We start from the raw sequence: 54839 nt of genomic DNA, 5'->3' as shown, positions 1-54839 counted from the left end.
AGCAGGCAGGAACAGCAGCAGCGCGGCGCCCAACGCCAGCCTGTATACCGCGAACCACGTGAAGCGATGGTGCTTGATGTAGCCCAGCAGCCACTTCACCACCACGAAGCCGGTGAGCACGGACGCGGCGAAGGCGATGCCCACATCGCCCCAGTCCTCATGGCCGAGCCGGCCGTGCCGCGCCAGCTCCAGGAAGGCATAGGCGCTGGCCGCGAACATGGTGGGAATGCCGACCAGGAAGACGAACTCGGCGGCGGCCGCGCGCCGGCTCAGGCCCAGCAGCATGGCCAGGAAGATCGCCGCGGCCGAGCGCGAGGTGCCGGGGAATACGCCGGCCACCACCTGCGCCAGGCCCACGCCGACGGCGACCTTCCAGGTGACGGTATCGCGGTCGGGCAGGCGGGCGGCGAACCCCTCGGCCAACAGCATCCAGACGCCGCCGATCACCAGCGCCCAGGCGATCGGCGTCACCGTTTCGGGCAGTTCCCAGCCGGCCAGGCGCACCGGCAGGCCGACCGCCGCGGTCACCAGGAAGGCGGTGCCCAGCTTGAGCATGTAGTCGCGGTTGTCGCGTTCGCCCAGGCCGGTGGCCAGCGACCACAGCCGCTGCCGGAACACCAGGACCACGGCGAGGATGGCGCCGGCCTGGATGACGATGTTGAAGAAGTCCGAGCGGGCGCCCAGCCAGCGCTCGGCGATCAGCAGGTGGCCGGTGCTGGAAACGGGGAGGAATTCGGTGAGGCCTTCGAGGATGCCAAGCAGCAGGGCGGAAATCGGGTCGGACATGAGGCGGGGGAGGCAGGAGGAGCCGCAAGGATAGAGCATTGCCGGGAATGCACCTGTCTGGTGCGCATCACGCGCAGTTGCACCATATGGGTGCAACTGCGCGTGGCCCACGTGGGGATGCGCCTTGGAAAACAAGGGTTTGCACGCTCCAGGAAGTTGGCACGGCAGTTGCTGTAACCAGCGCACGCCACTCCATCCGAGGTTTTGCCCGATGTCCCTGGAAAACGTTGAGAAGCTGATCAAGGACAACCAGGTCGAGTTCGTCGACCTGCGTTTCGTCGATATGCGCGGCATCGAGCAGCACGTGACCTTCCCGGTCTCCATCGTCGAGCCGTCGCTGTTCGAGGAAGGCAAGATGTTCGACGGCAGCTCGATCGCCGGCTGGAAGGGCATCGCCGAATCGGACATGGTGCTGATGCCGGACCCGGCCAGCGCCTACCTGGACCCGTTCTACGCCGACCCGACCCTGGTGCTGACCTGCGACGTGCTCGATCCAGCCACCATGCAGGGCTACGGCCGCTGCCCGCGCGGCATCGCCAAGCGCGCCGAGGCCTTCCTGAAGTCCTCCGGCATCGCCGACCTGGCCTTCTTCGGCCCGGAACCGGAATTCTTCATCTTCGACTCGGTCCAGTTCGCCAACGACATGGGCCACACCTTCTTCAAGATCAACTCCGAGGAAGGCGCCTGGAACACCGGCAAGAGCTATGACGGCGCCAACAGCGGCTACCGCCCGACCGTGAAGGGCGGCTACTTCCCGGTGCCGCCGACCGATTCGCTGCACGACATCCGCGCCGAGATGTGCAAGGTGCTGACCCAGGTCGGCATCGAGGTCGAGGTGCACCACCACGAAGTGGCCAACGCCGGCCAGTGCGAGATCGGCGCCAAGTTCAACACGCTGGTGACCAAGGCCGACGAACTGCAGCGCATGAAGCACGTCATCAAGAACGTGGCGCACCGCAACGGCAAGACCGTCACCTTCATGCCCAAGCCGCTGGTCGGCGACAACGGCAGCGGCATGCACGTGCACCAGTCGCTGGCCAAGGAGGGCAAGAACCTGTTCTCCGGCGACGGCTACGGCGGCCTGTCGCAGATGGCGCTGTGGTACATCGGCGGCATCTTCAAGCACGCCCGCGCCATCAACGCCTTCAGCAACTCCGGCACCAACAGCTACAAGCGCCTGGTGCCGGGCTTCGAGGCGCCGGTGATGCTGGCCTACTCGGCGCGCAACCGCTCGGCCTCGTGCCGCATCCCGTGGGTGTCCAACCCGAAGGCGCGCCGCATCGAGATGCGTTTCCCCGATCCGATCCAGTCCGGCTACCTGACCTTCACCGCGCTGATGATGGCCGGCCTGGACGGCATCCGTAACCAGATCGACCCGGGCGCGCCCAGCGACAAGGACCTGTACGACCTGCCGCCGGAAGAGGAAAAGCTGATTCCGCAGGTCTGCTCCTCGCTGGACCAGGCGCTGGAAGCGCTGGACAAGGACCGCGAGTTCCTCAAGGCCGGCGGCGTGATGAGCGACGACTTCATCGACGCCTACATCGCGCTGAAGATGAAGGAAGTGACCGCGTTCCGCGCGGCCACCCATCCGCTGGAGTACCAGCTGTACTACGCCAGCTGATGCCGGGCGGCCGCCTTCGCGCGGCCGCCGCACCCCCTTGCTGCCGGCAACGGCGGCGATGGCAAAGTCCCTCCCCTCCCGCTTTGGCCATCGCCGCCCCCGGCGGCAAACCCCGCAACACCCAGGCAGTGGCAAGAGAAACCGGAAACGCGCCGCGCGGGCCAGGCTTTCCTCCCCGCGTCACGGCCCGCGGCGCATCCGGCGCACCGCCAGCGGCCGTTCCCCGGCCGCTGGATGACACGATGCCGGCCGCGACGGCCGGTCTCCTCCACATCGGGACCTGCGCATGAAACTGATCTCCGCCATCATCCGCCCGTTCAAGCTCGACGAAGTACGCGAGGCCCTGGGCGCGGCCGGCGTTTCCGGCATCACCGTCACCGAGGTCAAGGGCTTCGGCCGGCAGAAGGGCCACACCGAGCTGTACCGCGGCGCCGAGTACGTGGTCGATTTCCTCCCCAAGATCCGCATCGAAACCGCCGTCACCGACGACAACGTCGATGCGGTGATCGAAACCCTGCAGGCGGCCGCCGGCACCGGCAAGATCGGCGACGGCAAGATCTTCGTCACCCCGCTCGAGCAGGTGGTGCGCATCCGCACCGGCGAAACGGGTGCCGACGCGCTCTGAACCCCACCCCCGGATCGGCGTGGAGGACGGTTGTTCCTTCTCCCTTCGGGAGAAGGTGGCGCGAAGCGCCGGATGAGGGACGAACGGAGCCGGTGATGTTTGAACCAATGGGACTCCACTCCTCCCCGCCCCAACCCCTCCCCCGGAGGGAGAGAGGCTCCGGCAGTCGCCCTCTGCGCTGATCCACCCCCAACCGGAGTCGACAATGCGAAAGGAAATTTTCACCGGGCCCAAGGCCCGGGCTGGTGGTCCGTGCCTGTCGTCCACGCTTGCCGGCCTCGCGCTGGCACTGCTTCCCCTGGGCGCATCGGCGCAGGACGCCGCACCCGCGTTCGAGCGCGGCGACGTGGCCTGGATGCTCACCTCCACGCTGCTGGTGCTGATGATGGTGGTGCCCGGGCTGGCGCTGTTCTACGGCGGCCTGGTGCGCGCCAAGAACGTGCTGTCGGTGCTCAGCCAGGTGCTGGTGGTGTTCTCGCTGGTGCTGCTGCTGTGGGTGGCCTACGGCTACAGCGTGGTGTTCAGCGACGGCAATGCGCTGTTCGGGTCGTTCACCCGTTTCGCCTTCCTGCGCGGCTTCACTCCCGAATCGGTGGGCAACACGCCCATCGCCGGGCTGCCGGACTACCTGTTCGTGGCCTTCCAGTCCACGTTCGCCGGCATCACCACCGCGCTGATCGTCGGCGCCTTCGCCGAACGCATCCGCTTCGGCGCGGTGCTGTTGTTCTCGGCGCTGTGGTTCACCCTGGGCTACCTGCCGATGGCGCACACCGTCTGGGGCGGCGGCTGGCTCGGCGAAATGGGCGCCATCGACTTCGCCGGCGGCACCGTGGTGCACATCAACGCCGGCGTGGCGGGGCTGGTGGCGGCGTGGTTCGTCGGCAAGCGCCTGGGCTACGGCCACGTGGCCCTGAAGCCGCACAACCTGCCGCTGACCTGGCTGGGCGCCATGCTGCTGTGGGTAGGCTGGTTCGGCTTCAATGCCGGTTCGGCGGCGGCGGCCGACACGGTGGCGTCGCTGGCCTTCATCAACACCGTGCTGGCCACCGCCGCCGCGGTGCTGGGCTGGACCCTGGTGGAAGCGGTGACCAAGGGCCATCCCTCGGCACTGGGCGCGGCGTCGGGTGCGGTCGCCGGTCTGGTCGGCGTGACCCCGGCCTGCGGCACCGTGGGGCCGCTGGGCGCCATCGTGATCGGCTTCGTCACCGGCATGCTCTGCGTGTGGGGCGTCACCGGGCTCAAGCGCCTGCTGCGTGTGGACGACACCGCCGACGTGTTCGGCGTGCACGGGGTCGGCGGCATCGTCGGCGCCCTGCTCACCGGCGTGTTCAGCGCGCAGTCGCTGGGCGGCACCCGGGCCGGGCTGGATATCGCGCACCAGCTGTGGGTGCAGGCGGTCAGCATCGGCTTCACCGTGCTGTGGAGTGCGGCGGTCACCGCGCTGATCCTGCTGGCGGTGCGCGCCCTGGTCGGCCTGCGCGTGAGCGAGGATGCCGAGCGCACCGGCCTGGACATCAGCAGCCATGGCGAATCGGCCTACGAGGCCTGAGCGGGAAGAGCGGGGCGCCCGCCAGGCGGCGGGCCCCCCGGGGTCGGCAGGACAGCCGGCTTTGCACTACATTGGTGCAATGCGCGATACCGGACCCCCGCCCACCGCCGACATGCTGGCCACGCCCCTGGTGTGGGCCGCGCCGGACGGCCGTATCGCCGGGGCGAACCCGGCGTTCTGCCGCTGGCTGGGGGTCAGCGTGCGGCGCCTGCTGGGGCAGCCGCTGGCTTCGCTGGAAAGCCAGGGCGACGCGCTGGCCGGACGTCTCGCGCAGGCGGCCGCCGCCGACGCGGTGCGCCTGTCGCGGCTGGCGCTGGCGCTGCCCGGCGAACGCCCGCGTTTCGCCGAAGGCTGGCTGAGCGCGCTGGACGCCGGCGGCTGGCTGCTGGAAGCGCACCCGGTGGACGAGTTCGCCGCGCCCGATCCGGCGCAGGTGCTGCCCGGCGCCTTCGCCGCCGCGCTCAAGGGGCTGGCCCACGAACTGCGCAATCCGCTGGCCGGGCTGAAGGGCGCGGCGCAGCTGCTGGCGCGCCGCGCCAACCATCGCGACGCCGCCGAGGGTGAGCTGATCGACCTGATCGGCGCCGAGATCGAACGCCTCAACACCCTGCTCGAACAGCTGCTGTCGCCGGCGCCGCAGCGGCCGCACGCGCCGCTCAATGTCCATGCCGCGCTGGAACGCGTGCTGCGCCTGGCCGAGAACGAAGCCGGCTGGGCCCTGCAGCTGCAGCGCGACTACGACCCCAGCATTCCCGAATTCGCCGGCGACGCCGACCGCCTGACCCAGGCCCTGCTCAACCTGGTGCGCAACGCGATCCAGGCCGGCGCCACCCGCATCGTGCTGCGCACCCGCATCGAACACGGCGCGCGCATCGCCGAGCATGCCTCGCCGCTGGCGCTGCGCCTGGAAGTGGCCGACGACGGCCGCGGCGTGCCGGACGACCTGGCCGAACACCTGTTCCTGCCGCTGGTCAGCGGCCGCGCCGAGGGCACCGGGCTTGGCCTGGCGCTGGCGCAGCAGGTGGCGCGCGAACACCGCGGCACGCTGAGCTTCCGCTCGCGCCCGGGGCATACCGTGTTCACCCTGCTGCTGCCGTTGCCGGCCGCCGGCGAGGAGAAGGAGGTCACCGATGCCTGACGCGCCCGTGCCGGCGGCGACGATCTGGGTGGTGGACGACGACCGCGCGGTGCGCTTCGTCCTGACCACCGCGCTGCGTGATGCCGGCTACACCGTGGAGGGTTTCGACAGCGCCGCCGCCGCGCTCGACGCCCTGGCGCGGCAACCGGCGCCCGACCTGCTGTTCACCGACGTGCGCATGCCCGGCGACGATGGCCTGGTGCTGCTGGAAAAGCTCAAGACCGCGCTGCCGCAGCTGCCGGTGATCGTGATGTCGGCCTACACCGACGTGGCCAGCACCGCCGGCGCGTTCCGCGGCGGCGCGCATGAATTCCTGTCCAAGCCCTTCGACCTGGACGATGCGGTGGACCTGGCGCGCCGCGCGCTGCCCGAACCCGAGCTGCGCCTGGAGACGCCGCCCGCGCCCGTGCAGGACGAGCAGGCGCCGCAGCTGATCGGCGACACCCCGGCCATGCGCGCGCTGTTCCGCGCCATCGGGCGCCTGGCGCAGGCGCCGCTGTCGGTGCTGATCAACGGCGAGACCGGCACCGGCAAGGAGCTGGTGGCCAACGCGCTGCACCGCGAATCGCCGCGCGCGCGCGGTCCCTTCGTCGCGCTCAACACCGCCGCCATTCCCGCCGAACTGCTGGAGAGCGAACTGTTCGGCCACGAGGCCGGCGCCTTCACCGGTGCGGCCAGGCGCCATATCGGCCGCTTCGAGCAGGCCCATGGCGGCACGCTGTTCCTGGATGAAATCGGCGACATGCCGCTGCCGCTGCAGACGCGGCTGCTGCGCGTGCTGGCCGAAGGCGAGTTCTTCCGCGTCGGCGGACGCGAGCTGATCCATGTCGACGTGCGCGTGGTCGCCGCCACCCACCAGGACCTGGAAACGCTGGTCGGGCAGGGCCGCTTCCGCGCCGACCTGCTGCACCGGCTGGACATGGTGCGGCTGTGGCTGCCGCCGCTGCGCGAACGGCTGGACGACGTGGCGACGCTGGCCGCGACCTTCCTCGGCAATGCCGCGCGCCGCCTCGACATGCCGCCCAAGCGCCTGTCCGGCGCCGCCATGCAGGCACTGCGCCAGCACGACTGGCCCGGCAACGTGCGCGAACTGGAGAACGTGTGCTGGCGCCTGGCGGCGCTGGCGGTGGCCGACACCATCTCCGCCGCCGACGTGCAGGCCGCGCTGGCCCGTGGCGGCCGCGCGCGCGCCGGCGGTGCCGCGGTGCCGCCGGCGCAATGGGACCAGGCGCTGGCGCAATGGGCGCGGCAACGCCTGGCCGAGGGCGCCAGCGGCCTGCACGCCGAAGTGCGCGAACGCATGGACGCGGTGCTGCTGGAGGCCGCGCTGGCCGCCACCGATGGACACCGCAGCGACGCCGCGGCGCGGCTTGGCCTGGGTCGCAACACCGTCACCCGCAAGCTGGGGCCGGGGCGGAAGCGCTGACGGACGGCGGCCCTTCCCTCTGCCACAGGGGGCGGATCCGAACCTGAATGGCCGTGTATGATCGGCCTCCGATGGAGACGCAGACGCCACCTTCGGCCCGCCAAACGCAACCGTCCGCGATGCCGGCGGCGGTGCGCCATCGCCACCGCATCCGGCGTGCGGCGCCATGTTGAACGCCGATGCCTGGAACCGTCTGACCGACCTGTTCCACCGCGCCACCGAACTGCCCGAATCCGAACGGATCACCTTCATCCACGCGCATACCGGCGACGACCCGGAACTGCAGCGCGAACTCCTGGCGCTGCTCGCCGCCGACACCGACGTCACCCGATTGCGCGCTCCGCTGCGGCAGGCGGTCAAGGCCGCGGTGCAGGCCAGCGAGCCGGAGGTGATGCCCGGGACGCGGTTCGGCCCCTGGGCGGTGGAACGCATGATCGGTTCGGGCGGCATGGGGCGCGTCTATCTGGCGCGGCGCGCCGATGGCGCCTATGAGCGCGAGGTCGCGCTCAAGCTGGTGCGCGCCACGGCGCTGGACGAACGCCGCCACCGGCATTTCGAGTATGAATGCCGGCTGCTGGCGCAGATGCAGCACCCGGCCATCGCCCAGATCCACGACGCCGGCGTCGATGCGGACGGGCGCGCATGGCTGGTGATGGAATACATCCACGGGCGGCCGATCTCCGCCTGGTGCGACCAGAACCGGCTGACCCTGTGCCAGCGCGTCGAGTTGCTGGTCAAGGCCGGCGAAGGCGTGCAGCACGCGCACCAGAAGGGCGTCATCCACCGCGACCTGAAGCCGGGCAACATCCTGGTCGCCGCGGTCGACGGCCAGCCCCTGCCCAAGATCATCGACTTCGGCATCGCCATGGACGCCGAAGGCCCGGGCGAAGCGCTGGGCGGCGGTACGCCCGGCTACATGAGTCCCGAGCAGGCCGGCGCGGGCAACGACACCGACGCCCGCAGCGACGTGTATTCGCTCGGTGCCCTGCTGTACGAACTGGCCTGCGGCGCCTGCCCGGAAGCCGGAGCGCCGGTCCCGCCATCGCGGTATCTGCAGGAGCAGCCGTCGCCGCGACGGAAGGAACTGGCCGCCCTGCGCGGCAGCACGCCGCGCGGCCTGCGGCGCGCGCTGCGCGATGGCATCGACGCGATCGCGCTCAGGGCGCTGCAACCCGAACGCGCTGCGCGCTACGCCTCGGTGTCGTCGTTGCTGGACGATCTGCGGCGCTGGCTTGGCCACTATCCGCCGCAGGCCGCCGGCCCGGCGCGATGGCTGGCCGTGCGCACCTTCGTACGACGCAACCGGTTGGCGGTGGCCGCCACGTCCGTGGTGGCCGTGGCGCTGGTCGCCGGCCTGGCCGCCACCGCCTGGTCGTTGCGCGAGGCGCGCCAGGAAGCGGCGCGGGCGAAGGTGACGTCGGAGTTCCTGGCCTCGGTGCTGGACAGCGTCGATCCGGCGATCTCGCAGGACCTGGACAAGACCCTGATGCTGCGCGTGCTCGACGATGCCTCCAGGCGTGCGAAGCGGGAGTTGGCGGGCTATCCCGACATCCTGGCCGACATGGAGCTGCTCATCGGCATCAACCAGACCCACCTGGCCGAGTTCGGGCCCGCCGTCGCGCACCTGCAGGCGGTGCGCGAACTGGCCGGCCGGCATCCGCGCCAGCTCGAGTTCCAGTACCTGCGCGCGACCCAGGTGCTGGGCGATGCGCTGGTGGGGGCAGGAAAACGCAAGCAGGCCGAAGCGCTGCTCGCCGAAGGCATCGACAGGGCGCGGCGTGGCGCGCCCGGGCATCTCTGGCTCGCCCACGACATGCAGTCGCGCCGGGCAATGGTGCTCATCGACCTCGGGCGCCCGGACGAGGCATTGCGCGAGGCGCGTGCGGCGGAGGCGGGGCTCGCGCGCCTGCTGCCGGCGGACGACCAGTACCGGCTGGACGCCGAAAAGCGGCTCGCCAACGTACTCTCCAGCACCGGCGGGCAACAGCAGGCCATCGCCCTGCTGCGCGATCTCGTCCAGCGCCGTGCGCGCCTGAAGGGCGCCGACCATCCGCTCACCCTGGTCACCCGCCGCGACCTCGCCGTCGCCTACCTGTACCAGCGCGATTTCGCCGCCGCCGAGGTCCAGCTGCAGCAGGTGGTGGGCGCGTATCGGCGCCTGTATGGGGACGACAACAGCTACACCGCCTACGCCCGCGGCTTGCTCGCCAGCGCCCTGCGCCAGCAGGGCAGGCTGGAGGAATCCGGCCCCCACTACCGCGCCGCGATGGAATGGAGCATCGCCCACTCCGGCCCAGAGTCGCTGGATGCGCTCATCAACCGCCACAACCATGCCAACTGGCTGCTGGCGGCGGGCCGCACACGGGAATCGCAGCAGGAGCAGCGCGTGCTGCTGGAAATCGCCGAGCGGACGCTGTCGCGCGACCACCCGGTGACCGCCGAGATCCTGCGCGGCCTGGCCGAAGCCGAACTCGCGCTTGGCGATGTCGATGGCGCGCATGCCCATGCCCGGGCCGCGCTCGCGGCGATGCGTGCCGTCTACGGCGACGGGCGCGTCGATCCGCTGCGCAGCGTGCGCGAGACGCTGGCGAAGGTGGAAGAAGCCCGCAGCAAGGCCGCCGGTGGATCGAGGTAGGGTCGGCGTGGTGTGTCGCCCGGCTCGATACACGGGCCGGGCGGACAGCGCATCCTTGCGTGCGCGGCGCTGTCGAGGGCGCACCGGCCTCGCCGGCGCATGCGAGGATTTTTCCGTGCGAGGCAGTACGCTTGCCGCAAACGCCAAGGAGCTCGCCATGCATCTTCGTCCATCCCTGACGGCCCTCGTCGGCACCGCCCTGCTCGCCGCCTGCGGCACGCGCGCGCCCACCCGGCCCGAAGCGCCGCCCGCGCCGCCGGCGGTCAGCACCGCGCGCATGGCCGAGGCCAACCTGGCGCCGGCCTCGGCCAGCCTGGTCAGCGGCCGCGTGGCGCTGGTGCCCGAAGCCGGCGGCGTGCACATCACCGGGGTGATCGGCGGCCTGCAGCGCGGCCGCCAGGCCGCCTTCCACGTGCACGAAAAGGGCGACTGCAGCGCGGTCGACGCCAGCAGCGCTGGCGGCCACTTCAACCCGGCGGCGCAACCGCATGGCCGTGCCGGCAGCGGCGCGCACCATGCCGGCGACATGGACAACCTGCAGGCCAATGCCGAAGGCGTCGTGCACGTGGACGTACACCTGCGCGGGGTTACCCTTGGCGGCGGCGCGGCCAACGACATCGCCGGCCGCGCCCTGGTGGTCCATGCCGACGCCGACGACTACCACAGCCAGCCGGCGGGCAACGCCGGCGCCCGGGTCGCCTGCGGCGTGATCCGCGTCACCCGCTGAATGCGGCGATCCGGCCGATCCTGTTCAACGAAGGGAGTACGACGATGCGTTTGATCCACACCAGCCTGTTCCTCGCCAGCGCCCTGGTGCTGGGCGCCTGCAAGCAGGGCGCCGAACCTGCCGCAACGCCGGCCGAACCCGCCGCCGGCACGCCGGCCCAGGCCCCCGCCGCCGATCCCGCCGCGCCGCCGGCCATGGAGCCCGCCGCCGCCGCAACTGCTGCCGTCGCCACCGCCGAGCTGCAGCCGACCAAGGACAGCACGGTCAAGGGCAGCATCCGCTTCACCGTGGTCGACGGCAGGCTGCACGCCAGCGGCGACATCAGCGGGCTGAAGCCGGGCAGCGAGCACGGTTTCCACATCCACGAGAAGGGCGACTGCAGCGCGCCGGACGGCACCAGCGCCGGCGGCCACTTCAACCCGGGCAATGCCGAGCATGGCAGCATCGACGCGGCCGCACACCATGGCGGCGACATGCCCAACATCGTCGCCGACGCGCAGGGCAACGCCCGTGTCGACGGCCCGGTGTCGAGCAACGTCAACGCCGGCAAGGGCGATGCCTTCGACATCATCGGCCGCGGCCTGATCGTGCACGCCGACCCGGACGACTACCACAGCCAGCCCACCGGCAACGCCGGCGCGCGCCTGGCCTGCGCGGTGATCGCCAAGGCCGAATGAGGCAAAGGCAGCCCGCTGCCGCACGAATGGAAAACGCCGGCACATGCCGGCGTTTTCCGTTGAAGACGATGGCCGGGGCCCGCGGAACCGTCAGCGCGCCATCACCACGCGCGCGTCCTGTCCGGCCTCGACATGCACGTACAGCACGTCCAGGCCATGCGCCTCGAGCACCGCGGCCATCTGCCGCTGGCGCATCAGGTACTGCTCGTAGATGCGCTGCAGGCGGTCGCAGTCGTTCCGGTCCTGGGCGTAGTGCGCACACCAGCCGGCCGGGTCGAACAGGGCCATGCGCACTTCGCTGCCGGCATAGCGCAGCAGCGGTTCGGGCGCGGCGTCCAGCCACTGCTCGCGTTCCGGCGAGAACATGGCCGTCTCCAGCAGCGGCCACAACCCGGCCAGGCCCTGGTTGTCGTACTGCATGGCCATCATCGCGGCCAGGTCGTTGACGGTGAAATAGCGCGCGTGCTCGATCTGCGCGCCGAAGGCGTTCTGCGCCAGCAGGGCGGTGTCGGCCTGGGCCATGCCGTTGGCCAGCAGCACCTCTTCCAGCGCATCGCGGGTTTCGGCCAGCAGGGCGGCATCGCCGCCGGCCAGCACGAACGGCAGCACGCGCAGGCCACCGCCGGTGAGCATGGGGTCGGCCTGCAGGGGCAGCGGCACGTCGCCGGAGGCATCGGCGCCGAAGGCGAGCAGGCGTGGCCCCTGGTTGCGGCCCGGCGCGCGCATCTGCAGTTCCTCCAGGCGCCGGTGGACGGGCCAGCCCGGGCGCAGCACTTCGGCCGGGTCGAAATGCGCCGCGGCCAGCACCAGGTCCAGCCCGCTGGCCTGCGGCACCAGCTTCTGCAGGTCGCGGCCCACCAGCGCGGCCAGTTCGCCGGCCTGCGCGGAAGGCAGCGCGGCGAGCCGCGGCTGCTGGCCGCCGGCCAGCTCCAGTGCCATCACGCCCAGTGCGTTCATGTCGGGGTTGGAATTGCTCATGGTTCGCGGTTGGCCCGTCACAGGCTCGAAGCTACACTCAATGTCCATTATGCCTGCTGCCACAGGCAGGTCCGCGTCGCCTTCTCCCACCAGCCCCAGGTAACCGCATGTCCAGCGCCCGTCCCGTCGCCATTCTCGGTGGTGTCCGCATTCCGTTCTGCCGCCAGAACACCGCCTATGCGGACGTCGGCAACCTCGGCATGTCGGTGCGCACCCTCGGCGCGCTGGTCGAACGCTTCGGCCTGCACGGGCAGCAGCTGGGCGAAGTGGCGATGGGCGCGGTGATCAAGCACCCCAGCGACTGGAACCTCGGCCGCGAGGCCGCGCTGTCCTCCGGGCTGTCGCCGCTGACCCCGGGCATCACCCTGCAGCGCGCCTGCGGCACCTCGCTGGACAGCATCATCACCGTGGCCAACAAGATCGCCCTGGGCCAGATCGAGTCGGGCATCGGCGGCGGTTCGGACACCACGTCCGATGTGCCGATCGTCTACGGCAAGAAGCTGCGCGGGCGCCTGCTGGCCACCAACCGCGCCAAGACCACCGGCGACAAGGTCAAGGCGCTGCTGTCCGGCTTCCGCCTGTCCGAGCTCAAGCCCGAGTTTCCCGGCGTGGCCGAGCCGCGTACCGGCAAGAGCATGGGCGACCACTGCGAGGACATGGCCAAGGAGTGGAACATCTCGCGCGATTCGCAGGACGAATGGGCGGTGTCCTCGCACCGCAAGCTGGCCGCCGCCTACGAGCGCGGCTTCTTCGGCGACCTGATCGCGCCGTTCCGCGGCGTGGAGCGCGACAACATCCTGCGTCCGGATACCTCGCTGGAGAAGCTGGCCACGCTGAAGCCGGCATTCGACAAGACCTCCGGCCGCGGCACCCTCACCGCCGCCAACTCCACCCCGCTGACCGACGGCGCCGCCGCGGTGCTGCTGGCCAGCGAGGAATGGGCGCGCGCCCATGGCCATGAGCCGCTGGCCTACCTGCGCGACGCGCAGGTGGCGGCGGTGGATTTCGTGCACGGCGAAGGCCTGCTGATGGCGCCGACCATCGCCGTGCCGGAAATGCTCCGGCGCAACGGCCTGACCCTGCAGGATTTCGACATCTACGAAATCCACGAAGCCTTCGCCGCGCAGGTGCTGTGCACGCTGCGCGCCTGGGAGAGCGAGGATTACTGCCGCAACCGCCTGGGCCTGGACGCGCCGCTGGGCCGCATCGACCCGGAGAAGATCAACCCGCTGGGCTCGTCGCTGGCCACCGGCCACCCGTTCGCCGCCACCGGCGCGCGCATCGTCGCCACCGTGTCCAAGGAACTGGCCGAACGCGGCGGCGGCCGCGCGCTGGTGTCGATCTGCACCGCCGGCGGCATGGGCGTGGTGGCGATCATCGAGCGCTGAGTTTTATAAAACAACAAGTTAGGTGGTAAATAATGATTTACTACTAATTTGAGAGAAATTAGTAGTAAATTGCCGGGTGTCATGAAGATCCCCGTCCAGCCGCCGCCATTCGTGCGCCTGTTGCAGGCCCACTCTCAAAGGCTGGGCGATCTGCTGCATCGACGCATCGGGCCGGAAGTCCGCGGCGTCTATGAACATTGGGATCATCTGCGTCACCTGACTCCACCCCCGGGGCTGACGGTCGAGCAATGGTGGCTGGGCATCAAGCTGGCCAGAAGCGCGGCAGCGCGTGACCTGCCGCTGCGGGATCGAGACGGGAGGTGGTTTCGTCTCGCCATTACCGACTCGATGGCGAGCAGGCTGCATGCCATCACCCAGCAGGCGTCAGGCTCATTGCGGGGGCTGGACCAGATCGAGGACGAGCGTGCCCGGCAGAAATTCGTGCTGCGCTCGCAGATCGAAGAAGCCATGACGTCTTCGCAGCTGGAAGGCGCAGGAACCACGCGTGCCGTGGCCAAGGAAATGCTGCGTAGTGGACGCGTTCCCAAAGACCGCAGCGAGCGGATGATCTTCAACAACTTCCTCGCCATGCAGGAGCTGAGGCGCTGGAAGGACCAGCCGCTGACGCCGGATGCGGTATTCGAGATCCATCGTCTGGTGACCGATGGAACGTTGGATGATGCGGGCCAGAGTGGCAGGCTGCGTACACAGGCCGACAACGTGGTAGTGGAGGACGAAGAGGGGCGTGTCCTGCATGTGCCACCTCCCGCTCACGAGTTGCCGCAGCGCGTGCAGGCGTTATGCGATTTCGCCAATGGCGTGAATGAAGAAGGCTTCCTGCACCCGGTGGTACGCGCGATCACCCTCCACTTCCAGATCGGCTACGACCACCCCTTCTGTGACGGCAATGGCCGGACCGCACGCGCGTTGTTCTACTGGTCGATGCTCCGTTCTGGCTATTGGCTGAGCGAGTTCCTGTCGATTTCCAGCGTCCTCAAGCAGGCCAAGGCGCGATACCTGCGCTCCTACCTGCGTACCGAAACGGATGAGTCGGACCTGGGGTACTTCGTCGACCATCACCTGGACGTCATTGTCCAGGCAATCGAAGGGCTGCATGGTTACCTCGCCAGGAAGGTGCAGGAGCGCAACCTTGCCGAAACCCTGCTGAAGCCGGCATCGCGATTGGGCGCGAGGTTGAATCACCGGCAGCGCGAACTGCTGATCGATGCGGTGCGGCATCCAGACAAGGTGTACCGGATCGACCGGCACATGCAGGTGCATGGCGTTACCTACCAGACCGCGAGGACCGACCTTGCAGCCTTGGCGGAACTGAAGCTGATGCAATGCCAGCGGGTCGGCAGGGCATTCATCTATACGCCGGTCGCCGGGCTGGCCGAGAAGCTCAGGAAGTAGGTCCTGCTCCAGGTCGGATCATCCCTGCCGTGGTGGATGAATCATCCACCCGGACGGAGGAACTTAGGTGGGGCCGCCATGGAGAGTCCGCGTGGCGAGCTCCAATCTTGACGGCTCAACCCGGCAGGCGCGGAAACCCGTGCGCGTCGCGCTCCTCGGCCACGGCCTGGTCCTGGATGCGCTGGCGCAGGTCGCGACGCTGCAGCGGCTGCGTGGCCTCGCCACGGCGGTGGTGCAGGGCGTTGAGCAGGCATTGCCGCGCCAGCGCGTCCTCGCCCGCGGCGGCGAAGCCTTCGCCCAGTTCTTCCCACGCTTCGGCGCCGGCGCCCTGGGCGACGGCGCGATGCAGGAATTCCTCGGCCTGCGTCCATTGGCCCTGGCCGCGCGCCAGGCGCCCCAGGGTCAGCAGCAGCGCCGGGCTGGACGCATGCGACTGCAGCCAGTGCTGGGCGCTGGCGCGGCGCGAATCGAGCTTGTCCACCGGCAGTTCGCCGTAGAGCGCGATCAGGTCTTCGTCCCACTGGCCGTCCAGCGCCTGCTCGATGCTGTGCAGGGCGACGTCGTTCCAGTTCAGCGCCACCGCACGGCGGGCATAGCGCGCCACCGCCGCCGGCGTGCCGCGCAGCGCCCTGGGCAGGACTTCCCAGCGTGCGGCCAGGGTGTTGACGTCGGCGGCTTCGTCGAGCATCTGCAGGGCGAGCCGGGTTTCCAGCGCGGCCAGGGTGTCGGCCGGCAGCGCCTGCTGCTGGCGCAGCGCGCCCAGATGGCCATAGGCCTCCTCGGCGCGGCCGGCGCGGGCCAGCGCGTCGGTGCGCAGCCACAGCCCGCGCGGCGGCAGCGGCTGGATGGCCGGCAGGTCCAGCGCGTCGATGGCCTGCTGCGGCCTGTCCAGCTGCAGCCAGCGTTCGGCGCTGTGCAGCGCGTGCAGGGTGGCGTCCAGCGCGCCCAGCTGCTGCAGGTGCTGGCCGGCGCTGGCGGCGTCGCCGCGCGCTTCGGCCGCGCGCATCGCCGCGACCAGCGCGATCGGGCGCACTTCCTTTTCGCCGGCGGCGCTGACCAGCAGCTTTTCCGCGCGCTGCCACTGCCCGCCGTCCAGGGCCTGCAGGCCATCGATCAGCCGCGCGCGGCCCTGGCGGCGCCGGTAGCGCGCCCAGCTGCGGAACGGCGCGCTGAGCAGGGTCCACAGCAGCCACAGCAGCAGGCCGGCGATCAGCAGGGCCAGCAGCGCCTGCGGCAGGGTGGCGATGTAGTCGTTGCCGCCGGCGCGCACGATCACCTCGCCGATGCCGCGTACCGACTCCTGGCCCAGCCACTGCGCGCCGAGGATGCCGATGGCGGCCACCAGCAGGACGATCACCAGCGAACGGAATGCCTTCATGGCGCCACCTTGCCGTCGCGCATGCCGCGCAGTTGCTGCAGGGTACTGCCCAGCTCCGGCAGCGCGATGCGAAGGTCGACCCTGCGCAGCTCGGCCAGCGTGTGGCGCTGACTGCGCCGCTGCGGCGAATCCGGCCACAGCCGCAGCAGCCAGCCGTCCACGCGCTGCAGCGCCTGCCGCCAGCCGTCGGTATCGCCGCGCTCCAGCGCGGCGCGGGCCAGGCTCAGTTCGATCTGCAGCGCATCGCCGGCGGCGATGCGTTCGGAACGCGCCACCAGCACCTGCGGGTCGGCCGGGCGGATCTGCACCAGCGGCGAGAGCATCTGCTGCCACCACGTGGGCCGCGCGTCGCCCGCGGCCGCGTCACCACTCTGTTGCGGCAGCGAGTCCAGCGCTGCCGCCCATTGCGTGAGCCGGGCGGCGGTGCGGGCGCGCACGCCCGGGCCGAGCGCGTCGATCGCGGTGCGCTCCTGCAACAGCGCCTGCCGCAGGTTCAGGTAGCCGGGGCTGTCCATGCTTTCCAGCACGCCGGCGGCCAGCGCATACAGGTGGCGGGCGCCGTCCAGGTCGCCGGCATAGGCCAGGCGCTGCTGCGCCTGGCTGAGCAGCAGTTCGGCCTCTTCGCGGCGTACCGCCTGTGCGCCCTGGCGCGAATGGTCGGCCAGGCGCGCGACGTTCTGCTCCAGCAGCGCGTTGCGCTGGCCCAGGCCCAGTACTTCGTCGCGCAGGACGCGGTGGGTGGCGGCCACATCCTGCAGGCCGCGGGCGTTGGCGCGCTGGTCGCGGCGCAGCGCTTCCACCGTCTGCTGCAGCGCCGCCAGCTGCTGATCGGCGACGGCGCGGCTGCGCTCGGCCAGGCGCTGCTGCGCCTGCCAGCTCCGCCAGCCGAACCCGGCGGCCGCGGCCAGCGCGGCAAGCAGCAGGAGGGCGATGATCCAGCGCGCCATGCGGCGGTGCGTGGAGGGGGAGGAATCGTCGTTCATGGGGGTGCGGCATCCTTGGCAGGCCGCCCAGCGGGCGGCGGCGGTGCGCTTCAAGCATCGCCCGCGACGCCGCGCGGCCGCAAGCCGCCCGGCGGTTCAGGAAAACAGCGCGTCGTGCGCGGCAACGGCGAGCTGGCCCGGCATGGGGCCTGCGGCCACGTGCACATGGGCGAAGCCGAGCGTCGTGGCCAGCGCCGCCAGCCGCTCACTGGCGGCCACCAGCGGCTGCTCCTGCCAGCGTCGGCGCAGGGCAGGCGGCAGCTGCGCCAGCACGCGTTCGAGCGCTTCGCCACTGCTTGCCGCCAGCACGGTGGGGGTATCCAGCGCCTGCAGGCGCGCCCACAGCGTGGCCGGAACCTGCAGCGGCACGCGTTCGTAGACGTCCACGCGCAGCAGCCGCGCGCCGCGCGCCTGCACCTGGGCGGCGATCATGCCGCGGCCGCCGGGCGCGGTGATCAGCGCCACCCGCTTGCCGTCCAGGTCGGCCATGGCCGGCAGCGCCAGCAGGCCTTCGCTGTCCATGCGGGTGGGCGCCTGCACGGCGGCCGCGCCATGCCGCATCAGCGTGCGCGCCGTGCCCTGGCCGACGGCGACGAGACTGCCGGCCGGCAACTGCCCGAGCGGCATCAGCCGGGCGGCGGCGGTGGCGGCTGCTGGGCTGGTGAAGACCAGCCGGTCGCAGGCCTGGGCCTGCCGCAGCTGCTCGCGGGTCGCGTCGTCGTCGCGGGCCTGCAGCCGCCACGGCGACACCGCCACCGTGCGCGCGCCGAAGCGGGCGGCGGCGCGGCGCAGCCCGTCGTGCTGCCCGGAAGGACGCAGGGAAATCAGATGCCAGGCCGTGTCGGCCGGCACGTAGGCGCGGCGGTTCATTCCATGCATTATGCGGGCGCTTTCCGTTTCCCGTTCCCGCACGCCCCATGCACGACACCCCCGACCGCGACGCCCTGCTGCACCGGCTGCAGGCCACCCTCGATGCGATGCCGCCGGTGGCGGCGATGGGCATCCGCATCGCCGGCTACGCCGACGGCACGCTGCGCCTGCAGGCGCCGCTGGCCGCCAACGTCAACGACAAGGGCAACGCCTTCGGCGGCAGCCTCGCCTCGGTGATGACCCTGGCCGGCTGGGCGCTGGTGAGCCTGCGCCTGTCACTGGCCGGGCATGACGCCGAGGTCTACGTGGCCGACAGCAGCATCCGCTACCGGGCGCCGGTCTACGGTGACCTCGACGCCACCGCGCGCGCCGCCCCGGACGAGGACTGGGACGCCTTCCTGTCGCTGTTCGACAAGCGTGGCCGGGCGCGCGTCACCGTGCGCGCGCAGATCGAGGGCGGCGCCGCGGAACTGGAAGGGCGCTTCGTGGCCCTGGCCAGGGGGTAGGATGGCGCGGTTCCGGGGAGAGACCATGCAACGACGACTCATCCAGTCCGCCATCGCCGTGCTGCTCGGCGTGGCCATGACCGCGCAGGCCGCCGGCCCCAGCCGCAGCCAGCGCAACAAGCTCACCCAGACCCAGGACGCCTACGTGGCGGCGGTGCGCTGGAGCGACTTCGAGGCCGCCGAGAGGTTCATCGACCCGGCGTACTGGCGCGCCCATCCGCTGACCGACCTGCAGCGCGAGCGCTACCGGCAGGTGCAGGTATCCAACTACCGCGAACGCTCCACCGGCGTCGCCGAGGATGGCGCCATCGAGCGCCGGGTCGAAATGGGCGTGATCAACCGCAACACCCTGGCCGAACGCAACGTGATGGTGACCGAACGCTGGCGCTGGGACCCGGAAGCCAAGCGCTGGTGGCAGGCGCAGGGGCTGCCGGACCTGTGGCAGGGCCGGTAGGCGGGGCTGGCCGTCCCGCGGCCGGCTTGTGCGACAATCGCCGCCCGCTTGTCTGACCGTGAACCGAGTGAATTACGAAGAGCTGCTGGCCTTCGCTGGCCGAAACCCGATGCTGTCGCTGGCCTTCGCCGGCCTGACCATCGCCATCATCGTCACCGAGATCGCACGGCTGTTCCGCGGCTACAAATCGATCAAGCCGGCCGAACTGACCCGCCTGATCAATGCCGGCAACGCCGTGGTGATCGACCTGTCGGCGGGCAGCGACTTCGAGAAGGGCCACATCACCGGCAGCCGCAACGTGCAGCCGGCCCAGCTGACCCCGACGCACAAGCTGCTGGCCGCGGCCAGGCAGTCCCCGGTGGTGCTGGTGTGCCGCACCGGCAATGCCTCGTCCAACGCCGCCAAGGCGCTGAAGAAGGCCGGCTTCGAGCAGGTGTTCGTGCTCGACGGCGGCCTGCCGGCCTGGCAGGCCGCGGATCTGCCGCTGGTCAAGGGCCGCGGCTGATCTTCATTTGGCGTTAAGCCCTTGTGTGGGGCTGGCGCCGCCCCCATCGCAGGTGGGGTAACAATCCCATTCAACGCACGAACCGTTCTGGAGTCCTAGAGAAATGTCCGAAGAGAACAACAACGCCGTCCCGGCCGAAGCCAACAACGGCCCGGCGTTCACCGTCGAAAAGATCTACGTCAAGGACGTTTCCTTCGAATCCCCGAACTCGCCGACCATCTTCAACGAGAACGTCCAGCCGGACCTGCAGCTGAACCTGAACCAGAAGGTGCAGCGCCTGTCCGAGAACGCCTTCGAAGTGGTGCTGGGCGTGACCCTGACCTGCAAGGCCGGCGACAAGACCGCCTACGTGGCCGAAGTGGAGCAGGCCGGCGTGTTCGGCCTGATCGGCCTGGAGCCGCAGGCGATCGACGTGCTGCTCGGCACCCAGTGCCCGAACATCCTGTTCCCGTACGTGCGCTCGATGGTGTCGGACCTGATCCAGGCCGGCGGCTTCCCGCCGTTCTACCTGCAGCCGATCAACTTCGAAGGCCTGTACGCCGAAACCCTGCGCCAGCGCCAGCAGCAGGCCGATGGCGCCTCGCTGGCCGACTCCGAGCCGGCCGGCAACGCCTGACCGGCGTCCATCCCTGCGGATGAGTACCAACGACGCGGAAAAGATCGCCGTCCTCGGCGCGGGCTCCTGGGGCACCGCGCTGGCCAGCCTGCTGGCCCGGCACGGTCACCCGACCGTGCTGTGGGGGCGCGATGCGAACGTGGTCGAGGCGATCGACCGCCGTCACGAGAATCCCCGGTACCTGCCGGGGATTCCGCTGCCCGATGCCCTGCGCGCCAGCACCGACCTGGCCGGCACCGTCGCCGGTGCCCGCTGGATCCTGGTGGTGGTGCCGTCGCACGCCTTCGGCGAAACCGTGCGCACCCTGGCGCCGCTGCTGCCGGCCGGTGCCGGCGTGGCCTGGGCGACCAAGGGCTTCGAGCCCGGCTCCGGCCGCTTCCTGCATGAGGTCGCGCGCGAGGTGCTGGGCCCGGACGTGCCGCTGGCGGTCGTCACCGGCCCGTCCTTCGCCAAGGAAGTGACCCTGGGCCTGCCCACGGCCATCACCGTCCATGGCGACGATGCCGGGTTCACCCAGCAGGTGGCCGATGCCATGCATGGCCCGGCGTTCCGCGCCTATACCGGCGAGGACATGGTCGGGGCCGAGCTGGGCGGGGCGATGAAGAACGTGCTGGCGGTGGCCACCGGCGTGGCCGACGGCATGCAGCTGGGCCTGAACGCCCGCGCCGGCCTGATCACCCGTGGCCTCAACGAAATGCTGCGGCTGGCCGCGGCCATCGGCGGCAAGCCCGAGACCCTGATGGGCCTGGCCGGGCTGGGCGACCTGGTGCTCACCAGCACCGGCGACCTGTCGCGCAACCGCCGGCTGGGCCTGGCGCTGGGGCGCGGGCAGAGCCTGGCGGAGGCGGTGAAGGAGATCGGCCAGGTGGTCGAGTCGGTGCAGACCGCCGACGAGGTCATGCGCCAGGCCAACCGCCATGGCATCGACCTGCCGATTTCCAAGGCGGTGCAATCGGTGCTGCATGGCGAACTCAGTCCCTCCGAGGGCCTGAAGCAGCTGCTGGCCCGGGAACAGAAGCCGGAATACCCGGAAACGCTGTTCAAGTAGGAATCGGCGAAGAAGAACGAAAAAGCCCGGCGATGCCGGGCTTTTTCTTGCGCCCGTGGACGCGGGTCAGGCCCCGTGTCTGCGCGGTGCTGCCAAAAACGCTATTTGGTAGCAAACGCCTCAATTAAGAAGGGAGGAGTGTGGGTACGCTGGTGACATGACCAGACGTACCCCGCCATCCCTCAAGTGGTTGATTGTTAAGCATTCCAGGATGCAGGGGGCGCTTACCCGGCTCGAAGAGGAGCTAGTCCGAAAACACGCAGAGATCGCCCAGATTGAAGGGAAGATCGTCAAAGCGAAGCGTGACTTGGCCGGCCTCGCCGATGTGATCAGACTACATGAGGTCCACATCGATCCGGACGAAATCGCTCCGGTCCTCCCGCAGGTTCGGCGCCCGATGCTACCTTACGGCGTAATGACCAGGCGGATCTATTCCGCCCTGCGTGCCCACGGCGGATGGATGAGGACGCCCGAACTGGTCCTTGCCGTTGCAGCAGTTCATTCCGAGGAACTCCCGCACGACGCTTACTGTGCACTTCGAGACCGAGTCAGGCGACGGATGTTCAATCTGCTTCGCGAAGGAACCATCGAGAAGTTGGCCGGTTCAGGTGATGGCGATGCCAATGCGCCTGACTTCTATGCCCAGTGGCGCCTTAAGCGTTAGTCCGGGTACGCCGCAGAAAGAACTCTGCATCGAGCTCGCCTGCTCGATGTCTACCCTGCCAATAGCCTCGCCACCAAGTGGACTTTGCCTCCCTCAGCAAGGTTCTAAGGAGGCCGGGAACGATCTCAGCTTGCGGTGTTCGACGCATGTCCTCCCGCCAACCGTGCTCAATGGCGTAGTCCTGCAGATACTTCGGCCTATACCCGTGATAGGTGCCGTACTCGGCTCGTCGCACACGACTGAAGAACGTCTCACACATGTTGTCATTCACGCCTTCCGAGGTTGAGAATTCCTTGGAATGGGTGACCGTATGATGCTCGAAGAATGCAGAGAACCGGGTAAAAGCACCACTTTCGTCAGTCATGACGATTGCATCCGGAAGAATGAATCTCTTGACCAACGGCAGGACTTCCTCATCACTCTCCCGGCGGCAGACTATCGGAATTGTTCGCCTGGATCCTCGCCCAGCCTCCCCACCTTGGCTGATGGCGATGACGACGCGCTTTGATGCGCGTCGCTCCCAGTTCTTTCGAGTCATTCCGGCTGATATCCAAGGTCGCTGTGCGTTCTCGGGCTTCTTCTTGCCGAATCGTACTGCCAATGCGTTCGCTGGCATCGGTAGCTTGCGGTTGGGCTTTCGTGGCTTGCCACCGAAATGTCCACCGTCAACATGGACGATACCGGTCATTGGCCGCAGGTCTAAAGTATTGACCAAAGCCTCGCGAATCTTTCCGAAGTTGGCCTGCACTGTCTTAGGGGTGAGCCCAAGCCGCCTAGAGGCATCGAGGAGCGACACGCCCTTGGCGCCACATGCGAAAGTAACAACAAGCGTGACTATCTCTCGAAAGGTCAGTTTGTGGCTATGAAATGGGCTGCCACTAGTCACGCTGAACTCATGTTGGCACGCTGATTCTGCGCACCGCCAGCGGCGACGCTTCAGGCGCCGATAGTGGCGGCGATGGCTCCCGCACGACGGGCAGGTCTGCTGCTCGCCCTGGGAGCCCCAACGAGCCGCTGCGAGGAGAGCTTCTGCCCGTTCCTCGGTCATGCTGTTGATGGCTTTGGCGAGGTTCCTGGCCTCTTTTGAATGTAGGAAGTGTTGAGGCATGCATCCGGCACGAATAGCGTCTCGCACGTCCGCTGCCATACTTGGCAGCGGCCACAGCTGAGTGGGTCAGCTACCGGGCGTACAGAGCCGGCCCCTCCCAAAAAGGGAGTTGCAAGCGCTGGGCGATGATGCATAATTAGGTTGCAGGCTCTTCAATTCTGCACCCCACAAAGACCTAGGTAGCCCCGGCAAGGGCCCTAGGTCTTTGTGCATCTGGCTCCCGGATTTCTTTATCGAATTGGTCAGCTCACTTCAGTTCTCCTCCAGCTGTCGACCGGCCTCGTCCAGGGAGACAATCCAGATTGCGAGCGCACGTGCAGACGCGCATCGCCCCCGGCGGTGCGTAGGCTGATAAGTCGTTACCGGCAGCTTGCCGCGGTGCGCAGCTTGCCTGAAGGCCTCTGGGGTCTTGTAGCCCAGCAGGCGGCGCAGATCGGCACCACTGATCTCAGCACCGTAGCGCTCACGCAGGCCCAGCTCGACCCTCTCAATTCGGCTATCTCGACTTTCTTCCACTGTCACGCTCCCTAACGGCTTGATGTTAATAGTTGCGCGCGCGGGCAAGGAGGAGACAGGTTTCGCGAAACCTGTACCATAACTAGGCGTGACAAAAGCGAACTGAGGCGAGTGTGGGGACGGGCATGGAAGCCGGCGCTGCGCAGAATGACGCAAGCTGGCTCAATGGGGAAATGAAGATCTGTGCTGCCCGTGCCTTATACGCGGAGCTCGCCTGTGCCGCCGGCAGTTGGAACGCAAAGACGATTGCTAGGCGCGTCGTGGCCTCGCCAGACCACCTCCAGGACTTGGACGTGGTCGTCGATAAGATTCGGAAGCTTCGTGATGGGAGCAGAGCGCCGACGCTAAAAGGCTGGATCCAGACTGCGGCGGCGTTACCTTCTGCCGATCTGCGCCAATGGATTGATTATCCGCTGTTCCGACTTCTGAATCAGCCCAAGAGCAAGCGAAGTGCTGTCTTGGCCGAACGGCCTTGGATCGATTATCAGCTGGTAACTGCGATACTGAATTCATTGCCAAGCGATCTGCAACTGTCCCTTGAGAGTGCGCGCCCGCTGCAGGAAGCCCGAACTCTCGCTGATATCCGGCATTTGGTCAGCAGATACTTTGGTCAGATGATTGCTTCCCAAGAATTCCTGCAGATGCCCTGGGCAGATAGGCTTCTGGCCGTCACCGCAGCGAGCAAGCTGGCGCTTTGGCGCGGCGATCACATGCTATTTGGCGAGACCAGTGCATGGACACTGGGCAACTTCGCAGAATCGGTGGCGAAAACTCCCCATTTGCTAGCAGGGTGGCCTTGGCTTGTGAGGGCATATGAGCGCCAACTTTGGGGCGCCTATAGGGCTCAGGCAGATGGCTGTGACCAAATTACTGTCCCTTCAGCACGAGATATGGAAAGGGTGCTTATGGCGATGGAATACTGCGAGACCCGCTGCGCTGATAGGCGACGGACGCATTGTTTGCACAAGGAATGTGGGAGCGGCTTCACCATCGTGCCGCGCAAATTCCTGATGCGGCATTGCGGACTCTACCAAGAGTGATCTACGCGTCACGTTGACTTGCATCCAGCCGTAGATCGCCAACTTTAACATGGAGCGGACGCTGATCACCTGCTTCGGCATACGCGACCGCGTCCCTGAATCTAGCCCTATAATCTCTGGTGGCGACGTCGGGCGCTGATTGAAGCGCCCTCGTTAATTCGATCCAGTGGGAAAGTGGAGTTTCAGCACAAGGAGCTCTCTACAAACAACCAGGCAGTTGGACAGCGCCGTCAAACGAACTGGACGCTACTGCCAGCCAGTTGGACACCTGACATGGCGCCGATGCCAACTTTCGGCCAATTTCGGACGCTGCGGATCCAAGCGCCTATGCTACGGCGCGATGCACCCCAAACTGCCCTGGAATGTCGGCTCTGACGCTGAAGCACCTTCGGTGCGCGCCACAACTTTAGCCTTACGGGCTTGGCGATTCTGTGCTGCGAGTTCGCGCATCTTCTGTCGGCGAGCGCGCATTTCGTCAAAGACCTTTCCCGCATGTCTGAAGGGCCGTCCGGTGCGCCGCTTTGGCGCGATGGGCACGATTCCCATAGCATCCATTCGTGCCTGCACCCTATGTGCCAAGGCCTTCATGCCGGGCTGGATTCGCTCTGCCTCTCGATACTGCCCCTTTAGCGCAGTACCTAGAACCCTCGCGTTATCAGGGTTCGTAGCGCTTGCGAACTTCTTTGCAACAAGTCGGATTCGCTTCTGCCGACCAAAGGGGAGTGCTACGAGACCCTTGGACACTGCAACACCCGTAATGACCTTCACGGCGCTCGCTCTGTAGCGCACGATCTTGTGGCCAACGAAGTCGTAGTTCCTCAGCCGCCTACGCACGAGCTGTGCAAACGCCAAGGTTGCCCCCGGACCAGAAAAGACCATGTCATCGACGTACAGCGAGAAAATCAAGCCGTGTTCTTTGGCAAGATCCGCAATCTCGTCGAACATCTTCCGGCACGCGAAGTATGACAACACCGGAGAGATTGGGCTACCAGTCGGCAACGCCCTACCGTTACAGCACAGAATCGTAAGAAGGTGCGCTAGATCGTCTGCGCACTCCAAATCTTCGCGAAAGAACTTCCGCACCGAGCCAAACCGCACGTTCTGGTAGAAGTCACGGATATCGACCTTCACACAGGGGAAGTCGTTCTGGTGCCGCAACGCATTCTCCACATACGAGCGACGCTTGGTTGCTGAGAAGACAAAATCAGGTTTCTCGATGCGTCCAAGAATTAGAGCAAGCTTCTTGTGGAAGGCGTTAAGCGCAACCTTTGGCTGTTGAATCTTCCGCCTCTTTTCCTTTTTTGGGAGCCCAATCAGGCGATCACGCTCGCTCTGTTTGAGCTCCCAGTGTTTGAAATTTTCAGGCTGAAGGTCAGCCAGCAGTTCCATGTCTCTAGCGGACATGCCGAACAGAATCGCTAGACGCTTCCTAGAACCTACGCGAAATAGCGGAGACTGGTGTATCGGATAGAGACGTGCGTTGGCCATAGGCAGGGGAAGTTACGCTGCCCTTCCAAGCTTACGCTTCTGCTTTTGCTCGATCCATTGCAGGAGAGCTATAGCCTTATTGCCAAGGAAATCGCGCACCTTCTTGTCACGTCCTGGCTCGTCCACCTGCTCGGAAAAAAACACGAGAGCAGAAAGCGGGATTTCGAATCTAGCCGCGTACTTCTGAAGAAGCTCCAAGCTTGGAACTTTCCTGCTAGATTCGATTTCAGAGAGATATGACCGCGAAATACCGAGCTCAAGCGCCAGCTCCGACTGATTCATATCGTGAAACGAGCGCACTAGACGTAGCGCTTCACCAAACATTTTTCTTTCTCCGCTCTGGGATGAAACGGGAGTAGGAGGTTAGTCCGTGAGCTCCCTGAAGAACTCAATCAGCCGGCTAATCAGCTTGTAAGAACGCCAAATCGCTACGACTACCATCAGCACGGAGTTCAAGGTGACCTTGGAACGACCGCGCTTCTGACTGGACGACTCAGGGGTGTGGCTGGTACTGCAATTACTTTCATCTGACATTGGTAAATACCTCTTAGTTGGACGACGAGACTCAATACGGAACGATTCCGTACCAAAGATCTCGCCTCTCGACCGCCAACTAAGACTCCAAGGTCAGGGCGTTCCCTGAGCTTTTCCCTCCTACCACCAACCCCGTGTTTCTCTCGAACACGGCCTATGTCGCTTCATCCGGGCCGTCATGACGACCGACTTTTGGACTTAGCGGGGTTAGAAGTCGTTCGACTTCCACAGGTGCCAGAACCGCCGGCCCCTACGTTTACTGCGTCGAGCCTTCGCCTAACCAGCCACGAGATAGAGCATACAGGCATGTTCGCTGAGAGTCAACATTTATTTTCCATCAGCGAACATTGTTCGCCTTAGAACTTCGGGAACCGAACCTCGATCGCCCGAACCGGCCCCGGGTGACTCAGCCGAAAGACCGCCAGCGCTAAGACAAGGTGGCACCGGCCTCGGTAAAAGCGAACGCTGAAGTCCTGTACCCGCAGCACCGTCGACGCATCAGGCAGGTTCGGCGTGCGGTGGCGAAAGAAGCTTGGTAACAAGCTCCCCGCCTTCGGCACCGGATCGCCCTTAGCTCCGCTCCGTGACCGCTGAGCGTCCGCTTCGGGTCGGTAGCGGACCGTTCGTTGATGTTCGCCAATGGCCGAAAGTTGGCATCGGTGCCATGTTCAGGTGTCCAACTGACTGGCGGCAGTGTCCAATTCGCCTGGAGCTGCTGTCCAGCTGCCTAGTTGTTTGTAGCTCTCCATGAATAAGTCCAGTCACCGAAGAATAGGTCAGGGAGAGCAAGATCGAAGGTAGGGACGATCAGATCCTTCGTGCTCCATCCAGCCAGTACCAAGACTTGACAGCCGCGGAGCAGGCTTTGGTTGATCGAAGCGTCACCGTTCCGGCGGATACCACCGGCAAGTCGGTTGTCTGTCGAGATCGGGGATGGATACAACCTTCGGGCAGTGGCACATCACATGAAGCACGCAAGTTCATCCTGATGCATGTTGCGTCGCCGAAATGGTGCGTCGCAGCGTGGCGTCCATGCGGCGGTACGGTCAAATGTCCCACAGAGGCTAACCAAGGAGGCGTTAGATGTCCGGATCAGGTGGTGGTGGTTATGGCGGTGGTGGCTTCCCGCCCGAAGAAGTGTCTTGCGATCGCCTGGCCTTCGATACCCAGCTCAGCTCGCCCAAGGCAGACGTCGTGGCACGTATCAACGTGGACGATGTCTTGTCAGTTGCCTTGGACCTGCAAGGCCCTGCTCAGGTCGTGGTGATCAAGCTGGGAAATGAAATTGCCGGCGGCATTACCTCGCCGAAGATGGCGCGCCTGTTGGAGTGCATTCGTCAGGGAACCCAGTACACGGCAACAGTAACTGTCAAGTCCGGCGGACAGGTAGGCGTGCGCATCTCGCCAGTGCGCTAATGCTTTAGGGATATAGAAGAGGAAACAGGATGTTGTCGATCGTCGGTGGAATCTACCGCGAGGTGTGCCTGCGCCCGCAATGGGACGAGGTATATGGGTCGGCGGGGCGCGCAGCCTCTGCCATCGTAAAACTGGGTGGACAGGTCGAGTTAAAGGGCTATCTGGATGTCGGCCTGCTGCCCATCGTGCAAGCACGCGCGGCAGAGGAAGGCTTTGGCCTGAGTAGTACGGAACTGCCGCATTCGGCGGCCTTCTTCTACATCCATGGGTTGGCGGTACCGAACATCCGCTGGCCTGAGAAGCAGCCGGATCTGCACGTGAAGGCAGAAAAGGTGCTGCGCTTCGGCATGCTGGAAGGCACGGCGGTGGTCGACGCCGAATACGCGGTGTTTGATCCGCAGAACGTGATGGGTCCGGAGGCTTTCGCAAAGAATGGATCCAAGGCCAAGCATCTGGCGCTGGTGCTCAATCTCTATGAGGCCGTACAACTGCTGGGTGGCGTGAGACAGGAGCCGGTCGAGACCGCCAAGCGCGTGGCTCAGGAGCAGGGTGCTGAGGTGGTGGTGCTGAAGATGGGTCCAAAGGGGGCCTTGGTATACCATCAAGACGAGCACCATCTGGTGCCAGCGTATTCAACCTCGCGCGTGTGGAAGATTGGCAGCGGCGATCAGTTCGCTGCCAACTTCGCATACGCATGGATGGAGGAAGGCCGTCCGCCGGTGGTGGCTGCTGAGCGCGCATCGCGTGCCACGGCATTCTACGCTCAACACCGTCGCTACCCGTCGCCGGAGGAGCTGGACGCTTTTGCGCCGCCCCCCTTGCAGGTGTCCGAAAAGTACAAGAAAGGTCACGTACCCACGGTCTATCTGGCTGGACCGTTCTTCACCCTAGGCCAACTCTGGGTGATTGAGCAGGCACGCAACTCCTTGCGTGATATGGGACTGCATGTCTTCTCCCCCTATCATGATGTTGGGCATGGGCCGGCTGATCGGGTGGTCAGACAGGATGTGGAGGGCATCCATAATAGTGATGTGATCCTGGCCGTTGGCGATGGCCTGGACTCGGGCACGATCTTTGAGGTCGGTTACGCGCGAGCCCGCGGTATACCGGTCGTCTTCTATGCAGAGAATGAGTCGCAGGAGGACCTGAAGATGATGGAAGGCACGGACTGTTTCCTGCGCGATGACTTCGTCAGCGCCATCTATCAAACGGTGTGGACGGCCGTGAGCGCATGAACAGTGCGCTCCTGCTTTCTGGAGGCATGGACTCCATTGCCTTGGCTTGGTGGAAGCGACCGTCGCTGGCGTTCACGGTCGACTATGGTCAGTTGGCTGCGCCGGCCGAAGTAGCGGCCGCCGCCGCGGTCTGTCAGCGAATGCAGATTCCGCACCATGTCCTTCGGTTCGACGGACGTGAGTTTGGCTCAGGCGACATGGCTGGCACGACGCCGAATGTCCATGCCCCCGCCAGCGACTGGTGGCCATATCGCAACCAGTTCCTGTTGACGCTGGTGGGCATGAAGGCCATCACGCTGGGCGTCCAGCGCTTGTGGGTGGGCACGGTGGCCTCTGATGGCAGCCATCGGGACGGCACGCCAGAGTTCGTGGCCCAGATCAGCCAGCTCATGCAGGGGCAGGAAGGAGGCATGGTGGTGGAAGCACCTGCAATCGACATGAGTACCAGTGAACTGGTGCGTATATCAGGCGTGCCAATGGAGGTATTGTCCTGGTCGCACAGCTGCCACAAAGCGCAGGTTGCATGCGGGAATTGCCGCGGCTGTAACAAGTACTTTCAGGTCTGGCATGAGCTCGACACGCATGTGGAATTGGCTGGGTAATCCCGTTCCGCGTCAGCAACCCGGCGCCTACACTCCTTGGTGCTGGCCGGTCGTGCGCTCGATTGCACTACCACCTGTCTCGGATGTTTCGAGTCCCTGCGCAGGCGTGTTGTCAGAACGGCGCAGTCGTCGGACATTCTCTGCCCTTAGGCTGGAAGATGTGAGCACGCTGCTTTGGCACACCCTGTACTGCCAGCGCACCGCCGAGTCCCCGCTGGGCTTTGCCCTGCAGCAGCGCTCAACGCCTTCGGCAGGCGCTATCCATCCGGTGCATCTGGTCATGCAACTGCCTGGCGACGCCGCACAATGGGCACGATACAACCCACACATACATGCCCTGGATGTGATCGGCCCCTCGGCGGACATCTTCAATGCCCTGCGTGCCGAGGCTGACCGGGTAATGGATGCTCAGTCGGGTTCGTTGCTGCTCTTCGTGGCCGAGCCAGCTATGACGGCGGCCAAATACGAGAACGCCGACAGCTTGGTATGGCGTGATGCGGGCATTATGCAGGGTGCCTTGGGGATCGTGGCCCAGGCGCTGGCGTTGAACTACTGCCTGCTAGGAATCACCGGGGATCCCTGGGTGGGCCGATTATCCGAGCAGTGCCAACTGGTGGGTGTCGGTATCGCGGCGCTGGGAGCGCGCCCGTGACGGGGCATGCTTCATCTTGAACTTACTCTCGGGCAAGGCATTGAGCGTTGCTCCGACGGTCAACGGCGAGGCCATCATGTCCAGCCAGATCACCGCATCTAATTCGGAGGCGCGTACGCCCAAGCCTTGGCTGAACTGCAAGAACTGTGCTTCCAGCGCGAGGTAGTTACGCTCCACTGTGAGCTCCTGGTCCAGGAAGCCCGCTAGTACGCCGGCGCGCAGGATATGAATATCTAGAATGGCCACATCGTCAGCATCTAGCCAGTTGCGCGCAACCCACGATGCCGTCTTGTAACCAATGCCCGGGATAGCGGTGAGCCAATCACGAAGGGCACGGCCGGACTGCTGGGGTGACGGCTCCTGCGCCAACTTGCGCATTGCGGCAGCCAAGTAGCGCGCTTTCTGGCTGGCAAAGCGATAGCGCACCAGTCGACCTGCGTGATGCATGGGCTCGGACAGCCATTGGAAGAGTGTCTGCTCTTCAGGCGGTTCGGCCTCGAATGCTCCCTTGGCCTTGAGATGATGATAGGCCAACAAGCCGATGCTGGCAGGAATGCCGTGACCGCCCAGCAGGCAAGCGCCCACTTCTTCGCGCAGCGTCTTTCCTAGCTTGTACTGGATGGATCGTGCCTCGATCCGTCGCGCCATGACTTGGTAGGCCCAATACGCAGGCGTGGGGAATGCTTCGACCGCTCCCCACGGCACGCCAGGAACGACCTCCGCCTCAGCGGGAGGTAGCTCCACATTGATCGTCATCGATTCGAGCATCACGCAAGCACGTTGCATGCGGGGCCTCCGTATTGGGTTGCCAAACCGGAAACACGCCTGGGCCATCACCGTCACGGTAGTCGGACGTGGTCATACACCCCTAACGGACACAGGTGTGTAGATCACCCCTTGGGGAGGCGGATTTCCATTCGAAAGAATTATACCATAAAATATGCTTATATGCCTAATAGAACGCACAAAGTGCACCCCATCATGCGGGTGCTCCCCGCGGCTCTGCGTACGCGCATGGATAGCCTTGGGCATCATCAAAGCGATGTTGAAGCGCATACTGGGGTTCCACAACCCCAGATCAGCCGGGCTCTGAATGGGGAGCGGAAACGGTTGACACCTGCTATGCGCGAACTATGCCGTTATGCTGAATTAGAAGAAGACTTACCACCTGCGGTAAGCGAGACGGCCGAAGAGGTCACTGCGCTGCTGCAGCATCTGATTGGGAAAAGTGCGCCGGCGGCGGCGCACATGAAAGCGGTACTTCGCAGCCTAGCGCCATTGATGGCCGACTATCGCCGGCGCACTACACGCTAGTCTAGGCTTGATCGCCGGGCCGCCTATGATGCCTCTGCATAGACATCGTAAGCCTTCTCAAATCAATAAACTTCCGTGCTCCTGAGCCCGGCCGCTGAGCCCAGATGCGGTTCGCTACGGGAAAGTAGCGCCCCAGCTTCACGCTTGGCCTCTACCTCAGTTGGTGGTGGGGCGAGGAAGCAAAATAGGCCATCGAGAGCACCACGCTTTTGCTCCTGAAGAGTGACAAGACATTGGCCGGGTGCGACTTCAGCAAGGCCAAAGGCGTGGCGAGGAGCCCCTGCACGAGCGTTGCACCGATGCCTCGCTGTTTGATGGCAGCGATGTGGTCTTTGCCAGAATGGCCACGCTGTTCGATTTCCTGGCCACCTCGGCACCCGATGTGGCTCAGCGCCTGGCTTGCGCGATGCAGGACGGGAGGGAGGCACAATTGGGTTGCCGCTACCTCATTCATGCCGTGCTACGCCTCAAGTGTGGAGGCTGCGTGATTCGACACCGCCGCCAGCTTGTTGGACACCCGAACGGAATCGACTCGGGGCTAGCAGCTTCGTGTCCATCCTCGGTATGCTTGCTTCATGACCTGCCTGTGCCCGCTCGACCATCGAATACCGGCGTGATCGCGTTGATCGATCACGCCCCTGTTGCTCATGTTGGTCAGAGCGCCGGCCTTATACCCCGGTGAGAGCACGCGCCAGATAAGCGCGTACACGTCGGTTCGATTCCGACCAGGGGCACCACCCATGCTAGGTCGGGAATGCACCCATAGCGCCAGCATCACTGGTAGTCCAAGTCACCTAGCTCTACGCTGTGATTGCCCAAACGGCCCTTCTGCGTGCTCCAGGCATGCTAGCTCCGCGAGCAGGGCTGACAGTATTTGCAACGCCGCACTTCCTGTCGCGGCCCAAGTCGACATGCTATGGGGCACTTGCTACCAAATAGCGGCCAAAAAAGAAAGAGCCCGGTCGGGGAGGACCGGGCTCCGGAGGCGCGGGGGAGAGAGAGCACGCGCCTTGAAACGATGTACTGCCGGCTTACCAGGTGAAGCGCGGGCCGACGAACCATTCCTTGTCGCCGCCCTTGCCCAGCTTCACTTCGCCGCTCACGCCCCAGTTGGCGTTGAACTTGGCGGCGGCGCCGACGCGGCCGTAGAACTCGCCGTCCGGGTTGTAACCGGCCTTCTTGCTGTAGTCCTCGTAACCGGCCAGCGCGTAGCCTTCGATCATCGGGGTGAAGGCGGTACGCACGCCGACTTCGGCGCTGTAGCCGTTGAAGGTCGGGGCGTGCTGCAGGTCGAAGCGCTGGTAGGCCACGCGCGCCAGCAGGTCGGTGTTCGGGGCGACGCCGTAGTTGTAGCCCACGCCCAGGCGCCACTGGTCGACGTCGTTCTTGAAGGTGTCGGTCTCCTGGGCGCTGTAGTCGCCGAAGACATGGAAGTTCGGATGCACGGCCACCGAACCCTTCACCTTCCAGCCATCGGCGTCGCCGCCCTTGGCGTCGGTGTTCACGTAACCACCTTCCACGTAGTTGTAGGACAGGCCATCGGTCGCCGAAGCAGCGAACGGCAGGGCGGCCAGCAGGCCCAGGGCGATCAGGGAAGTCTTCATTACGGATTACCTTTTTATTTTGGTTTGATCGACCTGGCGGCAACGCTGCCGGTCGACAGGTGTGAATTATCCGTTAGCCGACGGAATCGCCCCTGAATATCAAACTGACCAGTACATAAATTAGGTGGCGCCGCCGGGAACTTGTGGCGCAGGTGGAGTAACGCGCGGTGCCTGGTCCAACGACGGGTTCGGTTCGGGGAAATCCTTGGCGCCGCGCCGGGAACGTAATCCGCGCTGGCCGCATCAGACAGGGCAGGAGGGAGTAACGGCCATCGTTCGTGGACTCCCTTGGAGACCGTGTCCATGCCACCTGCCGGAGCCGTCCACATGCTTGCCTATGCCCTGATCGTCTTCGCGGTCGCCGCCGTTGGCGGCCTGGTCCTTGCCGCGCATGTCCTGCGCGGCAAGTTCGCGCCCTGGGCGCTGTCGCTGCTGCATGCGGCGCTGGGCGCCACCGGACTCGTCCTGCTCGTGGTGCTGCTGGCCCGCGGCGCCGCTTCCCGGCCGGTGGTGACCGGCCTGGCGGTATTGCTGCTCGCCGCGCTTGGCGGGTTCTTCCTCGCGTCGTTCCACCTGCGCCGGAAGCTGCCGCCCAGGGCGGTGGTGGTCATCCACGCCGGGGTCGCCGTTGCCGGCTTCCTGGTGCTGCTCAGCCAGGTGCTCTGACGCCATGCGCCATCCCCTGCACCCGGCGCTCGTGCACTTCCCGGTGGCCTGCTGGTCGCTGGCGGTGGCGGCCGATGCCGTGGGCCTGTGGCTGGGGGAGGCCGCATGGCGCTGGTCCGGCGGCCTGCTGGTCGCCGGTTGCGCCCTGGCGCTGCCGGCAATGCTGGCGGGCCTGCTGGAACTCCGGCAGGTGCCCGAGGGCGTGGCCCTGCGCGACGCCTACGCGCACATGGGCGCCATGCTGCTGGCGTTCGTGCTGTTCGCGGCCCGCCTGCTGCTGCGGCTGGAGCACGGCCAGCTCCTGCCACCGGACACGCCGGCCCTGCTGCTGGACGCCGCGGGCTTCGTCGCGCTGGTGACCGGCGGGTGGTTTGGCGGACGATTGGTATATGGCCATGGCGTCGGCCGCGGACGGCCTTGAACCGGCGCGGCGGCGGATCGATCCTGAGCTCGTACTCCCGGAGAAGCCCATCGACGCCCTGTCCGCCACGCATGGATCGCCGCAGAACCCGGGCATGCCGGAACTGTCCGAGGCCGAGCTGATCGCGCGCGCCACCGCCGGCGACGGCCGCGCCTTCGGGCACCTGATGCGCCGGCACAACCGACTGCTGTTCCGTGCCGCGCGCAGCATCGTCAGGGAAGACGCCGACGCGGAGGATGTCGTCCAGGAGGCCTACCTGCACGCCTGGCGCGCGCTGCGCAGCTACCGGACCGAAAGCCGGCTTTCGACCTGGCTGGTGCGCATCGCCATCAATGAAGCCCTGGGGCGCCTGCGGCGCAGGAGCGCGCAGGTCATCCCGCTGGAAGCTGCCATGGCCGACCACGACGCCGACATCCAGTCCCTGTTCGCCGACGCGCCCGAGCGCGGCCCGGAGCCATCGCTGATGCGCGGGCAGATGCGCAGGCTGATGGAGGCGCGCATCGACCAGTTGCCGGAAGCATTCCGCGTCGTGTTCGTGCTGCGCGCGGTCGAGGAAATGAGCGTGGAGGAAACCGCGCAGGCGCTGCGGATACCGGAGGCGACCGTCAGGACGCGCTTCTTCCGCGCGCGCAGCCTGCTGCGCGAAAGCCTGGCCCGGGAAGTGGATACGGCGCTGGCCGACGCCTTCAGTTTCGACGGCGCGCGCTGCGACCGCATCGTCGCGCGGGTGCTGGAAAAGGGCATGGCGGAAGGCCTGGCATCGTGGTCGCCGCCGGCAACGGATTGAACGGCCTGTGTCCGGTGTTCCATGCCGCCGGTGGAAGCATGGCTTGACACCCGGGCGGTTCGAACTGACGCTGATGCGATGCCTATCGACCTGACGCCCCTGAATCTCCGCGAGTTGGACACCCTCATCCGCGCCGCCAAGGACAGGTACAGGACGCTCACCGGACGCGCGCCGGCGGAAAAGGTCAGGCGCATGCTCGCCGCCGAGGCCCAGCGCGCCGGCTACACCCTCGAGGAGATCTTCGGGCCGGAGGCCGACGTGGCGCGGCCGGCGCCGAAAGCCCGCGGCAGGCGCAAGCGCGGCAAGGTGGAACCGAAGTACCGCGATCCCGACAACCGCCGCAATACCTGGACCGGTCGCGGCCGGATGCCGCTGTGGCTGGCGGCGAAGACCCGGCATGGCCGCAGCATCGCCGACTTCCTGATTCCGGGCGTGGCCAGGCTCACCCCGAAAGCGCAGCCGGCCACCGGTCGGCGCAGGCTGGTCAAGCAGCGCTGAGCCGGGCGTCGGTTTGCCGCCCACGCGGCAGGCGCGCGTGGGCCGGACTGATGGGCGACATGGACCCGCGGTGCGCCGTCCGCGCTTCACGCCCGCGTATACGCCGGTTCACGACTGCATGACGAAGCCGATGGGACGGTTGAGGCTCCGCATCGGGAGTGCTCCGTGTCACCGCGCAGATTTCTCCACTTCGTCGTCCCGCTTTCAGTCCGCCGTCGCCGGGTAATCGCGCAGGCACCGCCCGGCATGGGAGGTGGCTGGCAGGAACGGAGGCGGCATGCCTGAAGGCCCGTCCCTCGTCCTGCTGCGCGAAGCCGCCGCGCGGTTCCGCGGCCAGGTCGTGCGCGGGGTGAGCGGAAACTCCCGCCAGGCGCTGGCGCGCATGCAGGGGTGCCAGGTGCGGGACGTGCGCAGCTGGGGCAAGCATTTCCTGCTCGAGTTCGACGATTTCAGCATGCGCATCCACCTGATGATGTTCGGCAGCTGGCTGATCGACGAACGCAAGCCGACGGCGCCGCGGGTGTCGCTGCGCTTCGACAATGGCGAGCTGAACTTCTACGCCTGCTCGGTGAAGTTCATCGAGCAGCCGCTGGACGAGGTCTACGACTGGCGCGCCGACGTGATGAGCGAGCAGTGGGATCCGCGCCTGGCGCGGCGCAAGCTCAAGGCCCTGCCCGACATGCTGGTCTGCGACGCCCTGCTGGACCAGCAGATATTCTCGGGCGTGGGCAACATCATCAAGAACGAGGTGCTGTTCCGCATCCGCGTCCACCCCGCGACCCGTGTCGGCGACCTGCCGCCGCGGAAGCTGGGCCAGCTGATCGCGCAGGCGCGCGAGTACAGCTTCGACTTCCTCGCCTGGAAGCGCATCTACGAACTGCGCAAGCACTGGCTGGTGCACACCCGCGGCACCTGCCCCGTCTGCGGCGGCCCGATCAGGAAGGTCTACATGGGCAGGACGCAGCGCCGCACGTTCTTCTGCGAGCACTGCCAGAAGCACTACGGCGCCGGGCAGGCACCGGCGCCGTGATTCCGGCCGCCCGCAACGGCGCTCTTCCGGAGAACAGGCCGATACCCTAGGCTGCGCCTACCGCTTGGCTTCTGGGGAGTTGTCATGGGAAGGGGGTTGCGTGGGGTGTTGTGGCTGTTGACAGGGATGTTCGCTGGCCTGGCCTGGGTGCCGGCAGCGGTGGCCCAGGCGATACCGGTGGAAGCGTTCGCCAAGGCCAGCCCGTTCTCGATGCCGCGCCTGTCGCCGACGGGCGACTACCTGGCGGTTTCGACCGACTTCGGGGAAGGCAACCACGCCGTGCAGATCCTGCGCCTGTCCGACATGACGCGGACCGCGGTGCTGCGCCTGCCGCGCTACGAAAGCCCGTTCCAGATCGCGTGGGTGGGCGACCGGCGCCTGGTCGTCGCCAAGGGGCGCAAGTACGGGTCGCTGGAAAAGCCGCTGCCCACGGGCGAGATCATCGCCAGCGATTTCGACGGAAAGAACCAGCGCTACATCTACGGGTACGAGCAGCAGAACGCGGCAGCCGGCCTGGACCGCGGCTTCGGTTACATCGAAAGCGTGGCCGAGAGCAACGATGGCCGCTTCTACATGCGCCAGCTCCAGCGCAATCCCACCTCGTCGATGCTCTACCTGGTCGATACGCAGCGGCCGACGTTCAAGCTTATTGCCGATATCAACGTGCCGCAGCTGGAATTCCTGGTCGACCGCAACGGCGTTGCGCGCTATGCCTGGGGGCGCAACGATGCGGACAACTACCTGCTGTACCGCTCGGATGACGGCCGCCGCTGGCAGCCCATGGTGCTGCAGCAGGCCGGAAGCGTCTGGACGCCGCTGGCGTTCACCGCGGACAACACCAGGGTATATGCCCGGCTGAGCCGCGACGAAGGGCCATCGCGGTTGGTGCTGAGCGATCTGGACGGCGGCGATTCCGAGGTGCTGGCTGGCGATGACTTCGCCAGTGTCGGCCTGACGCAGTGGACAGGCCACCCGTCGGTTCCGTTCGCGGCCGCCGCACAGAGCGGCCGCCCGCGGCTGGCCTACTTCGACCCTGGGCGGCCCGAGGCCGAGCTGCACAAGGCCCTGGCGGAACTGCTGCCGCAGCAGCACGTGACCTTCGTCGACGTCAGCCGGGACGGCCAGGTCGTGCTGGTCCACCTGACTGGAGACCGCGATCCTGGCGGCTGGTACGTGCTGAGGCGTTCGACCAACAAGCTGGAAAAGGTGTTGTCCACGCGCGAGGCCATCGACCCGGCGCTGATGGCCGAGCGCCGCCCGGTGCGTTTCAGGGCGGGCGACGGGCTCGAGCTGGAGGCGGTGCTGACGATCCCGCGCAACAGCGAAGGCCGTCGCCTGCCCACGGTGGTGTTGCCGCACGGGGGGCCGCACGGGGTCAGCGACGACTGGTTCTACGACACCGATGCGCAGTTCCTGGCCAGCCGCGGTTACCTGGTGGTGCAGGTCAACTACCGCGGCAGCGGCGGGCGCGGCCGTGCGTTCGAACGCCTGGGCTACCTGCAATGGGGAACCCGCATCCAGCAGGATCTGCTGGATGGGCTGGACCAGGCCGTGGCATCGGGACTGGCCGATCCCGAGCGGGTCTGTGCGTATGGCGGGAGCTTCGGCGCCTACTCGGCGATGATGCTGGCCGCGCGCGCGCCGCAGCGGATCCGGTGCGCGGTCGGCCTGGCCGGCGTCTACGACCTGAAAATGATGTACCGGAAGGGCGACATCAAGGACGACGCCTATGGGCGCAACTACCTGGAGCGCGTGATCGGCCGCAGCGACGAGGAGCTGCTGGCGAACTCGCCGGTGAGCCTGGCGGCGGCCATCAAAGCGCCGGTGCTGCTGGTGCATGGCGAACGGGACGAAAGGGCGCCGATCGCGCAGGCGAACGCCATGCGCAGCGCCCTGGCCGCGGCGGGGAGGCCCCCTGGCTGGATGGCGGTTGCGGGCGAGGGCCACGGCTTCTACAACGACGACAACAGCATCGCGTTCTATCGCGCGCTGGAGAAATTCCTGCAGGAGCACATCGGCGGCTGAGCGCCCGGTGACTGCATCGGATGCGCTGGCCCGGCTACTCCGGTTGTACGGACAGATACTCGATCACTGCACGCCGGCGCTGCGGGTCGGAGGTCGCGTTGGGCATGCGGGTGCCGGGGACCTGCTTCTGCGGCGAGGCGAGGAAGGCATCCAGGGTCTGCGCATCCCAGACGATGCCGCTGTTCTTCATCGCCTCGGAATAGGAATAGCCCGGCGCGCTGCCGGCGCGGCGGCCGATCACGCCATGCAGGTTGGGGCCGAAACGGTGGCCCAGGTCGGCGCGGGTGTCATGGCAGCCGGCGCAGACGGCGAAGGCCCGCTCCAGCTCGCGCTGGTGCGGCGTGGCGTCGGCGGCGTGGTTGAACACATCGCGCTGGCCGCAGGCGCATAGCGCTGCGGCCATTCCGAGCCGCATCATGCAGCGCCACATGGCGCTTCCACGGCAGCGCATCCGCCGCTGCCGGGTTTTCCCGGCAGAAAGCGAAGCCCTTTCCCTCTCTCTGCCGGCAAGCACGCGCGGTTGCGCCATCACATCGCCGGGTAATTGGGCCCGCCACCGCCCTGCGGGGTCACCCAGACGATGTTCTGGGTCGGGTCCTTGATGTCGCAGGTCTTGCAGTGCACGCAGTTCTGCGCGTTGATCTGCAGGCGCGTGTCGGCGCCTTCGCCGACGAACTCGTACACGCCCGCCGGGCAGTAGCGCGCCTCCGGGCCGGCGTACTGCGCCAGGTTGATGCGCACCGGCACCGTCGGGTCCTTCAGCGTCAGGTGGCTGGGCTGGTCTTCCTCGTGGTTGGTCGAGGACAGGAACACCGAGCTCAGCCGGTCGAAGGTCAGCACGTTGTCCGGCTTCGGGTACTCGATCTTCGTGTGCTGGCTGGCCGGCTCCAGGCATTCGTGGTCGGCCTTGGTGCGGTGGATCGTCCACGGCGCGTTGCGCAGGCCCAGCTTGGGCAGCAGCCACTGCTCGATGCCGGTCATCAGCGTGGCCAGGGTGCGGCCCTTCTTGAACCACTGCTTGAAGTTCTTGGACTGCAGCAGCTCGGTCCTGAGCCAGCTGTTCTCGAAGGCCTGCGGGTACGCGCTGAGCTCATCGCGCGAGCGCCCGGCCACCAGCGCCTCGAACGCCGCCTCGGCGGCCAGCATGCCGGTCTTGATCGCCGCGTGGCTGCCCTTGATGCGGCTGACGTTGAGGTAGCCGGCCTCGCAGCCGACCAGCGCGCCGCCCGGGAACACCGTCTTGGGCAGCGACAGGATGCCGCCGGCGGTGATCGCACGCGCGCCATAGGCGATGCGTTTGCCGCCTTCCAGGTGCTTGCGGACCGCCGGGTGGGTCTTGAAGCGCTGGAACTCCTCGAACGGGCTCAGCCAGGGATTCTTGTAGTCCAGGCCCACCACATAGCCGATCGACACCTTGCCGCCGTCGGCGTGGTACAGGAAGGCGCCGCCGTAGGTGTCGTCGTCCAGCGGCCAGCCGGCCGCGTGCACCACCAGGCCCGGCTCGTGTCTGGCCGGGTCGATCTGCCACAGCTCCTTGATGCCGATGCCGTAGCTCTGCGGGTCCCTGCCTTCGTCGAGCTTGAACTTGCTGATCAGCTGGCGGCCGAGGTGGCCGCGCGAACCTTCGGCGAAGATCGTGTACCGGGCATGCAGCTCCATGCCGCGCTCGAAGTTCGGGCCCGGCGTGCCGTCCTTGTGGATGCCCATGTCGCCGGTGGCCACGCCCATCACCGCGCCGGCTTCGTCGTACAGCACCTCGGCGGCGGCGAAGCCGGGGAAGATCGCCACTTCCAGCGCCTCGGCCTGCTGCGCCAGCCAGCGCGTCACCTCGCCCAGGCTGACGATGTAGTTGCCGTGGTTCTGGAAGCATTCGGGCAGCAGCCAGTTGGGCGTGGCCTTGGCGCCGGTGGCGTCCAGGAACAGGAACTCGTCGCGGGTCACCGCCTGCTTCAGCGGCGCGCCCTTTTCCTTCCAGTCCGGGAACAGCTCGCCCAACGCGCGCGGGTCCATCACCGCGCCGGACAGGATGTGCGCGCCCGGCTCGGAGCCCTTCTCCAGCACGCACACCGACAGTTCCTGGCCCTGCTCCACCGCCAGCTGGCGCAGGCGGATGGCCGTGGACAGCCCGGCCGGGCCGGCGCCCACGATCACCACGTCGAACTCCATCGCTTCGCGCGGCGGAAGGGCGGAGGAGGATTCAATGTTCATGCAGGGACTCTTGGCTGGGGCCGGCGACGGCGTGGCGACGGTCTGAGGCCCCATTTTCGCCGACCCGGCGGCGATGTTCCAATCCGCGGGCGCCCGCTGCCTGACGCGGGCGCCGCGGCGTGGGTGAACAGGCGTCGCCGCGACAGGCTGGGCAGTGTAGGCAGGGGCCCGTCAGCTGCGGTCGATCAGGCGTGTGATGCCGCCCTCGCCGAAGAAAAATTCCGACTGCCCGGTGAGTTCGATGAGCGTGCCGGCGACGGGGCCGCCCGGAATGTCCACGGCCAGCCTGCCGCGATAGGCGATGTCCACGATCGTCGATTCCCCTTCCTCGCGCAGGGAAACCACGGTCTGTTCGCGTTCGGAAAAAAGCGACTTGCCCTGCTCGGCCAGGCGCCGGAACGCCTCCTTGCCGTCGGACTGCGCGGTGAGCTGCCCGGAGGAGAAATTGCGGAACGCCACGTCCGCCGAAAGCGTCGCCAGCATGCCCTCCACGTCGAAGGCGTTGTAGGCGGCGACATAGCGGGCGATGAGGTCGTGTCGTCTGGTGGAATCCATCGTGGTCTTTCCTGCAGCGGGAGTTGGTGCGGGCATGACCCGGAATGCCGTCAGGGCCGCCGCCCCGACAGGAACGAGCGCGCGGCCAGGGCGATCGGCCACCCGAACAGGAACATGTGCGACAGCAGGTCGTACAGCGCGGCCGGCATGTCGAAGTTGACCGGCCTGGGGAACGCGGACAGCGGCAGCACCACCAGGCGCATGCCAAGGAAAACCACGGCGCCGAAGATCGGCCCGCTCAGCCACGGGCGCGCCGCCACGCGCAACCGCGGCGCCAACGCGACGAACAACGCCGCCCACCCCAGCGAAAGCGCGAAGTGGGAAACGAGCCCGATGGCCGCGCTCACCGCACCCATGTCGAAGGACGCTTTTCCGAACCAGCCGCTGGCGATGACCTGGAGCAGCGTGGCAGGCGCAAGCCCGTTCAAGGCGGCAAAGCCGATCGCGAACGCCAGGTCCAGGGTGCCGCCGACGAAACCACCGATACAGACAGCCTTCACTGCAGCGCGCATGGCGATCCTCCAACGTGGTTGGCGCCCGCGATGGCAGGCAGGTCCTGCGGTTCCTGCGGGAACCTGGAAATGGCAATGAGGGCGATGGCAGCCGTGAGGGCAGCGAGCAGGCAAGTCATTGTGTGCCGCTCCCTGGGCCCGGCGCCTGCGTCAAGCCGTACCGCGCCCGGCATCCGCATGAACAACCTGCAGGTTGTCGTTCTGCGCGGCTTCAACGGCCGTGGCGATGAGGGCCGCAGCCGCGTCCGGATCATGCAGGTCCGTGTCCACCACAAGCAGCGCTTCGGGCAGGTCAGGAAAATCAAAGCCCCCCTGTGCCTCGATCGCCTGGAAGAGCGCCGGATCCGTGAGCTTGCCGAACTCCGCGCGTGCAGCGTTGCCCATGCGTTCCAGCAACGACTCACGCGAACAGACCAGATGTATGTAGTGGATTCTCCCGCCGGCGCTCTCAATGATTGCGCGAAGCTCGGCGATGAGCCGGGGATCAACCGTCGACTCCGGGTTGAACGTGAAGATGAAGCTCTGCTCTGCCTGTGCCGCCTCGGTGAAGGCGGTCCGCCAGATGGTCGCCCGCATCCTGCCAAACGCCGGTGTGCCGAAAGCGAAAAGACTCCTGGCGGTGTCGACGGCAAGGTGATTGTGGAACAACGGGATTCCAGTCAGCCCGCTGAGCTTGACGCCGACGGTGTGCTTTCCGGAAGCCGGGCTTCCATGTAGAAAAATGACGTGCATGGTTGCTGGTTGCGCCTGGGGGATTCGAAGGCAAAAAGGCGATGACGCCGGTGCCCGGCGAGGGAAAATCCACATCACGCACGGCGGTTGTTCACGCCGCCGGTTTCCCTGTTCCGGTGCACGACACCGCACGTAGACATGTCGCCGCTTGCTTGCTGGCGTTGTCCGTCTGGCACGGTATCACCTGGCCGTGGCCCTCTCAACGCGGTGCCGGACTCCGGAAAGCCGGGAGTCTGCCGGTGGCGTGTGCCGTCGAACGCCGTGCCCCTGTCTGCTGGAGGGACGCGTGAGCGCTGGCGATTGCGCAGGGGGGAAGCCTGCCCGTTACGACCGTTCTTCGAACGGTGCAGGGAGTACGGCCCGTGGTCCCGGCGGCTAGAACATGCCGAGCCGGTTCGGCGAATCCGCGGGAATCTGCTGGCCGATGTCCCACATCTCCACGATCCTGCCGTTCTCGAAGCGCAGGATATGGACGACGGCGATGTCGATGCCCACGTTGCCGCGGCGCACATGGGAAAGCACCGCCACCCGGTCGCCGGATTCGATGACCTGCCTGGCGGTGAACGACTTGTCGGGCTCGACCCTCGCGCTTTCCTCCATTCCCCGCAGCAGCGATTCCCGGTCCTCGGGGAAATACGCGTTGTGGTGGCGGAAATCGTCCGAGACGTAGGTGTCGTAGGCCTGCCTGACCTGGCCGGCCGTGCACATGGCCAGGAAACGGGTGGCTTTGTCCGCGTTGCTTTGAATGGCCATGGTCGCTCCGTGCAGCTGGCATCGGGTTGCATCGCCGGCGCGGCGGCGGGGAGCCGCAAGACTAGCAAGCCGTACCGGCAGGCGTAGCGAAGACCCGACCGTGCCGGCCTGCGCGGGCCGCGTTCAGCGCCGCGGCCGCGCCAGCAGGTAGCCGAGCCATGCGAACGGCAGATAGGCGCAGACCAGGTCCGTGGCGACGAACCAGGCCGGCGCCGGGATCATCCGCGCTGCGAGAATGCCGCCGGCCAGGAAGAACACGCCCACCACCAGCGCGCCCACCGGCTTGTAGCGGCTGGCGAGCTTCGCTGCGACGAAGGTGCCGGCCAGCGTCCCGAGCGCATGCGCAAGGAACGGAAACAGGAAGTGGCGCGGCGCGAGCTGGGGCAGGGCGGCGCGTATGCCTTCGGCCGTGGTCATGTCCGCCCCGGCCGGAGGCGCGACGATATGCCCGCCCGCCATCACCAAGGCCATGTTGACCGCGCTGCCGGCGATGAGCCCGGCAACGATGGCGAGCAGCAGTCTCAGGATGGGCATGCGATGGTCCTCCAGGGGTGCGGGGCGGTTGGGACAACGGCGGCCGGCGCGTCGATCGGGAGCACGCGTCGATCCAGAAGTCCGGACGACTGCAGAAAGGAATGAAGGCGCTGCTGCCGGCATCGTACTACCGACGGTCTGCAGGCAGGCTTTCTCTCCGGCCTGGCGCCTGGATCACAGCCACGAAGCGGCGTCGGCCCGAACGAACCGCTAGCAGCGAAGGAAGAAGAACGCCGTCGCCAGGGCCAGGCCGCCGGCCCAGAGGATGGCCATGCCAACGAGGCCGAGAAGCGCCACCGCAAGGCGTGGAAGCAGTTGCATCCGGCGGGAGCGGCGCAGCAGGCAGGCGGCGAACAATCCACCGGCCATGACTCCCAGCGCCACAACCAGCCAGCCAAGGAGGTTGATCAACGGACTTTTCGGCCCGTACTCGCTCGGACACGGCGTCATCGCGTACAAGGGCGCGGAGAGCACCATGAGCGTGATGAAAAGCCCGCCGTGCTGAATCCAGCACGGCTGCCCGGTCACGCGAAATCCACCTGTCGGATGGGCCGCTGAACTGCGCGAGCCCACTACTCGGACGTCCTGCACACAGCCTCCAGCCGGTGGCCTTCCGGGTCCATGACGAAAGCCGCATAGTAGTGTTCGCCGTAGTCCGGCCGTAAGCCCGGCCGTCCGTTGTCCACCCCGCCAGCGGCCAGTGCCGCGGCATGAAAGGCATCGACCGATGCCCTGCTTGGCGCGGAGAACGCCACATGAAACCCCGGGATCCAGGGCGGCGGAGACGACACCTGCTTGATCGCGAGCCTGTCGCCCGCGCCTGGCGGCCCGTAGCCGACGGCCTGCTCCTGCTCACCAGGCCGCAGGTCTGTCCAGACCCGGACATAACCCAGCGGTCGAAGAGCCGCATCGTAGAAGGTTGCCGCGCGTTCGATATCGCACGCACCCAGTGAGATGTGATGAAGCATCGGTGACCCGAAAGGATGGGGCAGAGGCGGCGCCCGGTGCGGTCCGGTGCCTGGACCAGGTGGAGCCGCCAGCCGGCACCGGCCTGGATGACTTGGCTGGCATCACCCCAACAGGCCGAACACCACGCCAAACAGCAGGAACTGCGCGACGTGGTACCCGCCGTCGATGAGCCAGAGCTTGAAGGTTCTCTGCGCGAACTGATAGTTGATGCCAAAGCTGGCCGCAACCAGGCCGGCGCCCACCAAGGCGCCAAGCCTGAACGAGGACTCCAGCGTGGGAGAGGGCCCAACGAGAACCGCGAAGCAGGCAGCGGCCAGAAGCGAGAAGGCAAAGCTGACGCCAAACACCTTCGCCGGATGCCCTGTCGTCGGCGGGCCGCCGTTCTCTGCGTTCCACGCCTTGCCGAACAGCATGGGCGAGTACCAGAGCCCGCCAACAACAAAACTCGAAACGGCTGCCAGCAGCGTAATCCAGATGTTCATGGCGTCCTCGATTGACGTTTGATGCCGGAGTTGAAGCCGTGCCGCGAAGCGGCCTTGGCTTGCGGTGAATCGTCAGGGTCTGGTAGGAGCCTGTCCCTGATCCCTGCAAATGCATCCGCAGATTTCCCGTCGCATGTCGTGGCTGCCGGAACCCGGCTTCCCGCGGGTCAATCGCAGGGTCCCGGCGCGCAAGCGAAACGTCAGGGATGGGGTACATGGCCGTCAGCCAAGTATGGAGCTGCACCGCACACGGATAAAGGGCTCCCCGTCCGTGCCGGATCTCTGGGTAAGCTGGTCGCCGTCCGCAGAAAGCACGAAGGCCGATGCATCGAGCCAGGTCTGCCCTTCACCCGTGAGCTCGGCGACCCAGGCCACCTCCTTCTTCCCGCGTACGACAACGGCTCGCAACGGGCCGGAACCCCCGAGGTACGAAATACGACCTGCCTCGATGTGCAGGGAAGCCTCATCCGCCTTGCCCCCGCAGTCCGCCAGGCTGGTACCCCAGCTTCCCAGGAACTGTTCCGGAACGGCTTGAACCGTATTGCCTGCACAGGGCAGGGTGGGCAGGAGAACCAAGGAGAACGCGATGACGTATCTGGATTTCATGATTCCCCAAGGCGCTCCAACGCCCGACGGACTATTGGGCGCGACTCTACGACGCATTGAGTCCCTCGCGCCATGAAAGCCAGCCGGCATGGCGCTTGAGTGAGGTAAACCCGCCATGGGTGAGCAGGGATTGAGGCTTCTTTTACCGGCTGGAAGATTGAGCTGCCCTAGATGGGATACGTGGCGCGCGCCAAGCGGCCACGCTGCCGACGATGAGCCGGCAACGATGACGAGCAGCAGCCTCAGGATGGGCATGCGGTGGTCGTTCATGGTTGCGGGGCAATGGGGTGATGGCGGCCGGTGTCCTGATTGGATGGCCCTGCCGCATGGAGGGGCAACCTATCGAAGCACGTGTGCTCCACGACGGTGCTCCACGGTAGGGTAGATATCTCCTGTCTTTCACCACGTGGTCGAGCGATTCGCCGAGCAGACTGTGTGGTGTGCTGCGCTGCCTGGTGGAAGTCCACGCATGAAGTGTCAGGTCTATGACCGGCCGCCGGACCACGCCATGTTCATGTACTTTCTTCCGCCTCTGAGCTCGGCCAGCATCTGGTCAACCCGCTTCTGCCGGGTTGCCTCACGCTTGGCGCGGGAGATCCAGCCCAGATAGTCGTTCTGCTGATACGGTGGCCGCGCCCGGTATGCCGCCATCAGCCCATGCTCGTTCAATGCGGCCTCCACGGAAGCGGGCATGGGGTTCCTGGCGCGCTTGAGAGTTGTCTTCTTTTCGATCGTCATTGGTGAGAACCAAGCTGAGCGGCGCGTTTGACTGCCGGAGTGCTCTTGTCCGTGCAAGCTGCGACAACGACCGCAACGAGGGCAGTAATGGCCAGTCGTTCTGCTTTCATGCCTGACACCTGAATCAAGCCGCGCTGCGAAGCGACGTCGGCCGGAATGGAGAAAAAGTGCCGCAAACACCGCATATACGATCCCCTGACCCGAAGCGGAGGCTACGGGTGGAGCTTTTCGCCGCGAGCCAGCATCTCGATGAACTGAGTGATCTTCTTGGCACGCGTTTCTGCCTTTTTGACATTCTGAATTCTGAAAAGTATGGCGTATCGGTTCTGGCTGTTGAGGGTTGAAAAGAAGGCTTTGGCTTTCTTGTTGGCATCGAGGGCTTGTTGCAAGTCATCCGGGACGACCGAATTGCTGGCCGATGAGTACGCGGCATCCCAGCGGCCGTCTTTCTTGGCTCGATCAATTTCGCGCATTCCGGCAGGACGCATTCGTCCCGCCGAGACAAGAGCCTCAGCTTTTGCCTTGTTGATCTGGGACCAGATGCTTCTGGCTGTCCTGGGCGTGAATCGTTGAAGCCAATAGTGCTCGTTCTCCGCCTTCTTTTGACCATCAATCCAGCCGTGACAAAGGGCGATTTCCAACGCTTCGGCATAGGAGACGGTTTTTATATCGGCGCCTTTTTTGGCAATGCGAAGCCATGCGCCAGTTGACACACTTCCTGTCAGCTCAAGCCAGGACTCCCATGCGGATTGGTCCTTGAAAGTGAGGATCGGGTCGTTCATTGCTTTGGGGGCCTAATGCTTGAACTAAACCGCGCCGCGAAACGGCGCCGGCTTGAATGAATTGCTAGGCCGGCAGCGACCAGCGCAGCCGACCAATGGACTTGAACTTGGCAACAGCGAGAGCCCCGCGCTCGTTGCGTGCTTTGGAGCCGGGAGCGGCAAGTGCGACAAGAACAGCAGCACGATCAGCCTCCCAGATCTCAGTGGCGCTGAACGAAGAATCCAACAGAACCATGAGTACGGCATCCCACTCCTTGTCTGGCCGGATGGAGCCGAGGCGTTGGCCCGGAGTACAGCCGTTTGGTAGGCAGCGCCCCTTGATCTGGAGTGTCCGAGTCTTGCCGTCAGTAATCTCGGTTGCGTCATAGCCGGCTTGCCGCGCCGGAGTGAGTTTGACCCCAAGAAGGCGCGCCGCCTCGTACTCCGCGACCTCGCCGGTGATGCCGAGAGGCTTTTGGGTAAGCGCGTAGTATCGCTGAGCAATGACCTTTGCTTCAGCCAGCAACGCCAGAACTTGCTCTGAATTCTCCATGCCCGTCTAACGCCTGATTTAAGCGGCGCCGCGAAGCGGCGTCGGCTTGAATGAATTGTTAGGCCCCAAACCGCTGCACGACAGACCTGCATGCTGGCAGTGCTTGCGGTGTTGCCCATGCGATTGCCGACACCATCTCTGGCCCCAGTTTTGCCAATGCTTCTGGTGCCCAATGCTTCCGAATAGTGCCAATCGGTAGCGTGTCAATCTCTGACGAAATCATGGCAAAAACTAGAAAGTCTGGATCGCGCTCATCTACCTCTATCTCCCAGCGGAGAGCGGCGAGAGAATGACAGCCTTCCAAGACCGGAACCTCACCGGAGAGAATTCCAGCCGCGATCTTGGCTGCCTCTTGGCGAAATGAAATCACATAATTTTGGTGTGTCATACGCTCAATCATTGAGGCTTAACGCCTGAATTAAATCGACCCGCGAAGCGGGTTCGGTTTGAATGAATTCTTAGGCCCCACCTGTGAACCATGACTAGTCAGCCTCAATGCGGACGCCGAGTAAGGAGCCGTTGAATGGCTCTCTCAGCTAGAGCGTCATTGTCAATTGGGAGAAAAAAGTCCCGTCCATCGGGGCTGATATAGCAAAGGCAATTTGCTCCAGAGGGTCGGCTGATGTAGTACTGCTTCAGTTCGATGCCTTGCCCGAACAGGTATTGGTCGACCCGTGCATCAGTCCAGTGCTCTTTACGGCTCTCGAATGTCATGTGTGAGGCTTGGCGTCTATTCGGCCGCCTATCTGCGGCGTTGCCCCGAGTATGGTGGTGGGGCGCTCAACCTTCCAGCAGCGCCTTGTCCCGCACCGCGCCCTTGTCCGCGCTGGTCGCCAGCAGCGCGTAGGCCTTCAGCGCGGTGCTGACCTTGCGCGGGCGCGGCTGTGCGGGCTTCCAGCCGCGTGCGGCCTGTTCCTCGCGGCGGCGGGCGAGTTCGGCGTCGTCCACCAGCAGGTGGATGCCGCGCTGCGGGATGTCGATGCGGATGCGGTCGCCGTCGCGGACCAGGCCGATGGTGCCGCCGGCAGCGGCTTCGGGCGAGCAGTGGCCGATGCTCAGGCCCGAGGTGCCGCCGGAGAAGCGGCCGTCGGTGAGCAGGGCGCAGGCCTTGCCCAGCCCCTTGGATTTCAGGTAGCTGGTGGGGTAGAGCATTTCCTGCATGCCGGGGCCGCCCTTGGGGCCTTCGTAGCGGATCACCACCACGTCGCCGGCCTGCACCTCGTTGCCGAGGATGCCCTTCACCGCCGCGTCCTGGCTTTCGTAGACGCGGGCGCTGCCCTCGAACACGTGGATGGATTCGTCCACGCCGGCGGTCTTCACCACGCAGCCATCGGCGGCGAGGTTGCCGTACAGCACGGCCAGGCCGCCTTCGCTGGAGAAGGCGTGGGCGACGTCGCGGATGCAGCCTTCGGCGCGGTCGGTGTCCAGCGAAGGCCAGCGGGTGCTCTGGCTGAAGGCCACCTGGGTGGGGATGCCCGCCGGGCCGGCCTTGTAGAACTGGTGCACCGCCTCGTCCTGCACCTGGGTCACGTCCCAGCGTGCGATGGCCTCGCCCAGGGTGCGGCTGTGCACGGTCGGCACGCCGGTATGCAGCAGGCCGCCGCGCGCCAGCTCGCCGAGGATGGCCATGATGCCGCCGGCGCGGTGCACGTCCTCGATGTGGTACTTCTGCGTATTCGGCGCGACCTTGCACAGCTGCGGCACGCGCCGCGACAGGCGGTCGATGTCGCGCAGGTCGAAGGCCACTTCGGCCTCCTGCGCGGCGGCGAGCAGGTGCAGGATGGTGTTGGTCGAGCCGCCCATGGCGATGTCCAGGGTCATCGCGTTCTCGAACGCCTCGAACGTGGCGATGCCGCGCGGCAGCGCGCTTGGGTCCTCGCCGCCGTACCAGCGGTGGCACAGCTCCACGACCAGCCGCCCGGCGCGCTTGAACAGCGCCTCGCGGTCGCTGTGCGTGGCCACCACGGTACCGTTGCCCGGCAGCGACAGGCCCAGCGCCTCGGTCAGGCAGTTCATCGAGTTGGCGGTGAACATGCCGCTGCACGAGCCGCAGGTGGGGCAGGCGCTGCGCTCGATGGCGGCCACCTGCTCGTCGCTCACCGCTTCGTTGCCGGCGGCGACCATGGCGTCGATCAGGTCGAGCTTGTGCTCGGCCAGCCGGGTCTTGCCGGCTTCCATCGGCCCGCCGGAGACGAACACCACCGGGATGTTCAGCCGCAGCGCGGCCATCAGCATGCCGGGGGTGATCTTGTCGCAGTTGGAAATGCACACCAGCGCGTCGGCGCAGTGCGCGTTGACCATGTACTCCACCGAGTCGGCGATGATCTCGCGGCTGGGCAGCGAGTACAGCATACCGTCGTGGCCCATGGCGATGCCGTCGTCCACGGCGATGGTGTCGAATTCCTTGGCCACGCCGCCGGCCGCTTCGATCTCGCGCGCCACGAGCTGGCCCAGGTCCTTCAGGTGCACGTGCCCCGGCACGAACTGGGTGAAGGAGTTGGCCACGGCGATGATCGGCTTGTGGAAATCGCCGTCGGTCATGCCGGTGGCGCGCCACAGGGCGCGGGCGCCGGCCATGTTGCGGCCGGCGGTGGAGGTTTTCGAGCGGTAGTCGGGCATGGGGGAAGGCAGCGGAACGCAGTGCCATCGATTCTGCATGAAGAACCCGGTTGCTGTTGCAACCATCGCGGCCACGGGAATGGCCGCCGGAAAAGCGCAGGCTAGCGAAGTCGGCCGCCGGCATCACCGTGGCCGCACGTCGCCCTACCTGAAACGACGTTCAGGTTCGCGGTAGCGGCGATTTCCGCCCGCGCGGCCGGATCGGGCATCATTCGGGGACGACTTTCATGGGGCTACGACGATGAAGCGATCCAGGACCACCGCGCTGCTGCTGATGAGCACGGCGCCGCTGCTGTTCACCGCCTGCCAGAAGGAGCAGGCCGTGCAGGTGCAGGAAGGGCTGTACACCTCGGTGGAAGCCTGCAGCGAAGCCACCGGTGATCCCTCCGCCTGCCGCACGGCGTTCGCCACCGCGCAGCAGCAGGCCGCCGACGCCGCGCCCAAGTACGCCAGCAGGGAAGAGTGCGCCAAGGAATACCCGGCCGAGCAGTGCGTGCAGCAGCGCACCAGCGCCGGCACCTCGTTCGTCGGCCCGATGATGATGGGCTTCTTCATGTCGCAGATGCTCAACAGCGGCCGTGGCGCGGTGGCCGCGCCGCCGGCCGCGCAGCCGGCGTTCAAGGACAACGCCAACGGCTGGGCCAAGCCGGCCGGCAGCGGCGGGCTGAACACCGCCAGCGGCATCGGCGCCGGCAAGGCCGGCCTGGCGCCGGTGACCACCGAGCCGAACCGCGCCGTCACCGCCAGCCGCGGCGGCTTCGGCTCGCGCAGCGGCGGCCGCACCACCGTCGGCGGTTGATGCGGTGAGGCGGGTTGCCATTGCCGAACGCTCCAACTGGCGCGCGCGCGCGGCCGAGGCGGGGTTCCGTTTCCATACCATCGACGGCGCGCCGTACTGGGACGAAACCGCGTACTACGCCTTCACCCTGCGCCAGATCGAGAGCGACCTGGAAGACCCCAGCGCCGAGCTGCATGCCATGGCGCTGGACCTGGTCGGCGAGGTAGTGGCCAGCGAGGCGCTGATGGAGCGGCTGGCGATCCCGGCGCCGTTCCGCGACTGGATCGCCGAAAGCTGGCGGCGCCGCGACCCGCATCTGTACGGCCGGCTGGACTTCGCCTACGACGGCAACGGCCCGGCCAAACTGTACGAACTGAACTACGACACGCCGACCTCGCTGTACGAGGCGTCGTTCTTCCAGTGGCAGTGGCTGGAGGACCAGCGCAACCGCGGCGCGCTGCCGCAGCAGGCCGACCAGTTCAATTCCCTGCACGAAACCCTGGTCGAGCGTTTCGCGGAACTGGCGGCGCAGCTGCCGCCGCCGTTGTATTTCAGCGCGGTGCGCGATTCGGAAGAGGACCAGGGTACGGTCGCCTACCTGCGCGACTGCGCGGCGCAGGCCGGCCTGCACGGCGCGGCCATCGCCATCGAGGACATCGGCCTGTCGGCCGATGGCCGCTTCACCGACCTGGACGACGTGGTGATCGGCAGCCTGTTCAAGCTGTATCCGCTGGAAGACCTGATGCGCGAGGAATTCGGCGCGGCGCTGCCTGGTTCCGGCGTGCGCCTGCTGGAACCGGCGTGGAAGGCGGTGCTGAGCAACAAGGGCATCCTGCCGCTGCTGTGGCAGCGCCACCGCGGCCATCCCAACCTGCTGGAAGCGCACTTCGACGATGGCAGCGCCCTGCCGGCCGGCTGGGTGCGCAAGCCGCTGCATTCGCGCGAAGGCGCCAACGTCGCCATGCACATGAGCGACGGCCGCTGGCAGGAGAGCGAAGGTCCGTACGCCGGGCCGTGCATCGTGCAGGCCTTCCATCCGTTACCGGCGTTCGAGGGCAACTACCCGCTGGTCGGCAGCTGGGTGGTGGGCGACCGCGCCTGCGGCATCGGCGTGCGCGAGGACGACAGCCGCATTACCCGCGACAGCGCCCGCTTCCTGCCGCACGCCATCATCGACGATGCGCCGCAGGGGAGTACGCGGATCTACGTCTGAGGGTTTTGAGACCCTTCTCCCTCCGGGAGAAGGTGCCCCGAAGGGGCGGATGAGGGGCGGGCGAAGCCTTGTGCAGCCAGACATCGCGGGACTTCGTCCTTACCCTCACCCCAACCCCTCTCCCGGAGGGAGAGGGGCTTTCAGGCGCTACAGCAACCCGTCGCGCTTGACCGCCAGGTAGCGCTCCACCAGCGCGGCCGGCAGTTCCTCGGCGGTGACGTCGAGCACCATCACCCGGTGGCTGCGCAGCGCCTCGTGCGCGGCGGCGCGCTGCTGCAGGTAACGGGCGATGGCGCCGGCCTGCACCGCGTCGGGCAGGGTGTCGGCGTCGCGGGCGAGAGCATCGTCCAGCTCGCGCTCGCGCAGGCTGGCCACGCACACCAGGTGGCGCTTCTGCAGCAGGCGCACGGCGGCCAGCAGGTCCTCGATGTCCTCGTCGCGCACGTTGGTCACCAGCATCACCAGGCAGCGCCGCGATTGCCGCAGCGACAGTTCGGTAGCAGCGGCGAGGTAGTCGGTGGCCACCGGCTGCGGCTGCAGGTCGAAGCTGGCGCGCAGCAGCGTGTCGATCGCGCCCAGGCCGCGCTGCGGCGCCACCCAGCGGCTCTCGCCGCCGCTGGCGAACAGGCCCACGCCGTCGCCCTGGCGCAGCGCCAGGTAGGACACCACCAGCGAGGCGTTGAGCACATGGTCGAAATGCGACAGCCCGCCCTCGTCGGCCAGCATGCGCCGGCCGGTGTCGATCATCATTACCAGCTGCTGGTTCTTCTCGTCCTGGTACTCGCGCGAGATCAGCTTGCGCGCGCGCGAGGTGGCCTTCCAGTCGATCTGGCGCAGGCTGTCGCCGACGCGGTACTCGCGCATCTGGTGGAAATCCGTGCCCTCGCCGCGGCGCCGCTTCAGGTGCGCGCCGACCAGGCGCGAGGCCATTTCCGCGCTGAGCAGGGCCAGCCGCGTCAGCGGCACGAAGTTCGGGTAGACCCGCACCTTCTGCACCGGCCCGGCGATGCGCGATTGCCGCCACAGCCGCAGCGGTGAATGCAGGCGCAGCTGCACGCCGTCGAAGGCGAAGGCACCGCGCGCGCTGGGGGTGAAGTGGTAGCTGAAGCGCGATTCGCTGGCGCGCGACAGGCGCAGCCGGCGCGGCAACCCGCGCGTGGCCCAGCCGCCGGGCACCAGGTCGAACACGTCCACACGCTGCCTGCCGAAGCTGTCCAGCTGCAGCCAGGTCTCGCGCTCCACGCCCAGCGCCAGGGTTTCGGGCAGCTCGCGCCGCACCGTGGGCGTGGGGCGGCGCCACAGCCACAGCGCGTCGACCAGGGCGGGCAGGGCGATCGCGCAGGCGGCTGTCGTCCAGATTTCGACGGGCAGCAGGCGCAGGGCAACCGGAATGCCGAGCAGGCCCCACAGGGCGAGCAGTGCGATCAGCAGCGGTGCGGGCCTCATGCGGTGGCCCTCATGCCGGATGCGATGCCTGCGGACGAGTGCGAAAGCACGAAATCCTTTGCGGTTGCGGTTGCGGTTGCGGTTGCCTGTGACTTTGCTGTTGCCGCCTGCTTTTGATTTTCGGGTCCCCTTCCGCAGCGACGGAGCCGGCGGGAAAAACCCGAAGGGCGGCGCACATGGATGTGCGTCGTTTTTCGACGAGACAGGGATGTCTCGTCGAAAAATCCCGCCGGCGGAGTGGACCCGGCGCGCGCAGCGCGTCGGGCGCGCAGGCAGGGGCGTGTTTCTTTGGGCCACGTTTCTTTGCACGAGCAAAGAAAGGTGGCTCGCGCCCCGAAGGGGAGCGAAAGCCCTTGATCCTGCTTCTGCTCTTGCTGTGGCTTCTCCTGTTCGCAAAAAGCGAAAGACCTGGGCATCTGCGCCAAAGCGATAACCCAAAGTCGGTAAATCAAGCAAT

At 66.6% G+C, this 54839-nt stretch carries 55 protein-coding genes and 1 tRNA gene (1 of these 56 running past the window's edge); 30 read left to right on the top strand and 26 right to left on the bottom strand.

Going from position 1 to position 54839, the window contains the following annotated elements; all coding sequences use genetic code 11:
• Positions 1-786, bottom strand: partial view of an undecaprenyl-diphosphate phosphatase gene (locus AC06FP_RS15125; protein ID WP_456117744.1) — the 5' portion only. The gene continues 9 nt to the left of window position 1, outside the view; 786 of the gene's 795 nt are visible here — the first part of the coding sequence; it begins with the start codon at positions 784-786; its stop codon lies off the left edge, out of view.
• A gap of 211 nt (positions 787-997) precedes the next feature.
• Here AC06FP_RS15125 and glnA point away from each other — a divergent pair, with 211 nt between their 5' ends.
• The 8 genes from glnA (at position 998) to AC06FP_RS15085 (ending at position 11184) form a co-directional block, all read left to right on the top strand.
• Positions 998-2407, top strand: a complete 1410-nt coding sequence (glnA, locus tag AC06FP_RS15120) for a type I glutamate--ammonia ligase (protein WP_456117745.1) — start codon at positions 998-1000, stop codon at positions 2405-2407.
• Positions 2408-2693: 286 nt separating this feature from the next.
• Positions 2694-3032, top strand: a complete 339-nt coding sequence (locus AC06FP_RS15115) for a P-II family nitrogen regulator (protein WP_055772808.1) — start codon at positions 2694-2696, stop codon at positions 3030-3032.
• A gap of 205 nt (positions 3033-3237) precedes the next feature.
• Positions 3238-4581: an ammonium transporter gene (locus tag AC06FP_RS15110; protein ID WP_456117746.1), complete on the top strand. Its 1344-nt coding sequence runs from the start codon at positions 3238-3240 to the stop codon at positions 4579-4581.
• Positions 4582-4660: 79 nt separating this feature from the next.
• Complete coding sequence (locus AC06FP_RS15105) at positions 4661-5719, top strand: two-component system sensor histidine kinase NtrB (protein ID WP_478076082.1); 1059 nt, start codon at positions 4661-4663, stop codon at positions 5717-5719.
• Positions 5712-7145: a nitrogen regulation protein NR(I) gene (gene ntrC / locus AC06FP_RS15100; protein ID WP_478076081.1), complete on the top strand. Its 1434-nt coding sequence runs from the start codon at positions 5712-5714 to the stop codon at positions 7143-7145. The genes AC06FP_RS15105 and ntrC overlap by 8 nt, the downstream gene beginning before the upstream one ends.
• Before the next feature lie 166 nt (positions 7146-7311).
• A complete protein-coding gene (locus tag AC06FP_RS15095) occupies positions 7312-9780 on the top strand; it encodes a serine/threonine-protein kinase (protein WP_478076080.1) in 2469 nt (822 codons plus the stop codon).
• Positions 9781-9937: 157 nt separating this feature from the next.
• On the top strand, positions 9938-10507 hold the full coding sequence (locus AC06FP_RS15090) for a superoxide dismutase family protein (RefSeq protein ID WP_456117750.1): 570 nt from the start codon (positions 9938-9940) through the stop codon (positions 10505-10507).
• A 44-nt stretch (positions 10508-10551) separates the two neighbouring features.
• Positions 10552-11184: a superoxide dismutase family protein gene (locus AC06FP_RS15085; RefSeq protein ID WP_478076079.1), complete on the top strand. Its 633-nt coding sequence runs from the start codon at positions 10552-10554 to the stop codon at positions 11182-11184.
• A 90-nt stretch (positions 11185-11274) separates the two neighbouring features.
• Here AC06FP_RS15085 and AC06FP_RS15080 read toward each other — a convergent pair whose 3' ends face one another.
• Positions 11275-12162 carry a hypothetical protein gene (locus tag AC06FP_RS15080; RefSeq protein ID WP_478076078.1) on the bottom strand — a complete coding sequence of 296 codons (888 nt, stop codon included), beginning with the start codon at positions 12160-12162 and terminating at the stop codon, positions 11275-11277.
• 107 nt (positions 12163-12269) lie between these two features.
• Here AC06FP_RS15080 and AC06FP_RS15075 point away from each other — a divergent pair, with 107 nt between their 5' ends.
• Together AC06FP_RS15075 and AC06FP_RS15070 are read left to right on the top strand one after the other, a co-directional pair.
• Positions 12270-13550, top strand: coding sequence for an acetyl-CoA C-acetyltransferase (locus tag AC06FP_RS15075; protein WP_478076077.1), 1281 nt, complete (start codon positions 12270-12272; stop codon positions 13548-13550).
• A gap of 81 nt (positions 13551-13631) precedes the next feature.
• Positions 13632-14963 carry a Fic family protein gene (locus AC06FP_RS15070; RefSeq protein ID WP_478076076.1) on the top strand — a complete coding sequence of 444 codons (1332 nt, stop codon included), beginning with the start codon at positions 13632-13634 and terminating at the stop codon, positions 14961-14963.
• Positions 14964-15078: 115 nt separating this feature from the next.
• On the opposite strand, the gene AC06FP_RS15065 is transcribed toward AC06FP_RS15070, so the two are convergent.
• The 3 genes from AC06FP_RS15065 to AC06FP_RS15055 form a co-directional block, all read right to left on the bottom strand.
• Positions 15079-16341 carry a heme biosynthesis HemY N-terminal domain-containing protein gene (locus AC06FP_RS15065; protein WP_478076075.1) on the bottom strand — a complete coding sequence of 421 codons (1263 nt, stop codon included), beginning with the start codon at positions 16339-16341 and terminating at the stop codon, positions 15079-15081.
• Positions 16338-17324 (bottom strand): uroporphyrinogen-III C-methyltransferase, encoded by a 987-nt coding sequence (locus AC06FP_RS15060; RefSeq protein ID WP_478076074.1) that lies wholly within the window; start codon positions 17322-17324, stop codon positions 16338-16340. The genes AC06FP_RS15065 and AC06FP_RS15060 overlap by 4 nt, the downstream gene beginning before the upstream one ends.
• A gap of 96 nt (positions 17325-17420) precedes the next feature.
• Entirely contained in the window at positions 17421-18194 is a 774-nt protein-coding gene (locus tag AC06FP_RS15055; RefSeq protein ID WP_478076073.1) for a uroporphyrinogen-III synthase, read from the bottom strand.
• A gap of 47 nt (positions 18195-18241) precedes the next feature.
• Between AC06FP_RS15055 and AC06FP_RS15050 the strand changes: the two genes are divergently transcribed.
• The 6 genes from AC06FP_RS15050 (at position 18242) to AC06FP_RS15025 (ending at position 21987) form a co-directional block, all read left to right on the top strand.
• A complete protein-coding gene (locus AC06FP_RS15050; protein ID WP_478076072.1) occupies positions 18242-18700 on the top strand; it encodes a YiiD C-terminal domain-containing protein in 459 nt (152 codons plus the stop codon).
• Between the two features lie 25 nt (positions 18701-18725).
• Complete coding sequence (locus AC06FP_RS15045; RefSeq protein ID WP_478076071.1) at positions 18726-19154, top strand: hypothetical protein; 429 nt, start codon at positions 18726-18728, stop codon at positions 19152-19154.
• A gap of 67 nt (positions 19155-19221) precedes the next feature.
• Complete coding sequence (locus tag AC06FP_RS15040; RefSeq protein ID WP_456119376.1) at positions 19222-19659, top strand: rhodanese-like domain-containing protein; 438 nt, start codon at positions 19222-19224, stop codon at positions 19657-19659.
• Positions 19660-19762: 103 nt separating this feature from the next.
• Positions 19763-20275, top strand: coding sequence for a protein-export chaperone SecB (gene secB / locus AC06FP_RS15035; protein ID WP_433853234.1), 513 nt, complete (start codon positions 19763-19765; stop codon positions 20273-20275).
• A gap of 19 nt (positions 20276-20294) precedes the next feature.
• Positions 20295-21323: an NAD(P)H-dependent glycerol-3-phosphate dehydrogenase gene (locus tag AC06FP_RS15030; protein WP_456117760.1), complete on the top strand. Its 1029-nt coding sequence runs from the start codon at positions 20295-20297 to the stop codon at positions 21321-21323.
• Between the two features lie 157 nt (positions 21324-21480).
• The gene (locus AC06FP_RS15025; RefSeq protein WP_478076070.1) at positions 21481-21987 is read left to right on the top strand and encodes a hypothetical protein; all 507 of its coding nucleotides are present in this window, start codon (positions 21481-21483) and stop codon (positions 21985-21987) included.
• Here the strand turns inward: AC06FP_RS15025 and AC06FP_RS15020 are convergent.
• Positions 21977-23095, bottom strand: coding sequence for an IS1595 family transposase (locus AC06FP_RS15020; RefSeq protein ID WP_478076069.1), 1119 nt, complete (start codon positions 23093-23095; stop codon positions 21977-21979). The two genes, AC06FP_RS15025 and AC06FP_RS15020, sit on opposite strands and share 11 nt — an antisense overlap.
• 641 nt (positions 23096-23736) lie before the next feature.
• Between AC06FP_RS15020 and AC06FP_RS15015 the strand changes: the two genes are divergently transcribed.
• Positions 23737-24651, top strand: coding sequence for a hypothetical protein (locus AC06FP_RS15015; protein ID WP_478076068.1), 915 nt, complete (start codon positions 23737-23739; stop codon positions 24649-24651).
• A 330-nt stretch (positions 24652-24981) separates the two neighbouring features.
• On the opposite strand, the gene AC06FP_RS15010 is transcribed toward AC06FP_RS15015, so the two are convergent.
• Together AC06FP_RS15010 and AC06FP_RS15005 are read right to left on the bottom strand one after the other, a co-directional pair.
• Entirely contained in the window at positions 24982-26040 is a 1059-nt protein-coding gene (locus tag AC06FP_RS15010; protein ID WP_478076067.1) for a reverse transcriptase family protein, read from the bottom strand.
• 111 nt (positions 26041-26151) lie between these two features.
• On the bottom strand, positions 26152-26463 hold the full coding sequence (locus AC06FP_RS15005; RefSeq protein WP_478076066.1) for a helix-turn-helix transcriptional regulator: 312 nt from the start codon (positions 26461-26463) through the stop codon (positions 26152-26154).
• Between the two features lie 1293 nt (positions 26464-27756).
• Between AC06FP_RS15005 and AC06FP_RS15000 the strand changes: the two genes are divergently transcribed.
• The 4 genes from AC06FP_RS15000 (at position 27757) to AC06FP_RS14985 (ending at position 30578) form a co-directional block, all read left to right on the top strand.
• Positions 27757-28089 (top strand): hypothetical protein, encoded by a 333-nt coding sequence (locus AC06FP_RS15000; RefSeq protein ID WP_478076065.1) that lies wholly within the window; start codon positions 27757-27759, stop codon positions 28087-28089.
• A 29-nt stretch (positions 28090-28118) separates the two neighbouring features.
• A complete protein-coding gene (locus AC06FP_RS14995) occupies positions 28119-29324 on the top strand; it encodes a PfkB family carbohydrate kinase (protein ID WP_478076064.1) in 1206 nt (401 codons plus the stop codon).
• Positions 29321-29926, top strand: a complete 606-nt coding sequence (locus tag AC06FP_RS14990; protein ID WP_478076063.1) for a 7-cyano-7-deazaguanine synthase — start codon at positions 29321-29323, stop codon at positions 29924-29926. The genes AC06FP_RS14995 and AC06FP_RS14990 overlap by 4 nt, the downstream gene beginning before the upstream one ends.
• A gap of 160 nt (positions 29927-30086) precedes the next feature.
• Positions 30087-30578, top strand: coding sequence for a nitroreductase family protein (locus AC06FP_RS14985; protein WP_478076062.1), 492 nt, complete (start codon positions 30087-30089; stop codon positions 30576-30578).
• Here the strand turns inward: AC06FP_RS14985 and AC06FP_RS14980 are convergent.
• On the bottom strand, positions 30519-31364 hold the full coding sequence (locus AC06FP_RS14980; protein ID WP_478076061.1) for an 8-oxoguanine DNA glycosylase: 846 nt from the start codon (positions 31362-31364) through the stop codon (positions 30519-30521). The genes AC06FP_RS14985 and AC06FP_RS14980 overlap by 60 nt on opposite strands.
• Before the next feature lie 1162 nt (positions 31365-32526).
• Between AC06FP_RS14980 and AC06FP_RS14975 the strand changes: the two genes are divergently transcribed.
• A tRNA-Ile gene (locus AC06FP_RS14975) sits at positions 32527-32629 on the top strand.
• 294 nt (positions 32630-32923) lie between these two features.
• Here AC06FP_RS14975 and AC06FP_RS14970 read toward each other — a convergent pair.
• Positions 32924-33496, bottom strand: coding sequence for an OmpO family porin (locus AC06FP_RS14970; RefSeq protein WP_456117761.1), 573 nt, complete (start codon positions 33494-33496; stop codon positions 32924-32926).
• 327 nt (positions 33497-33823) lie between these two features.
• On the opposite strand from AC06FP_RS14970, the gene AC06FP_RS14965 reads away from it, so the two are divergent.
• The 6 genes from AC06FP_RS14965 to AC06FP_RS14940 all read left to right on the top strand — a co-directional run bounded on the left by AC06FP_RS14965 (position 33824) and on the right by AC06FP_RS14940 (position 38923).
• On the top strand, positions 33824-34162 hold the full coding sequence (locus AC06FP_RS14965; protein WP_478076060.1) for a hypothetical protein: 339 nt from the start codon (positions 33824-33826) through the stop codon (positions 34160-34162).
• Positions 34163-34166: 4 nt separating this feature from the next.
• Positions 34167-34583, top strand: coding sequence for a DUF2231 domain-containing protein (locus AC06FP_RS14960; protein ID WP_478076059.1), 417 nt, complete (start codon positions 34167-34169; stop codon positions 34581-34583).
• Positions 34584-34677: 94 nt separating this feature from the next.
• On the top strand, positions 34678-35370 hold the full coding sequence (locus tag AC06FP_RS14955; protein ID WP_478076058.1) for an RNA polymerase sigma factor: 693 nt from the start codon (positions 34678-34680) through the stop codon (positions 35368-35370).
• Positions 35371-35484: 114 nt separating this feature from the next.
• Positions 35485-35868: an H-NS histone family protein gene (locus AC06FP_RS14950; protein WP_456117765.1), complete on the top strand. Its 384-nt coding sequence runs from the start codon at positions 35485-35487 to the stop codon at positions 35866-35868.
• 277 nt (positions 35869-36145) lie between these two features.
• Positions 36146-36898 carry a DNA-formamidopyrimidine glycosylase family protein gene (locus AC06FP_RS14945; protein WP_478076057.1) on the top strand — a complete coding sequence of 251 codons (753 nt, stop codon included), beginning with the start codon at positions 36146-36148 and terminating at the stop codon, positions 36896-36898.
• 126 nt (positions 36899-37024) lie between these two features.
• On the top strand, positions 37025-38923 hold the full coding sequence (locus AC06FP_RS14940; protein ID WP_478076056.1) for an alpha/beta hydrolase family protein: 1899 nt from the start codon (positions 37025-37027) through the stop codon (positions 38921-38923).
• A 34-nt stretch (positions 38924-38957) separates the two neighbouring features.
• Here AC06FP_RS14940 and AC06FP_RS14935 read toward each other — a convergent pair whose 3' ends face one another.
• From AC06FP_RS14935 to ilvD, 15 genes are all read right to left on the bottom strand, one after another.
• Complete coding sequence (locus AC06FP_RS14935; RefSeq protein ID WP_456117768.1) at positions 38958-39326, bottom strand: c-type cytochrome; 369 nt, start codon at positions 39324-39326, stop codon at positions 38958-38960.
• Between the two features lie 125 nt (positions 39327-39451).
• The gene (locus tag AC06FP_RS14930; RefSeq protein ID WP_478076055.1) at positions 39452-41131 is read right to left on the bottom strand and encodes an electron transfer flavoprotein-ubiquinone oxidoreductase; all 1680 of its coding nucleotides are present in this window, start codon (positions 41129-41131) and stop codon (positions 39452-39454) included.
• A gap of 171 nt (positions 41132-41302) precedes the next feature.
• On the bottom strand, positions 41303-41686 hold the full coding sequence (locus tag AC06FP_RS14925) for a nuclear transport factor 2 family protein (protein WP_478076054.1): 384 nt from the start codon (positions 41684-41686) through the stop codon (positions 41303-41305).
• Positions 41687-41736: 50 nt separating this feature from the next.
• The gene (locus AC06FP_RS14920; RefSeq protein ID WP_478076053.1) at positions 41737-42198 is read right to left on the bottom strand and encodes a hypothetical protein; all 462 of its coding nucleotides are present in this window, start codon (positions 42196-42198) and stop codon (positions 41737-41739) included.
• A 150-nt stretch (positions 42199-42348) separates the two neighbouring features.
• A complete protein-coding gene (locus AC06FP_RS14915) occupies positions 42349-42930 on the bottom strand; it encodes a P-loop nucleotide/nucleoside kinase family protein (protein ID WP_478076052.1) in 582 nt (193 codons plus the stop codon).
• A 375-nt stretch (positions 42931-43305) separates the two neighbouring features.
• A complete protein-coding gene (locus AC06FP_RS14910) occupies positions 43306-43683 on the bottom strand; it encodes a nuclear transport factor 2 family protein (protein ID WP_478076051.1) in 378 nt (125 codons plus the stop codon).
• Between the two features lie 123 nt (positions 43684-43806).
• Positions 43807-44217, bottom strand: a complete 411-nt coding sequence (locus AC06FP_RS14905; RefSeq protein WP_478076050.1) for a hypothetical protein — start codon at positions 44215-44217, stop codon at positions 43807-43809.
• Positions 44218-44427: 210 nt separating this feature from the next.
• Complete coding sequence (locus AC06FP_RS14900; protein WP_478076049.1) at positions 44428-44745, bottom strand: hypothetical protein; 318 nt, start codon at positions 44743-44745, stop codon at positions 44428-44430.
• A 44-nt stretch (positions 44746-44789) separates the two neighbouring features.
• Entirely contained in the window at positions 44790-45185 is a 396-nt protein-coding gene (locus AC06FP_RS14895) for a VOC family protein (RefSeq protein ID WP_456117775.1), read from the bottom strand.
• 102 nt (positions 45186-45287) lie between these two features.
• Positions 45288-45668: a DUF1761 domain-containing protein gene (locus AC06FP_RS14890; protein ID WP_478076048.1), complete on the bottom strand. Its 381-nt coding sequence runs from the start codon at positions 45666-45668 to the stop codon at positions 45288-45290.
• Positions 45669-45890: 222 nt separating this feature from the next.
• Complete coding sequence (locus AC06FP_RS14885) at positions 45891-46274, bottom strand: hypothetical protein (RefSeq protein WP_478076047.1); 384 nt, start codon at positions 46272-46274, stop codon at positions 45891-45893.
• 483 nt (positions 46275-46757) lie between these two features.
• Positions 46758-47012 carry a YdeI/OmpD-associated family protein gene (locus AC06FP_RS14880; RefSeq protein WP_478076046.1) on the bottom strand — a complete coding sequence of 85 codons (255 nt, stop codon included), beginning with the start codon at positions 47010-47012 and terminating at the stop codon, positions 46758-46760.
• Positions 47013-47224: 212 nt separating this feature from the next.
• A complete protein-coding gene (locus AC06FP_RS14875; RefSeq protein WP_478076045.1) occupies positions 47225-47794 on the bottom strand; it encodes a YdeI/OmpD-associated family protein in 570 nt (189 codons plus the stop codon).
• A gap of 64 nt (positions 47795-47858) precedes the next feature.
• Positions 47859-48326 (bottom strand): hypothetical protein, encoded by a 468-nt coding sequence (locus tag AC06FP_RS14870; protein ID WP_478076044.1) that lies wholly within the window; start codon positions 48324-48326, stop codon positions 47859-47861.
• Positions 48327-49106: 780 nt separating this feature from the next.
• A complete protein-coding gene (gene ilvD, locus AC06FP_RS14865) occupies positions 49107-50945 on the bottom strand; it encodes a dihydroxy-acid dehydratase (RefSeq protein ID WP_478076043.1) in 1839 nt (612 codons plus the stop codon).
• Between the two features lie 241 nt (positions 50946-51186).
• On the opposite strand from ilvD, the gene AC06FP_RS14860 reads away from it, so the two are divergent.
• Entirely contained in the window at positions 51187-51744 is a 558-nt protein-coding gene (locus AC06FP_RS14860) for a DUF1190 domain-containing protein (protein WP_478076042.1), read from the top strand.
• Positions 51745-51748: 4 nt separating this feature from the next.
• Positions 51749-52936: a glutathionylspermidine synthase family protein gene (locus AC06FP_RS14855; protein WP_478076041.1), complete on the top strand. Its 1188-nt coding sequence runs from the start codon at positions 51749-51751 to the stop codon at positions 52934-52936.
• A 147-nt stretch (positions 52937-53083) separates the two neighbouring features.
• Here AC06FP_RS14855 and AC06FP_RS14850 read toward each other — a convergent pair whose 3' ends face one another.
• On the bottom strand, positions 53084-54382 hold the full coding sequence (locus AC06FP_RS14850; protein ID WP_478076040.1) for a DUF58 domain-containing protein: 1299 nt from the start codon (positions 54380-54382) through the stop codon (positions 53084-53086).
• Between the last annotated feature and the right edge of the window lie 457 nt (positions 54383-54839).

Source organism: Stenotrophomonas sp. Steno-Z2 (assembly GCF_056393235.1).
This window is presented reverse-complemented; position numbering and strand designations above follow the sequence as displayed.

Bases quoted from the DNA above. Each gene is read 5' to 3' on its own strand.
- glnA (WP_456117745.1), top strand. From the start codon at position 998: ATGTCCCTGGAAAACGTTGAGAAGCTGATCAAGGACAACCAGGTCGAG.
- AC06FP_RS15115 (WP_055772808.1), top strand. From the start codon at position 2,694: ATGAAACTGATCTCCGCCATCATCCGCCCGTTCAAGCTCGACGAAGTA.
- AC06FP_RS15110 (WP_456117746.1), top strand. From the start codon at position 3,238: ATGCGAAAGGAAATTTTCACCGGGCCCAAGGCCCGGGCTGGTGGTCCG.
- AC06FP_RS15105 (WP_478076082.1), top strand. From the start codon at position 4,661: ATGCGCGATACCGGACCCCCGCCCACCGCCGACATGCTGGCCACGCCC.
- ntrC (WP_478076081.1), top strand. From the start codon at position 5,712: ATGCCTGACGCGCCCGTGCCGGCGGCGACGATCTGGGTGGTGGACGAC.
- AC06FP_RS15095 (WP_478076080.1), top strand. From the start codon at position 7,312: ATGTTGAACGCCGATGCCTGGAACCGTCTGACCGACCTGTTCCACCGC.
- AC06FP_RS15090 (WP_456117750.1), top strand. From the start codon at position 9,938: ATGCATCTTCGTCCATCCCTGACGGCCCTCGTCGGCACCGCCCTGCTC.
- AC06FP_RS15085 (WP_478076079.1), top strand. From the start codon at position 10,552: ATGCGTTTGATCCACACCAGCCTGTTCCTCGCCAGCGCCCTGGTGCTG.
- AC06FP_RS15080 (WP_478076078.1), bottom strand. From the start codon at position 12,162: ATGAGCAATTCCAACCCCGACATGAACGCACTGGGCGTGATGGCACTG.
- AC06FP_RS15075 (WP_478076077.1), top strand. From the start codon at position 12,270: ATGTCCAGCGCCCGTCCCGTCGCCATTCTCGGTGGTGTCCGCATTCCG.
- AC06FP_RS15070 (WP_478076076.1), top strand. From the start codon at position 13,632: ATGAAGATCCCCGTCCAGCCGCCGCCATTCGTGCGCCTGTTGCAGGCC.
- AC06FP_RS15065 (WP_478076075.1), bottom strand. From the start codon at position 16,341: ATGAAGGCATTCCGTTCGCTGGTGATCGTCCTGCTGGTGGCCGCCATC.
- AC06FP_RS15060 (WP_478076074.1), bottom strand. From the start codon at position 17,324: ATGAACGACGATTCCTCCCCCTCCACGCACCGCCGCATGGCGCGCTGG.
- AC06FP_RS15055 (WP_478076073.1), bottom strand. From the start codon at position 18,194: ATGAACCGCCGCGCCTACGTGCCGGCCGACACGGCCTGGCATCTGATT.
- AC06FP_RS15050 (WP_478076072.1), top strand. From the start codon at position 18,242: ATGCACGACACCCCCGACCGCGACGCCCTGCTGCACCGGCTGCAGGCC.
- AC06FP_RS15045 (WP_478076071.1), top strand. From the start codon at position 18,726: ATGCAACGACGACTCATCCAGTCCGCCATCGCCGTGCTGCTCGGCGTG.
- secB (WP_433853234.1), top strand. From the start codon at position 19,763: ATGTCCGAAGAGAACAACAACGCCGTCCCGGCCGAAGCCAACAACGGC.
- AC06FP_RS15030 (WP_456117760.1), top strand. From the start codon at position 20,295: ATGAGTACCAACGACGCGGAAAAGATCGCCGTCCTCGGCGCGGGCTCC.
- AC06FP_RS15025 (WP_478076070.1), top strand. From the start codon at position 21,481: ATGACCAGACGTACCCCGCCATCCCTCAAGTGGTTGATTGTTAAGCAT.
- AC06FP_RS15020 (WP_478076069.1), bottom strand. From the start codon at position 23,095: ATGCCTCAACACTTCCTACATTCAAAAGAGGCCAGGAACCTCGCCAAA.
- AC06FP_RS15015 (WP_478076068.1), top strand. From the start codon at position 23,737: ATGGAAGCCGGCGCTGCGCAGAATGACGCAAGCTGGCTCAATGGGGAA.
- AC06FP_RS15010 (WP_478076067.1), bottom strand. From the start codon at position 26,040: ATGGAACTGCTGGCTGACCTTCAGCCTGAAAATTTCAAACACTGGGAG.
- AC06FP_RS15005 (WP_478076066.1), bottom strand. From the start codon at position 26,463: ATGTTTGGTGAAGCGCTACGTCTAGTGCGCTCGTTTCACGATATGAAT.
- AC06FP_RS15000 (WP_478076065.1), top strand. From the start codon at position 27,757: ATGTCCGGATCAGGTGGTGGTGGTTATGGCGGTGGTGGCTTCCCGCCC.
- AC06FP_RS14995 (WP_478076064.1), top strand. From the start codon at position 28,119: ATGTTGTCGATCGTCGGTGGAATCTACCGCGAGGTGTGCCTGCGCCCG.
- AC06FP_RS14990 (WP_478076063.1), top strand. From the start codon at position 29,321: ATGAACAGTGCGCTCCTGCTTTCTGGAGGCATGGACTCCATTGCCTTG.
- AC06FP_RS14980 (WP_478076061.1), bottom strand. From the start codon at position 31,364: ATGCAACGTGCTTGCGTGATGCTCGAATCGATGACGATCAATGTGGAG.
- AC06FP_RS14970 (WP_456117761.1), bottom strand. From the start codon at position 33,496: ATGAAGACTTCCCTGATCGCCCTGGGCCTGCTGGCCGCCCTGCCGTTC.
- AC06FP_RS14965 (WP_478076060.1), top strand. From the start codon at position 33,824: ATGCTTGCCTATGCCCTGATCGTCTTCGCGGTCGCCGCCGTTGGCGGC.
- AC06FP_RS14960 (WP_478076059.1), top strand. From the start codon at position 34,167: ATGCGCCATCCCCTGCACCCGGCGCTCGTGCACTTCCCGGTGGCCTGC.
- AC06FP_RS14955 (WP_478076058.1), top strand. From the start codon at position 34,678: ATGCCGGAACTGTCCGAGGCCGAGCTGATCGCGCGCGCCACCGCCGGC.
- AC06FP_RS14945 (WP_478076057.1), top strand. From the start codon at position 36,146: ATGCCTGAAGGCCCGTCCCTCGTCCTGCTGCGCGAAGCCGCCGCGCGG.
- AC06FP_RS14940 (WP_478076056.1), top strand. From the start codon at position 37,025: ATGTTCGCTGGCCTGGCCTGGGTGCCGGCAGCGGTGGCCCAGGCGATA.
- AC06FP_RS14935 (WP_456117768.1), bottom strand. From the start codon at position 39,326: ATGGCCGCAGCGCTATGCGCCTGCGGCCAGCGCGATGTGTTCAACCAC.
- AC06FP_RS14930 (WP_478076055.1), bottom strand. From the start codon at position 41,131: ATGAACATTGAATCCTCCTCCGCCCTTCCGCCGCGCGAAGCGATGGAG.
- AC06FP_RS14925 (WP_478076054.1), bottom strand. From the start codon at position 41,686: ATGGATTCCACCAGACGACACGACCTCATCGCCCGCTATGTCGCCGCC.
- AC06FP_RS14920 (WP_478076053.1), bottom strand. From the start codon at position 42,198: ATGCGCGCTGCAGTGAAGGCTGTCTGTATCGGTGGTTTCGTCGGCGGC.
- AC06FP_RS14915 (WP_478076052.1), bottom strand. From the start codon at position 42,930: ATGCACGTCATTTTTCTACATGGAAGCCCGGCTTCCGGAAAGCACACC.
- AC06FP_RS14910 (WP_478076051.1), bottom strand. From the start codon at position 43,683: ATGGCCATTCAAAGCAACGCGGACAAAGCCACCCGTTTCCTGGCCATG.
- AC06FP_RS14905 (WP_478076050.1), bottom strand. From the start codon at position 44,217: ATGCCCATCCTGAGACTGCTGCTCGCCATCGTTGCCGGGCTCATCGCC.
- AC06FP_RS14895 (WP_456117775.1), bottom strand. From the start codon at position 45,185: ATGCTTCATCACATCTCACTGGGTGCGTGCGATATCGAACGCGCGGCA.
- AC06FP_RS14890 (WP_478076048.1), bottom strand. From the start codon at position 45,668: ATGAACATCTGGATTACGCTGCTGGCAGCCGTTTCGAGTTTTGTTGTT.
- AC06FP_RS14885 (WP_478076047.1), bottom strand. From the start codon at position 46,274: ATGAAATCCAGATACGTCATCGCGTTCTCCTTGGTTCTCCTGCCCACC.
- AC06FP_RS14880 (WP_478076046.1), bottom strand. From the start codon at position 47,012: ATGACGATCGAAAAGAAGACAACTCTCAAGCGCGCCAGGAACCCCATG.
- AC06FP_RS14875 (WP_478076045.1), bottom strand. From the start codon at position 47,794: ATGAACGACCCGATCCTCACTTTCAAGGACCAATCCGCATGGGAGTCC.
- AC06FP_RS14870 (WP_478076044.1), bottom strand. From the start codon at position 48,326: ATGGAGAATTCAGAGCAAGTTCTGGCGTTGCTGGCTGAAGCAAAGGTC.
- ilvD (WP_478076043.1), bottom strand. From the start codon at position 50,945: ATGCCCGACTACCGCTCGAAAACCTCCACCGCCGGCCGCAACATGGCC.
- AC06FP_RS14860 (WP_478076042.1), top strand. From the start codon at position 51,187: ATGAAGCGATCCAGGACCACCGCGCTGCTGCTGATGAGCACGGCGCCG.
- AC06FP_RS14850 (WP_478076040.1), bottom strand. From the start codon at position 54,382: ATGAGGCCCGCACCGCTGCTGATCGCACTGCTCGCCCTGTGGGGCCTG.